Origin of the sequence: Alkalimarinus alittae (assembly GCF_026016465.1) — a bacterium.
Taxonomy (GTDB): domain Bacteria; phylum Pseudomonadota; class Gammaproteobacteria; order Pseudomonadales; family Oleiphilaceae; genus Alkalimarinus; species Alkalimarinus alittae.
In genome coordinates this window covers 3,176,201-3,233,871 of sequence record NZ_CP100390.1, presented here as the reverse complement: position 1 = coordinate 3,233,871, position 57,671 = coordinate 3,176,201, and the positions used below count along the sequence as shown (strand labels likewise).

52 protein-coding genes (2 of these 52 running past the window's edge) are annotated in these 57,671 nt (G+C 42.3%); 30 read left to right on the top strand and 22 right to left on the bottom strand.

Annotation, left to right across the window (positions count from 1 at the left end; all coding sequences use genetic code 11):
* A protein-coding gene (locus tag NKI27_RS14670) for a hypothetical protein (protein ID WP_265046781.1) crosses the window boundary here: on the bottom strand, positions 1-3 show its start. The gene continues 975 nt to the left of window position 1, outside the view; only the first 3 of its 978 coding nucleotides appear in the window; its start codon is at positions 1-3; the stop codon falls past the left edge of the window.
* Positions 4-186: 183 nt separating this feature from the next.
* Entirely contained in the window at positions 187-1,158 is a 972-nt protein-coding gene (locus NKI27_RS14665; protein ID WP_265046780.1) for a CobW family GTP-binding protein, read from the bottom strand.
* A gap of 94 nt (positions 1,159-1,252) precedes the next feature.
* Between NKI27_RS14665 and NKI27_RS14660 the strand changes: the two genes are divergently transcribed.
* The 5 genes from NKI27_RS14660 to NKI27_RS14640 all read left to right on the top strand — a co-directional run bounded on the left by NKI27_RS14660 (position 1,253) and on the right by NKI27_RS14640 (position 4,897).
* Complete coding sequence (locus tag NKI27_RS14660; RefSeq protein WP_265046779.1) at positions 1,253-2,023, top strand: bacteriohemerythrin; 771 nt, start codon at positions 1,253-1,255, stop codon at positions 2,021-2,023.
* Positions 2,024-2,083: 60 nt separating this feature from the next.
* Positions 2,084-2,344: a Kazal-type serine protease inhibitor family protein gene (locus NKI27_RS14655; protein WP_265046778.1), complete on the top strand. Its 261-nt coding sequence runs from the start codon at positions 2,084-2,086 to the stop codon at positions 2,342-2,344.
* 16 nt (positions 2,345-2,360) lie between these two features.
* The gene (locus NKI27_RS14650) at positions 2,361-2,858 is read left to right on the top strand and encodes a GreA/GreB family elongation factor (RefSeq protein ID WP_265046777.1); all 498 of its coding nucleotides are present in this window, start codon (positions 2,361-2,363) and stop codon (positions 2,856-2,858) included.
* Positions 2,859-3,066: 208 nt separating this feature from the next.
* The gene (locus tag NKI27_RS14645) at positions 3,067-4,659 is read left to right on the top strand and encodes an ABC-F family ATPase (protein WP_265046776.1); all 1,593 of its coding nucleotides are present in this window, start codon (positions 3,067-3,069) and stop codon (positions 4,657-4,659) included.
* Positions 4,660-4,705: 46 nt separating this feature from the next.
* Positions 4,706-4,897 carry a CPXCG motif-containing cysteine-rich protein gene (locus tag NKI27_RS14640; protein ID WP_265046775.1) on the top strand — a complete coding sequence of 64 codons (192 nt, stop codon included), beginning with the start codon at positions 4,706-4,708 and terminating at the stop codon, positions 4,895-4,897.
* Between the two features lie 49 nt (positions 4,898-4,946).
* Here the strand turns inward: NKI27_RS14640 and NKI27_RS14635 are convergent, their stop codons facing one another.
* Positions 4,947-5,363 (bottom strand): hypothetical protein, encoded by a 417-nt coding sequence (locus NKI27_RS14635; protein ID WP_265046774.1) that lies wholly within the window; start codon positions 5,361-5,363, stop codon positions 4,947-4,949.
* Positions 5,364-5,607: 244 nt separating this feature from the next.
* Here NKI27_RS14635 and NKI27_RS14630 point away from each other — a divergent pair, with 244 nt between their 5' ends.
* A complete protein-coding gene (locus NKI27_RS14630; RefSeq protein ID WP_265046773.1) occupies positions 5,608-5,856 on the top strand; it encodes a VF530 family protein in 249 nt (82 codons plus the stop codon).
* A gap of 44 nt (positions 5,857-5,900) precedes the next feature.
* On the opposite strand, the gene NKI27_RS14625 is transcribed toward NKI27_RS14630, so the two are convergent.
* The 4 genes from NKI27_RS14625 to NKI27_RS14610 form a co-directional block, all read right to left on the bottom strand.
* Positions 5,901-8,483: an EAL domain-containing protein gene (locus NKI27_RS14625; RefSeq protein ID WP_265046772.1), complete on the bottom strand. Its 2,583-nt coding sequence runs from the start codon at positions 8,481-8,483 to the stop codon at positions 5,901-5,903.
* A gap of 291 nt (positions 8,484-8,774) precedes the next feature.
* Positions 8,775-10,973, bottom strand: coding sequence for a LemA family protein (locus NKI27_RS14620; protein ID WP_265046771.1), 2,199 nt, complete (start codon positions 10,971-10,973; stop codon positions 8,775-8,777).
* Positions 10,970-13,405: a DNA polymerase II gene (locus NKI27_RS14615; protein ID WP_265049531.1), complete on the bottom strand. Its 2,436-nt coding sequence runs from the start codon at positions 13,403-13,405 to the stop codon at positions 10,970-10,972. The genes NKI27_RS14620 and NKI27_RS14615 overlap by 4 nt, the downstream gene beginning before the upstream one ends.
* A gap of 51 nt (positions 13,406-13,456) precedes the next feature.
* Positions 13,457-13,987, bottom strand: a complete 531-nt coding sequence (locus NKI27_RS14610; RefSeq protein WP_265046770.1) for a sn-glycerol-3-phosphate transporter — start codon at positions 13,985-13,987, stop codon at positions 13,457-13,459.
* Positions 13,988-14,134: 147 nt separating this feature from the next.
* Here NKI27_RS14610 and NKI27_RS14605 point away from each other — a divergent pair, with 147 nt between their 5' ends.
* From NKI27_RS14605 to NKI27_RS14595, 3 genes are all read left to right on the top strand, one after another.
* The gene (locus NKI27_RS14605; RefSeq protein WP_265046769.1) at positions 14,135-14,950 is read left to right on the top strand and encodes a M90 family metallopeptidase; all 816 of its coding nucleotides are present in this window, start codon (positions 14,135-14,137) and stop codon (positions 14,948-14,950) included.
* A gap of 116 nt (positions 14,951-15,066) precedes the next feature.
* Positions 15,067-15,969: an alpha/beta hydrolase gene (locus tag NKI27_RS14600; RefSeq protein WP_265046768.1), complete on the top strand. Its 903-nt coding sequence runs from the start codon at positions 15,067-15,069 to the stop codon at positions 15,967-15,969.
* Positions 15,970-16,044: 75 nt separating this feature from the next.
* Positions 16,045-16,503, top strand: coding sequence for an SRPBCC family protein (locus NKI27_RS14595; RefSeq protein ID WP_265046767.1), 459 nt, complete (start codon positions 16,045-16,047; stop codon positions 16,501-16,503).
* Positions 16,504-16,507: 4 nt separating this feature from the next.
* On the opposite strand, the gene NKI27_RS14590 is transcribed toward NKI27_RS14595, so the two are convergent.
* The 3 genes from NKI27_RS14590 to NKI27_RS14580 all read right to left on the bottom strand — a co-directional run bounded on the left by NKI27_RS14590 (position 16,508) and on the right by NKI27_RS14580 (position 20,270).
* A complete protein-coding gene (locus NKI27_RS14590) occupies positions 16,508-19,279 on the bottom strand; it encodes a CHASE domain-containing protein (protein ID WP_265046766.1) in 2,772 nt (923 codons plus the stop codon).
* Between the two features lie 190 nt (positions 19,280-19,469).
* Positions 19,470-19,679, bottom strand: coding sequence for a hypothetical protein (locus NKI27_RS14585; RefSeq protein ID WP_265046765.1), 210 nt, complete (start codon positions 19,677-19,679; stop codon positions 19,470-19,472).
* A 90-nt stretch (positions 19,680-19,769) separates the two neighbouring features.
* Complete coding sequence (locus NKI27_RS14580) at positions 19,770-20,270, bottom strand: NUDIX hydrolase (protein ID WP_265046764.1); 501 nt, start codon at positions 20,268-20,270, stop codon at positions 19,770-19,772.
* Positions 20,271-20,571: 301 nt separating this feature from the next.
* Between NKI27_RS14580 and NKI27_RS14575 the strand changes: the two genes are divergently transcribed.
* The 3 genes from NKI27_RS14575 to NKI27_RS14565 all read left to right on the top strand — a co-directional run bounded on the left by NKI27_RS14575 (position 20,572) and on the right by NKI27_RS14565 (position 24,272).
* Complete coding sequence (locus NKI27_RS14575; RefSeq protein ID WP_265046763.1) at positions 20,572-21,756, top strand: aminotransferase-like domain-containing protein; 1,185 nt, start codon at positions 20,572-20,574, stop codon at positions 21,754-21,756.
* Between the two features lie 29 nt (positions 21,757-21,785).
* Positions 21,786-22,322, top strand: a complete 537-nt coding sequence (locus NKI27_RS14570) for a SprT-like domain-containing protein (protein ID WP_265046762.1) — start codon at positions 21,786-21,788, stop codon at positions 22,320-22,322.
* A 201-nt stretch (positions 22,323-22,523) separates the two neighbouring features.
* Complete coding sequence (locus NKI27_RS14565) at positions 22,524-24,272, top strand: Ig and FN3 domain-containing protein (protein ID WP_265046761.1); 1,749 nt, start codon at positions 22,524-22,526, stop codon at positions 24,270-24,272.
* A 65-nt stretch (positions 24,273-24,337) separates the two neighbouring features.
* Here NKI27_RS14565 and NKI27_RS14560 read toward each other — a convergent pair whose 3' ends face one another.
* A complete protein-coding gene (locus tag NKI27_RS14560; RefSeq protein ID WP_265046760.1) occupies positions 24,338-25,606 on the bottom strand; it encodes an EAL domain-containing protein in 1,269 nt (422 codons plus the stop codon).
* Positions 25,607-26,072: 466 nt separating this feature from the next.
* On the opposite strand from NKI27_RS14560, the gene NKI27_RS14555 reads away from it, so the two are divergent.
* Both NKI27_RS14555 and NKI27_RS14550 read left to right on the top strand, forming a co-directional pair.
* Positions 26,073-26,630, top strand: a complete 558-nt coding sequence (locus tag NKI27_RS14555; RefSeq protein ID WP_265046759.1) for a cytochrome b — start codon at positions 26,073-26,075, stop codon at positions 26,628-26,630.
* Between the two features lie 57 nt (positions 26,631-26,687).
* Positions 26,688-27,266: a YceI family protein gene (locus tag NKI27_RS14550; protein ID WP_265046758.1), complete on the top strand. Its 579-nt coding sequence runs from the start codon at positions 26,688-26,690 to the stop codon at positions 27,264-27,266.
* A 123-nt stretch (positions 27,267-27,389) separates the two neighbouring features.
* On the opposite strand, the gene NKI27_RS14545 is transcribed toward NKI27_RS14550, so the two are convergent.
* The gene (locus tag NKI27_RS14545; protein WP_265046757.1) at positions 27,390-28,589 is read right to left on the bottom strand and encodes a GGDEF domain-containing protein; all 1,200 of its coding nucleotides are present in this window, start codon (positions 28,587-28,589) and stop codon (positions 27,390-27,392) included.
* A gap of 130 nt (positions 28,590-28,719) precedes the next feature.
* Positions 28,720-28,929 carry a hypothetical protein gene (locus NKI27_RS14540; RefSeq protein WP_265046756.1) on the bottom strand — a complete coding sequence of 70 codons (210 nt, stop codon included), beginning with the start codon at positions 28,927-28,929 and terminating at the stop codon, positions 28,720-28,722.
* Positions 28,930-29,160: 231 nt separating this feature from the next.
* Between NKI27_RS14540 and NKI27_RS14535 the strand changes: the two genes are divergently transcribed.
* From NKI27_RS14535 to NKI27_RS14510, 6 genes are all read left to right on the top strand, one after another.
* Entirely contained in the window at positions 29,161-30,339 is a 1,179-nt protein-coding gene (locus NKI27_RS14535) for an alpha/beta fold hydrolase (protein ID WP_265046755.1), read from the top strand.
* Between the two features lie 268 nt (positions 30,340-30,607).
* Entirely contained in the window at positions 30,608-30,967 is a 360-nt protein-coding gene (locus tag NKI27_RS14530; protein ID WP_265046754.1) for a hypothetical protein, read from the top strand.
* Between the two features lie 294 nt (positions 30,968-31,261).
* Entirely contained in the window at positions 31,262-33,439 is a 2,178-nt protein-coding gene (locus NKI27_RS14525; RefSeq protein ID WP_265046753.1) for an acetyl-CoA hydrolase/transferase C-terminal domain-containing protein, read from the top strand.
* A gap of 166 nt (positions 33,440-33,605) precedes the next feature.
* Positions 33,606-34,073 carry an FKBP-type peptidyl-prolyl cis-trans isomerase gene (locus tag NKI27_RS14520; RefSeq protein ID WP_265046752.1) on the top strand — a complete coding sequence of 156 codons (468 nt, stop codon included), beginning with the start codon at positions 33,606-33,608 and terminating at the stop codon, positions 34,071-34,073.
* A 260-nt stretch (positions 34,074-34,333) separates the two neighbouring features.
* Positions 34,334-35,080, top strand: a complete 747-nt coding sequence (locus tag NKI27_RS14515) for a response regulator (RefSeq protein ID WP_265046751.1) — start codon at positions 34,334-34,336, stop codon at positions 35,078-35,080.
* A 168-nt stretch (positions 35,081-35,248) separates the two neighbouring features.
* Positions 35,249-36,847, top strand: a complete 1,599-nt coding sequence (locus tag NKI27_RS14510; protein WP_265046750.1) for an ATP-binding protein — start codon at positions 35,249-35,251, stop codon at positions 36,845-36,847.
* A 47-nt stretch (positions 36,848-36,894) separates the two neighbouring features.
* Here the strand turns inward: NKI27_RS14510 and glpD are convergent, their stop codons facing one another.
* Together glpD and NKI27_RS14500 are read right to left on the bottom strand one after the other, a co-directional pair.
* Complete coding sequence (gene glpD, locus NKI27_RS14505) at positions 36,895-38,421, bottom strand: glycerol-3-phosphate dehydrogenase (RefSeq protein ID WP_265049530.1); 1,527 nt, start codon at positions 38,419-38,421, stop codon at positions 36,895-36,897.
* A 234-nt stretch (positions 38,422-38,655) separates the two neighbouring features.
* The gene (locus tag NKI27_RS14500) at positions 38,656-39,417 is read right to left on the bottom strand and encodes a DeoR/GlpR family transcriptional regulator (RefSeq protein ID WP_265046749.1); all 762 of its coding nucleotides are present in this window, start codon (positions 39,415-39,417) and stop codon (positions 38,656-38,658) included.
* Between the two features lie 168 nt (positions 39,418-39,585).
* Between NKI27_RS14500 and glpK the strand changes: the two genes are divergently transcribed.
* Entirely contained in the window at positions 39,586-41,061 is a 1,476-nt protein-coding gene (glpK, locus tag NKI27_RS14495) for a glycerol kinase GlpK (protein WP_265046748.1), read from the top strand.
* A 5-nt stretch (positions 41,062-41,066) separates the two neighbouring features.
* Here the strand turns inward: glpK and NKI27_RS14490 are convergent, their stop codons facing one another.
* The 3 genes from NKI27_RS14490 to NKI27_RS14480 are packed head-to-tail and all read right to left on the bottom strand — an operon-like array spanning position 41,067 to position 44,328.
* Positions 41,067-42,137: an ABC transporter ATP-binding protein gene (locus tag NKI27_RS14490; RefSeq protein WP_265046747.1), complete on the bottom strand. Its 1,071-nt coding sequence runs from the start codon at positions 42,135-42,137 to the stop codon at positions 41,067-41,069.
* Positions 42,138-42,195: 58 nt separating this feature from the next.
* A complete protein-coding gene (argF, locus tag NKI27_RS14485; RefSeq protein WP_265046746.1) occupies positions 42,196-43,104 on the bottom strand; it encodes an ornithine carbamoyltransferase in 909 nt (302 codons plus the stop codon).
* A 27-nt stretch (positions 43,105-43,131) separates the two neighbouring features.
* On the bottom strand, positions 43,132-44,328 hold the full coding sequence (locus tag NKI27_RS14480) for an aspartate aminotransferase family protein (protein ID WP_265046745.1): 1,197 nt from the start codon (positions 44,326-44,328) through the stop codon (positions 43,132-43,134).
* Between the two features lie 329 nt (positions 44,329-44,657).
* Here NKI27_RS14480 and grxD point away from each other — a divergent pair, with 329 nt between their 5' ends.
* On the top strand, positions 44,658-44,987 hold the full coding sequence (grxD, locus tag NKI27_RS14475) for a Grx4 family monothiol glutaredoxin (RefSeq protein ID WP_265046744.1): 330 nt from the start codon (positions 44,658-44,660) through the stop codon (positions 44,985-44,987).
* Between the two features lie 89 nt (positions 44,988-45,076).
* Here grxD and NKI27_RS14470 read toward each other — a convergent pair whose 3' ends face one another.
* From NKI27_RS14470 to NKI27_RS14455, 4 genes are all read right to left on the bottom strand, one after another.
* On the bottom strand, positions 45,077-45,931 hold the full coding sequence (locus tag NKI27_RS14470; RefSeq protein WP_265046743.1) for an energy transducer TonB: 855 nt from the start codon (positions 45,929-45,931) through the stop codon (positions 45,077-45,079).
* A 76-nt stretch (positions 45,932-46,007) separates the two neighbouring features.
* Positions 46,008-48,239, bottom strand: a complete 2,232-nt coding sequence (locus NKI27_RS14465) for a DUF1631 domain-containing protein (RefSeq protein WP_265046742.1) — start codon at positions 48,237-48,239, stop codon at positions 46,008-46,010.
* 332 nt (positions 48,240-48,571) lie between these two features.
* Entirely contained in the window at positions 48,572-49,831 is a 1,260-nt protein-coding gene (locus tag NKI27_RS14460) for an HlyC/CorC family transporter (RefSeq protein WP_265046741.1), read from the bottom strand.
* A 92-nt stretch (positions 49,832-49,923) separates the two neighbouring features.
* Positions 49,924-50,718, bottom strand: a complete 795-nt coding sequence (locus tag NKI27_RS14455) for a cytochrome C assembly family protein (RefSeq protein WP_265046740.1) — start codon at positions 50,716-50,718, stop codon at positions 49,924-49,926.
* Positions 50,719-50,910: 192 nt separating this feature from the next.
* On the opposite strand from NKI27_RS14455, the gene ffh reads away from it, so the two are divergent.
* The 8 genes from ffh to thrC form a co-directional block, all read left to right on the top strand.
* On the top strand, positions 50,911-52,290 hold the full coding sequence (gene ffh / locus NKI27_RS14450) for a signal recognition particle protein (RefSeq protein ID WP_265046739.1): 1,380 nt from the start codon (positions 50,911-50,913) through the stop codon (positions 52,288-52,290).
* A gap of 223 nt (positions 52,291-52,513) precedes the next feature.
* Positions 52,514-52,762 (top strand): 30S ribosomal protein S16, encoded by a 249-nt coding sequence (rpsP, locus tag NKI27_RS14445; protein WP_265046738.1) that lies wholly within the window; start codon positions 52,514-52,516, stop codon positions 52,760-52,762.
* A gap of 75 nt (positions 52,763-52,837) precedes the next feature.
* The gene (gene rimM, locus NKI27_RS14440; RefSeq protein ID WP_265046737.1) at positions 52,838-53,365 is read left to right on the top strand and encodes a ribosome maturation factor RimM; all 528 of its coding nucleotides are present in this window, start codon (positions 52,838-52,840) and stop codon (positions 53,363-53,365) included.
* A 3-nt stretch (positions 53,366-53,368) separates the two neighbouring features.
* On the top strand, positions 53,369-54,115 hold the full coding sequence (gene trmD, locus NKI27_RS14435; protein WP_265046736.1) for a tRNA (guanosine(37)-N1)-methyltransferase TrmD: 747 nt from the start codon (positions 53,369-53,371) through the stop codon (positions 54,113-54,115).
* Between the two features lie 38 nt (positions 54,116-54,153).
* Positions 54,154-54,510, top strand: a complete 357-nt coding sequence (gene rplS / locus NKI27_RS14430; protein ID WP_265046735.1) for a 50S ribosomal protein L19 — start codon at positions 54,154-54,156, stop codon at positions 54,508-54,510.
* A 305-nt stretch (positions 54,511-54,815) separates the two neighbouring features.
* Positions 54,816-55,568, top strand: a complete 753-nt coding sequence (locus NKI27_RS14425) for a DsbC family protein (protein WP_265046734.1) — start codon at positions 54,816-54,818, stop codon at positions 55,566-55,568.
* Positions 55,569-55,902: 334 nt separating this feature from the next.
* A complete protein-coding gene (locus NKI27_RS14420) occupies positions 55,903-57,201 on the top strand; it encodes a homoserine dehydrogenase (RefSeq protein ID WP_265046733.1) in 1,299 nt (432 codons plus the stop codon).
* 55 nt (positions 57,202-57,256) lie between these two features.
* On the top strand, positions 57,257-57,671 hold the beginning of the coding sequence (gene thrC, locus NKI27_RS14415; protein WP_265046732.1) for a threonine synthase. The gene runs 1,001 nt beyond the window's last position; the window shows 415 of its 1,416 coding nt (coding positions 1-415); its start codon is at positions 57,257-57,259; its stop codon lies beyond the right edge, outside the window.

Below are 57,671 nucleotides of genomic sequence, written 5' to 3'. Positions count from 1 at the left end.
CATATTTCTCTCAGGGGTAAAGTTTAGCTATTTATTATTGGGTTATGGGTGGCTACTTATTTACTTCTTTTACAGTAAATTTTTTAATACTAACGGTTTGGTATCAATGATGTTGGGCACAAACGCACATTTAACCACATTGCTGGATGTAGTTAGGTTCTTGGGGGAGGTGGACGAGGGTTAGTCTTAATTAATGCTTGCTTGAATAAAGTGCTTTTCTATATTGTCCCATGCTAGCTTTTTGTTATTGATAATTTCTATTCTGCTATCAGCAGAGTCGATCAGTCGGTGGGTCGAGAGGACACCGGCGACAGAATTGAACGCATAAACACCGTTAGTCGTCTTAACGATGGCTTTTAACCTATCAGCGGCTAAGCCGGTAAAATACTGATTTAATGTAGGGTGGTCAAAAACGGTTTTGCTATTGAACAGCCAGCCGCAGCTATAAAAGCCTTGCCCTTGGTTTTCTTTGCGAGTAAAGGCTTCACCCTCTTCTAGCGTCATTAATGAGCTAGGTAGATCACTTTTACTGTGTTGGTGTGAGTGGCTAATGGATGCTTTGTTGTGTTTGTAATCTAACCATTGAGGCTCGAGCTTACCTTGAGACACCCAGCCAGTGGCTTGTTTAGTCGGCAGTTGGCCTGATAGGTAAGCTTCAAATAATGGCTTTTCTGCTTCAGTGCACCGGTCTGTTTTGTTGGCCACAACGACGTCTGCAACGCTGATTTGATCGTTAAAGTTTTCATTGTCTAAGTATCTAGCGTTATTTAAGTTTCTTGGGTCAACCAAGGTAATCACTGATCTAAGATCAAGAAGGTCGTGATAATGCTCGTTGGTGAGGGTTTCGATAATCTGTTTGGGGTGGCCAAGGCCTGTTGGTTCGATCAGTAAACGATCGGGTTTTGCCTTTGAAATGAGTAAGTTTAGGCCTATCTGCATGGGTAGACCGGCAACACAACACATGCATCCGCCAGGCACTTCTTTAATAAACGCCCCGTTATTACTCAGGAGTGCACCATCAATACCCACCTCACCAAACTCGTTGACCAATACTGCCCAAACTTCGTCTTTAGGTTTTGTTTTTAGCAATTCTAGAATGGCGGTGGTTTTACCAACCCCTAAAAAACCAGTAATAATGTTGGTTGATATCTTCTTCAAGCCGATGACTCCGACAGATTTATTATTCAGGTGCTATGCTTATTTAAAAAATAACTAGCGTAAACAACTATTGAACATTGATGTAGGGGCTATTGTGACAATATTCGAGTGGAAGAGCGAATATGATACCGGTGTTGAAGAGATCGACAATCAACACAAAGTATTAGTGAGCTTAATTAATGAGCTAAATAGTTTGGTCAGTGGCCAGTTTGACCGAGAAGCCGCTGGGGAAGTGTTTAAAAAGTTAAAAGGGTATACCGTTTTTCACTTCTCTACAGAAGAAAGCTTAATGGCGCAGTACGGTTATGTAGAACCTGATCTTCATGCTCACTTGATGCAGCACCGACAGTTTGAGAAAGAGGTAGAGTCTGTTCAACATGACTTTAGCCAAATTTCTTACGAAGACTGTAATGTTATTCTGACTTATTTAACCAATTGGTTAATTAAACATATTTGTAAAGTAGATCAGCGGTTTGCTTCATTTATTCTCGCAAGAAGGAAGGCTGAAAACCGTGGTTCGACTTCAGGTGGATTTGAAACGGGTGCTGCAGCTGAGCAAGACACCGATCACTTGAACTCAATTGAAGAAACCATTGATACTGATAATATGGGGCGGTATTTAGCCATAGCCAAAGACCAAATTGAAGGCGCAGGCGAGATGCTGAACGATCTTGAAATATGCTTAGGGGAGCTTAGGTGCTATTGTGATGATCTTGTTAAATTATCACCTAAACAGAGCGGCACACAGGCTTCAGATGAAGCTTACACATATTGTGTTCAAGGTAATTACTTAGTTAAATCACTACAAACAAAGCAAGCTAAGCTAAAACAGATATTGGATATTCTTGCTCAAAGTAACGCCTGATGCGTGTTATTGGTTATCATGTTTGTCTAATACGTTTTTTGAATATAAAAGAGGTAAGGTATGAAAGTATTGGCGCATGCATTGGGTCTGATAGGTATGAGTTGTGCTATTATGGCGTGCACAGCAACCCCCGAAAAAATACAGGTCGAAAATCAATGCAAAGACCCTCGGCCGCAAATTTGTACCATGATATATATGCCGGTTTGTGGGCTTGATGAAAAGGGTGACATTAATACCTACGCCAGTGGGTGTAATGCTTGTTCGCGGGCTGACGTTGTTGGGTACAGCGATGGCGCTTGTGAAGACACTGCGGTGCAATAAAAGAGTAATAATTCTGTTGATTATTAAAGAAACTATTCGTCAGGGTATATTGCGCCAGTTACGTACTGATTACGAGAATGCTATTCGGTCCGCCAGTGCCGCACATGAGGCAGCTACTAATGAAGAAAGTAAAGCTGAAAATAAATATGACACCCGAGGGTTAGAAGCGTCATATCTCGCAGAAGGCCAGTCTAGACGAGTGACTGAACTTGAAGAAGAAATTGCAGTATATGAAAAACTGGAGTTGGCAGACTTTACTGAGGCATCTCCGATTCGTTTAACTGCGTTGGTCGTTCTCGAAGATAACAAAGAAAGTAGGCAGCTGTTTTTTGTAGGGCCACTTTCAGGAGGCTTGAAGGTCGTTATATTAGAAAGCGGGCTGAAAGGTGAGTGCTTGGTCGTTACCGCTAAAGCACCACTAGGCAGCGCCCTAATCGGCAAGAGGGTAGGTGATGAGGTCGTTATAAATATAGCCGGAAACACGGCTTGCTACGATATTATCGACGTTTACTGAATACCTCTAGCAAAGGCTCGTTTAAAAAGTCGATTTATGCGATAATATGCGCCGAAATTTTGTGGCTTTACTCTTTATCTAGCGTTTTGAATAGATTGCATTAACTAGGTTGTATTAACTTATTAATAGGTAAGGTCTCTATCCCGGTTTATTACCATCATCTTGGCTTTGCCCTAAAATGGCAGCCGGCTAATTCTGGACTAAAAACTTGATATCTACAGCTAACATCACCATGCAATTTGGGGTTAAACCTCTTTTTGAAAACGTATCTGTTAAATTCGGCGAAGGTAATCGATATGGTTTGATTGGCGCCAACGGGTGCGGAAAATCAACCTTCATGAAGATTCTGGGAGGCGATTTAGAGCCGACTTCTGGAACCGTCATGACTGATCCAAATGAGCGTATTGGTAAGCTACGTCAAGATCAGTTCGCGTTTGAAAATTTTTCTGTTATTGATACCGTCATTATGGGCCACAATGAACTGTGGGACGTTAAGCAAGAGCGCGATCGTATTTACTCGTTGCCAGAAATGACCGAAGAAGATGGAATTAAAGTGGCAGAACTCGAAGTTGAGTTTGCCGAGATGGATGGCTACACCGCTGAATCAAGGGCGGGTGAGTTATTGTTAGGTGTGGGTATTCCACTGGAACAGCACAATGGGCCAATGAGCGAAGTTGCGCCAGGTTGGAAGCTGCGAGTGTTGTTGGCACAGGCATTGTTTTCTGCGCCTGATATCATGTTGCTAGATGAGCCTACCAACAACCTGGATATCAACACCATTCGTTGGTTAGAAGGTGTGTTGAATGAACGCAACTGCACCATGATCATCATCTCGCACGATAGACACTTTTTGAACAGTGTTTGTACTCACATGGCTGACTTAGATTACGGTGAGTTGCGTTTATATCCGGGTAACTATGACGAGTATATGACGGCATCGACTCAGGCGCGTGAGCGACTATTGTCAGATAATGCTAAGAAAAAAGCGCAGATTGCTGAGCTTAAAGGGTTTGTTAGCCGCTTCTCTGCTAACGCATCTAAAGCAAAACAGGCGACGTCTAGAGCTAAGCAGATTGATAAAATTAAGCTAGATGAAGTTAAACCTTCTAGCCGTGTGAATCCGTTTATTCGTTTTGAACAAGAGAAAAAGCTTCACCGATTAGCGCTTGAAGCGAATGGTTTGAAGAAGAGCTATGATGGTGAAACCTTATTTCAAAACCTGAAGTTAATGGTCGAAGTAGGCGAGAAAATCGCTATTATCGGGCCAAACGGTATTGGTAAAACTACGCTTTTAAAATCGTTACTCGGTGATATAGAGCTGGATGAAGGTGTTGTTAAATGGTCAGAAAATGCGGTAATTGGTAGCTATGCACAAGACCACGCTGCTGATTTTGAAGAAGATAAGCAGTTGTTTGACTGGATGGCTCAATGGGGACAAGAAGGTGATGACGAGCAGGTTATTCGTGGTACGTTAGGCCGATTGCTGTTCTCGCAGGATGATATTAAAAAATCAGTTAAGATCATCTCAGGTGGTGAGCAAGGCCGTATGTTATTCGGCAAGATGATGTTGCAAAGACCTAACATACTACTGATGGATGAACCCACTAACCACTTGGACATGGAGTCTATTGAATCGTTAAACGGCGCATTAGAAGAGTATCCAGGTACATTGCTGTTCGTCAGTCATGACCGAGAGTTCGTTTCTTCATTGGCGACGCGCATTATCGAATTGACACCAGAAGGAATCGTAGACTTTAATGGTAGTTATGAAGACTATCTAAAAAGTCAGGGTGTCGTGTAGTATAATAGGTATTAAAACGAGTATTAATTTACTGGAGGGGTAAGCGATGAATATGCTGGAAACGGTTTCGGAGCGATGCCCCTTATGTGGTGAGCCGATAGAGTTGGTGATTGACTGTAGTGTTGTTGAGCAGCAATATACCGAAGACTGTCAGGTTTGCTGCGGACCTATGCTCATCTCCGTGCTGGTTGATGAGCAAGGGTTGCCCTCGGTAACCCTTGCACCTGAGAATACTTGAGTGAGCTGCCGAGGCGTATTGCTGGAGAGCGATAAAAGCCCAGCGCATTTTAGTGAATTGAACTGAGTGCTGACCAATAATCCATAGCGCCAACCAATACCACTAGGTGTTCACCTAAATCATCCTGACTTCTTAATACATATGCTGCTACTGCTTGAGCGGTATCGTACATTAAGTCTTGCTCTTCTGGGGTAAGGTTCTGGTTTCCACCTGTTAGTGTTAAACGACTATCTTTTAAATCAAAATTAGCTTGTCTTATTTCCCCGTCAATATTGACTGTAAACTTAACCAAGGTGTTGTTGGCTAACGTGCTATCAAAAGCGATGGTATGGGCATCTGCTTGAAAAGTGCCTGAGAAGCCGTTAATAGAGCTGCTTTCAATTTCCAAAGAGTCATCTGCAAGTGCGCTAAAAGATACCAATGCTGAAACTATTCCCGTAGCAATGTATTTAAATGCATTTCTCATAATCCTGCTCCCATTATTGTGACGTGGTTAGTATTAAATTATTTAAAATCGATAAAGCTATATTAAAACATTTGTTTCAAACAGTCGTTTGAAATATTGTAAACAATCGTTAACTTATTATTTTTCAATAGGTTAATTTGATTTTTGCTTAATCGTGGATAGGGGAATGATGGTTAGTAGATGAATTCTTTAGCAATAGTGATTAGTATCCTGTCCATTATGAGTAAATATAGAGAGCGGCCTAATGCATGAACAATCTAATGACCCCCTACATGGCGTCACGCTAGAACAGATCGTAAATCGATTAGTCGATTATTTTGGTTGGGAGGAGTTAGGCCAGCTGATTAATATTCGCTGCTTTAACAGTAATCCTTCTGTTAAATCCAGTTTAAAATTTTTGCGAAAGACGCCTTGGGCGCGTAAAAAAGTAGAGGAACTTTATATTTTAAAATATAAAAATATGTCTATATGGGGTGAGAGTAAGTCTCAATAAATGGTCGGGGATGCTCAACTATTTTTTAGCAAACTAAGCTTATTTTAGTCTTCAAATAGTTTAGGCTGCCCGTTTAACCAAGGCTTTAATTTTTCTATAGGCAGTGGGTAACAGAGCCAGTATCCTTGCAGCCAATCGCAATTCAGCGCTTGTAGTAAGCGTGCAGTCTCTTTATCTTCTACACCCTCTGCTACCACTTTGTAACCCAAGCCGTGAGCCATATTTATGCTCGTCTCAACTATGATTTTCGAGCTTTCACAGCTGCATATATCCATAACTAAAGAGCGGTCTAATTTAATTTCAGTTGCGGGCAGTTGCTTGAGGTAAGAAAGCGAGGAATAACCGCTACCAAAGTCATCAATAGATACTCGAAGCCCAACATCAGCCAATCGTTCAAGCACGGTTAATCCTATCTCTGGGTTTTCCATTATGGCGGTTTCTGTTAACTCTATAGTGAGCCTATCTGCTTTAACATGATAGTGATTTAATGTTGTTTCAATGAGGTCACTAAGACCGTTTGTTTCAAGGTCACGAGCAGATATGTTAATGGAGACACTTAAATTTGGGTGGTCATGAAGCAGTATGGCTAAATCCGCAATACCCTGTTCTAGTGCCCAGCGCGTTATATGTGTAATCACGCCGGTTTCTTCTGCTAAAGGGATAAAGTCGTTTGGGTAGACCCAGCCACGCTCGGGGTGGTGCCATCGAATTAATGCCTCTAAGCTCACAATCTCTCCACTTGTCATGCAGGCTTTAGGCTGATAATACAGTTGTGTTTGATTTTTATTTAGAGCCTCCCTCAGGTCTGACATTAAAGTAAGCCGGCTCTCACTATAAATATCATAATCAGGTGAGTAATAACCCGATAGAAATTGCCCCTGGGGTGTCATTTCCATGCCTACATGCGCGTTACGGATCAGCAACGCTGCATTGTCACCGTGAGCAGGATAGCTGGCAGCACCAAACTGGGGGTGCAGTTCAATTGCTAGTCCGTCCATTAGCATTGGTTTAGCGAGCAATAGAAATGCTTTATCTATGCTTTCGAATCGGTCATTGACTTCGTCCGCGCGAATGAGCATACCAAAGCAATCCCCAGATAACTGATAAACGCGTTCTTCATGTCCGTTCTTGTCACGCTGACTTTGTATTCCAGGTAGTCGTTCTGCGAGTTCAACCATTTGTTTGGCTATGCGGTTGAGTAGGCGTTCGCTACGGGTTAGACCTAAAGTCCGGTTTATTTCGACAAGCCGAGTGACGCGAGCGACACCCACTATATAGTGGCTCTTAGGGTCTCGTTGAAGTTGTTGGTTAACCATCCTTTCAAAGCGGTTTAGATTGGGTAGGTGTGTGATTGGGTCATGCGACATTGCTTCAACTAACTGACTTTGAGCGTCGTGCCGTGCTTTTTCTTTTTGAAAACTGTCCGTTTGAGCCTGAATTTTTTCTTCACGTTCATGATATAAACGGTCCGCGAGCGCTAAGGTTAAAATAAATGCTTCTAGACCTGACCCAATTTGCATACCGTATTGAGTTAAAAAATTCTCAGGGAATATCCCTAGTGAGCGGCCTGCGGTTGCTAATACACCGATGGTAAGGGGTGACCACGCAACAGTGAAAAAGGCCCCAGCGCGTAAGCCTGCCATCCAAGTAATAGGGCCAGCCGCTAGTAGTATGAAGAAAAAGAAAAAGGCTGAAATGGCTGAAATTAAAATGGCCAAGTTATAGCTAAATAGTAAAGCTGAAAAAAAGTTAAAAATCTCAAAGTACATCATCGCTCTAAGACCTAAATCTAACGTGGGGCTATGTGACTTTGTTTTTAAAAACTCTCGGCAAAATAACACTGAGAAAAAAGCTAAAATCGGCATTGATAATAATAATGCTCGACTATGGATATTGGGGTTAAGAGGATAAAAATGTTGGAAGCTATAGCCGAGTATCGACATGAAAAAGAGTAAGTAGCCTGCGATAGCGAGTGAGTAATAGAGATAAAGCTTTTCTCGCAGAAACAAAAATACGGCTAGATTAATCAGCATTATGATGGTCAAGCATCCGTAGTAAAAGAAGTGGAGCTTTTGTTCTTTTGAGGCGGCTGAAAAATAAAGGTTCTCGTGCCAAATTTGCAGCGGTAAAATCATCGAACCTTCGGTCTGAATGCGAATGTAAATGGTCTTTATTTCTTCTGGTATCAGGTTAACACGCAACAGCATGTTGGGGTGGTCGACTTCTCTAGGGTAAAAAGGGCGAGCGTCTCCGGTTGCGAACTCATGTACTTTTTTGTTGCCTGAATAGACATAAAAAACAACGTCATCTAACTGAGGGTAGTCAAGCGTAGTAATTAAGTTGATGTGCTTAGATGTTATGTTTTTAAGTGAAAACCTAAGCCAGTAAGGGGAAGTTGTGACACCAAAATTTGAGCTGCCACTTTCGATAAGTTGCCATTCCCCATCAGGACGGTTAATAATATCGCCAACATTAGAGTGTCCTGATGTGTCTTTTATATATTGAAACTGAGATTGAATAAGAGGGCTTTCCGTGACTATATTAGTCACCGTATTGGCTGCGAGTGAATGACCGCTGAAAAGCAATACAAAAGCTAAAATGCAGAGTCGCTGAATAAGGGGTATCACTAAAGGGTTACCAATTTAGTCATTAACGTTAATCTCTAACCGTTTGAAGTGTGCCAAGCTGTTGAATTAAAAATATGTATCACACCAAATTACGCTATCTACTAAAATAAGCTTTATCTGACATTGTAGACTAGACGCTTAACAATTATAAGTAACCCTTGTTGGTAGGGTGTATGTTGTAGAGGGTAAAGGCATGCAGGTGCCAAAATTTAATGCCGTTATTAGTTATATTAGCTACATAGTGGCAGTTTATAAGGGGTGGTTTCTAGGGCTAGTTTCTAAGAGCACGTTTTACCATGACCTAACGGTGTGCTCTTTGAATCCAAAAACATGTGCCAGCATTACATCAGGAAATGAGCATATTCTGCTATTGTAGATTTCAACGGCATCAAGATATCCGCTCCTCATTACGGACAGCTCATCTTCTAGTGTTATGGTGGCATCCATCAGTGGCTTGATCATCTGATGACTTTTTAATTCAGGATACTTTTCTATCAACAGGCGTATCTGTGTTGAGAGGGATTGATCATGACTCCCTGTTTGTTCGTTGTTGGGGTTATAGAGGCTTCTCAGTTGTGAGACTTGGCTTAATGATGAGCCTTCATGTGCTAGGTACTGTTTAACTGTTTTTTCTAAGATGGGTATCAGGTCGAACCGTTTCTGCAATATTACATTGATGTTCGCTATGTTTCGCTCAACACGCTGGCGTAAAAAAAGAATATCGTTGTAGTGAAGAATAGCCATCAAAATCATCATCAATATGGGCGCAGATAAAGCGGCCATTAAAAAGCTATCGGGGCTAATATTGCCACTACTAGCAAATAATAACAGGACCCCTAAAAGCAGTGCACTAAAGGCGATGTTTAACAGTATCATGCCGCTTCGAGCTTTATGTAGCATCACATGCTGTTCTGAGTAATTACTTAAAATAAAGGGCTCTGACTTATCACCATTGCCGATGAGTAGACGGCTGTGATCGTTAGGGTCTATTTTTGCTGAGCCTATCGCATAAAGTGTCTCGTTGGGTTTCAGGTATTGTTCGGTATAGCGGTAACGACCTTCCCGTGTGACCTTTTTATGCTTAGATATAACGTCAGCGTTGTCTGCAATGATTTTTATCTTGCCTGTGTGATCAAAGGCGCTAAAGGGAACTGATTTAGTTTCTTCTTTTAGTATTACCCATTTATCGTCTTTACCGCTTTTTCGTTTTTCTTCTTTTTTGTAGTAATACCAGACAGACTGCTTAGCTGAAACGGGGGTTGTTAAAATGTTCGTTTCGGTGAGGTTTTCAATTTCACCCTTGATTTCTGCCAAGCCATAAACGACGCCTGATATTTTAGATGTGGGGATGCTTTCAATAAACCGTTTAAAGCGTATTTTTCGGAATCCGAAATAGCTCCCTGCAAACATAATAATAAAGGCCATTAATGGCACCCACTTTACCCAAGGCTCTGATAGCGTGGTCTTTTTGATATTGCTGAGTCGATGAGTGAGTTGTGCTTTTTCGGTGTTGTTAAGCGCTAATTGTTTAAGGTTTGTGTCTGCGTCAATTAGCCACCCCACGACGTTATCGGGAAAGCGGTCAAGCTGATGTCCTAGTTGTGCCTGATAAAGTGCTAAGTTAACTTTCAGACCTGATAAGCGCTTTGGTGCCGGTTCATTGACGTCATTTAATGCTTGCTGAACGGCGTCATATTGAGCATAAAGCCGCGTAACACTCGCTTTTATGTCGTTGCTTAACATGGATATTCCTAATTGAACGAGTACCAAGGTTAGCGCAATGGTAAGCATTGATAAGTATGCAATGACGCTATGAATCTTGAGTACCCAGACAATGCTGAATATAGAAAAGGCTAATGCGACAAGCCCTACCCAAATAAAAATGATTCCATTTTTTCCCATCTGCTCTCGTTCATACATAGGGCTGTATTGGGTGACTATCGGGCTGTATAAGCCTTCTGGTGTAAAAGAGAGTTTAGTGGTATCGCCCTCGTTAATTGCGTATGCAATCACATGAACGGTTTGATCTGGCTCTATTCTCCACTCTGTATAGCGGTTTTTCCCCAAGGTTTTGCGCATCGCTGAAGGCATTGTCCAAAGAATAGGGGTAAGGCTATTTTCGCTGGTTGATACGTCTATGGAACCAGTTGTATCACTCACACTAAAGTCAGAGGTTTGCGCTTCATCTACCAGTGTAGCCCAGTAGCTATCACCATCCGAGTCGACGCGTTCTTCTTCGTGAAGAAACCGATAATAGACAGAAGGGGTGGCGGTATAAGGGCTGTCGATGAGAGGGGCGAGTGGTTTTACTTCACCCTTAATGCTTACTTCGCCTGTTAAAACAGTATTGATCGAAATTTCAGGAATGCGTTCTAACTGTCTAATGTGCTCAATTTCATTGAAGCCTTTGGTCAGTAGCATGAAGCTTACAAAACAGAGTGCGGCGGTAATGAGAATGAAAATAGGCGTTGTGGTCAATAGCTTTTTCATAATAAGGAAATTTGATCACTGGTTATCTCAGAGAACGACTGACCTAAGAACATCACAATCCCATCGACAATAGGCTCAATCTGGCGCGCCAAGTAGACTTCATAATCGAGCGGTGAAAATAAACATTCAACAGGTTCTGGGCCTCTAATCGTATAAGCATACTCTATCCAGCCTCGGTTTTGGTATCTTGGACGCTTACCTTGTTGCTGCAGCCATACATCGGCTTTTCTTGCTGCTTGAACGTGAGGAGGAATGTTTTTTTGATAGTCTGCGAGTTTACGTCGAAGTCGTTTTCGGAATAGTAGTTTTGAGTCGTGCTTACCTGCACGTATTTCTTGAACCGTCTGCAATATAAAGTCTTGGTAAGGCTGACCTAAAAAGATTCGTTCATAGAGTGTTTTTTGAAACTCTCTAGCCAGTGGCGTCCAGTCGGTACGAACATTTTCAAGGCCTTTGAAAATAAGGGTATAAGGCTTGCTATCAGTTGGTGTATTGGCTGCTGACGCTTGCTCAATGTCTAACTGTTTTTCTATCAAACCGGCATAACGCTTTTTAGTGCCTTGATTAGAGCCTCGCATGGTGGGCATTAAGAACTTTGAATAATGGTTTTCATATTCTAGTTCTAGTGCGCTATCGAGCTGGTACTGCTCCTCTAAGTGGGCCTTCCACCACTGGGTGACATGGCCAACTAGGTGATTGCCTATTGAATCTGCTTCGGTGTTTGATACTGAACGGTTAAGCCAGACAAATATCGAATCGGTGTCACCATAGATAACGTCAAATCCTTGTTCTTCTATTAACGTTCGGGTCTGGTTCATGATGGAGTGGCCACGGAGCGTAATTGAACTCGGAAGGCGAGGGTCAAAAAAACGACAGCCTGGCGTACCCATTACACCGTAGAAACTATTCATAATGATCTTAATTGCTTGTGAAAGCGCTTTGTTTTGGTGTTGTTTAGCGTTATCTCGAGCAAGCCAGAGGTTTTCAATTAAGGTCGGTAGAATGCTTTTTTCTTTTTTAAAGAAGGCACCTCGATATCCCGGTGAGTATTGATTGATATCTTTAAGGGGTTCGGGAGTGTATTCATCGTCAGCATGCCATAGCGCGTCTGCTTCGGTTAGTCCAAACGGATCAATCTTGAATGAGCGAATAATACTGGGATACAGACTTTTAAAGTCGAGAACGATGACGTGCTCATATAACCCGGGTGTTGAGTCCATGACATATCCACCAGGGCTACCCACACCTTTTGGGTCAATAGGTAGGTTGGGGGCTATATAACCTTGGCGATGAAGACGAGGTAAGTAAAGGTTTTCGAAGGCGGCAACAGAGCCGCCGACTCGGTCTAAGGCGAGGCCGGTTAATCGTGCTCGTTCAATAGCGAAGTTAATGAGGTCCGTGTTTTTAAATATATCCCAAACGAGCTTACAATCTTCGAGATTATAGGCCGCGAGTGCAGGCTTATCCTCATTGAATAGACGAATAATTTCATCGCCTCGGTCATCGGGGTCATGAATTAACTTGCCTCGCCCCAGCAGTTCTCGGCCTACATTTTCTAATGAATAACTTTCGAAGTGGTAGGTGGCAGAGCGCAGTGTGTCTATGCCATCTAAAACTGCTCGGCCAGGCACTAATACAAAATAGTGCTTGTCTTCATCGGCCTCTTTTTCGCCATTGTTATTGCCAGATGTTCTCCATTCTACCTTTTCCCTGTTTCTTCCGAGACTAAAGGAAAGATTGAGCGCTTCGCACTTTCGAGCCAAAAAACGTAGGTCAAAATTAATGCAATTCCAACCAATTAATATATCTGGGTCGTAATGCTCAATCCAGTCTAAGAAACCGTAGATCAAGTCTGTCTCAGATGAAAAATAGGTACAGTTATTTGTGACAGGTCCATGACCTAGCATGAGTACCGCTTGCGTATCTGAAGTATAAAGCGCAATAGAAAACAGCTGATCGTGAGTAAACGAGGTTTCAATATCAAAAGAAACTACTTTGAAGCAAGGCGTAAAATTGGATGGCTTTAGCGGTATATTTAATGCAGTTAGAGGGTGGCTCGCGTCAAAGGTGACTGGGCCGGTAATAAACCGCTCCATAAGATACCGGTCTGGTGGTTTAATATCCGCTTCTAGTGGAATAATGCCCGACTGGGTGAGTCGCCTTTGGGCCTCTCTCATGTGTTTTGACGACGGGAAATAAAATGCGGTGACGGGTTGCTGATTGAATGATTTTAAAGTGAGTGAGCGCGTGCGGTGGCTGATTGACGTTAACAGTCTGCTCGCACGCTGGTCATCGACTGACTCGACAAAAAAGATCGTTTCTTGCTGGTTATTGATGATCAACCGAGGGCCAGACGGCGTGTGAACCCAAAACCTCAGTTCTAGCGATGGTTGACCTTGATGGTCGTTATCTTTCCATTGGCGAGTGAGTATAAAGCCATTAATGATGGTTGCTACCTCGCCTAAGTGATGAGGGCGTTATTCTTATTCGCCTGTTATCGGGAAGTTAAACCCTATTGTCCACATGGCGCCTGCCGCACCGAATAGTGCGATCTCAGACTGCACTCGTTTGTATCTAACCCCAATGGAGGGAATGACGGCAGGTGCTACTCCGGCCTGATTTAAAGGGATTTTATCTTTATATTCGCCATCATAGCCGTGCATTAGGCCTCCCACAAATTTAAAGTACATAAATTCTTGAGTGTAGGGGATAGTCCAATTGTAGCCGACATAGGCAAACTGTGAGCTCTGACCGAATGAATTTTTAAATAATGCAAGCCCTCCCAACCACTGCGAGGCTTTTTGTAGCTCTATATTAATTAGATTCTGCTTGTTGTTATGCTCATCTTTAGGGCTATAGTGAACGGTGTATAGGCTCGTTTGGAAATAGAACTGATCTCCTTCTTCTAGCCAATCAGCTGTCGCGTTTGACGCGGTAAGGCTTAATGTGAAGGGAAGTGTTAAGAGAAATAAAAAGTAATATACAGTCGTATTTCGAGTCATAGTTCCGGCCATCAATGGCATGCTTAAAAAAGGGGGGGATTATAGACGATTTTTATGAAGAGCTGAATGAGTTTTCGATTAAATAATCATCAATAGCTATCGCGCAAGAATTTAACTATATTTATCAGTCAGTTCCTGTTTTTGATAGAGGTTTTTCTTTTGACGGCTGCTCAGTTTCTTCTTCTTGTTTGTATGATCGCTGTATTTTCAGTGGTGTTCGTTAAATTGAAACGCAGGTGGTTTGAACGCAAACCTTTCCCATCGGAATGGCAACGTATTCTGGCGTCTAATATTCCTATTTATAAACGACTCCCGCAAGCACTTCAGGCACAGTTAAATAACCATGTTAAATACTTTATGCGCGATAAGACTTTTTATGGTTGTGATGGCTTAGTCTTAACGGACGAAATAAAGGTTACTATTGCAGGTCAGGCCTGCCTATTGATACTTAATAGACCTACCAACCAGTATTTTAAGCTTCACCATGTTCTGGTTTACCCTTCTTCTTTCGTTGCCTCGAGAAGTGAGCAGAGCGCATCGGGTGTGGTGTCACATAAAAAAACGGGGCTTCTAGGGGAGTCTTGGAGTCAGGGTAAAGTCATTTTGTCTTGGGATGACGTGTTTAAAGGTGTTAAAAATTTTAGTGACGGTCAAAACGTCGTACTTCATGAGTTTGCTCACCAGTTAGATCAGGAATCTGGCTCTACTAATGGTGCGCCATTATTAGGCAGTCAGTCAAGCTATCAGAGCTGGACACGTGTTTTATCGAGTGAGTTTGAGCGACTGCAAAAGCAAGCGAACTCCGGCTTTAGTAGTTTGATTGATCAGTATGGCGCCACTAACCCTGCAGAGTTCTTTGCGGTGGTCACCGAAACTTTTTTTGAAAGGCCCGTTCAGTTACGTCGTCGACACCCAGAGCTGTTTGAAGAGATGAAAACGTTTTATGCAGTAGACCCTTCAGAGTGGATTGATTAAAACGTTATGGTTGTTTTTTCTTTCCCTTCGCTGCGGTAAAAGGTAGAGTGTTTACTCTAAATGGAGGGTTGGAACCCTGAATTAAAACGAACAAACAGTCGAGATAAGCATACGAGATGTCTAGTTCACAGAGCAAAGTTACCCGTTGGGTCGTCAAGAAATTAATCGCTCCGATCCTCAATGCCGATACGCCTATTGTTACCCAAAGAAAAAGGCTCGATAGATTAGCTGGAGCGGTGCCTTTACCTCGAAGGGTAAAGTCAAGAGCATTAAAAATCCGAGATATCCCCGCTTTGTGGATAGATGTTAATGCGAAAAATCAACGAGTCATTCTGTTCTTACATGGTGGTGCTTACAATATAGGTTCCATTGAATCACATAAAGAGTATGCTGCTCGTTTAGGCTTGGCCTCTGATGCTAATGTTTTGTTAATTGATTATCGGCTAGCGCCAGAGCATCCTTTTCCTGCAGGGTTAGAAGATGCCTTGGCTGCTTATCAATGGTTATTGGTTCAAGGTTATAGTGGTCGCAACATTGCCATAGCGGGAGACTCAGCAGGGGGAGGTTTAGCGCTATCAACGGCGATGAGTGTGCGAGATAAAGCAGTCGAACTACCTGCTTGCTTGTGTTTAATGTCTCCGTGGACTGACTTGACGATGAGCGGTGAGAGTATTAAGCGGAACGCTCACTCAGAAATTATGTTGAATGCGCTTTGGATGCGGCAGTTGGCGCATAATTACGCCGGCCCTGATGGTTTGGCAAACCCTTTGGCTTCTCCTCATTTTGGTGAATATAAAGGCCTTCCGCCAATAATGACACATGTGGCTGAGTCAGAACTTTTGTTAAGCGATGCCAGACGGATGACCCAAAAAGCAAAACAAGCGGGCGTTAGTGCTGATTTAGAAGCGTTTCGAAATGTTTGGCATATTTGGCATACTCATGCTGGGTTTATGCCTGAATCGAAACACGCATTGAAAAAAATGGGTGCCTTTATTAAGTCTAATACTGATATCGGTTAGTCTGTTAATGACGCAAGGCTTTTCTGAGTTTAGTTAGTATAAATCAATAATTAATTGAGATTAGGGTAAATAGCAATGGCGGCAGAATATATAGCGTTAGTGCAAGACTTTCAGGCGCCTGTCGCAGAGGTTTTTTCTGAGCTGACAGATCATTATAAATTTGGAAAACTACTAAAAACAAAGATTACGCGGGTTGAAGATGGGGTAGGAGGTTATCTTAACGGGTTAGGTTCAGTTAGGAGGATATCCCCAGCCCCTTTGCTCGACTTCGAAGAACGCGTGGTGACATTTGAGCCTAACGCGTTAATGGAATACGTAGTGAGCCGAGGTAGTCCAATAAAAAATCATATTGGGCGAATGGAATTTTCTTCTATTACTGCTAATGATGGGCGTGAGAATACTCGCGTTCGATATACCATTGAATTTGAATCAAAGCTCCCGCTTCCATTTATAGGGGGGCTACTTAAAAAGCTTATTGAGGCACCGATTAAGCAAGGTTTTACGAAGTTAGCGGCGCGTTACGTTAGGTCATAAGATGTCAGGAGCTAGTAGCGTGGCGATTCTTAGTCCAATTGAGAATCGCGTTTGCAACATCTTCAGGCTCAAAGGGCTTGGGGATATGATCGTTCATTCCTGCCTTTAAACATTCCTCCCGATCACTGCTTAATGCGTTGGCTGTCATGGCAATAATGGGGATGTCTTTAAAGCTCGGGTTTGCTCGGATATGCTTTGTTGCCTCATAACCGTCCATTTCTGGCATCTGAATATCCATTAATATAGCTGAGAACGGGCCATCAGTGTTGAGCTTGTCTAATGCTAATTTCCCGTTATCTGCGAGCACTACGCTAGCGCCAAAACCTGTGAGCACTTCTTCGGCGATCAGTTGGTTTACTAAGTTATCTTCTGCTACCAGTATATTTAGCCCTGAAAGCAGGTGCGTAGATGAGGGGGGCTTCTGGTGGCTGTCTGGCTTAGTTTCTACTGTGGGTGCTGCTGACTGCTCGCAGATCACCGTAAATGAAAATGTGCTGCCTTGGTCTTCTTTACTTTTCAAGGTGATTGTTCCGCCCATTAGTTCGACGAGTCGTTTGCAAATAGTAAGCCCTAAGCCGGTGCCACCGTACTTTCTTGTGGTTGATGCGTCTGCTTGTTTAAAGGATGTGAATAATTGCTGTTGTTGTGCAGGGCTAATACCTATACCTGTATCTGATACACTAAATAGTAGCGAAACAGACTCATTATCTACTGGTGTTTCAGATACGGTTACTTTAACGCTGCCTTGCTCTGTGAATTTAATTGCGTTACTGCAGAGGTTGATTAAAACTTGCTCTATTCGTAACGGGTCTCCTGTTATGCAGGACGAAATGTTAATGTTTTTTTGCATCTGAAACTGAATGTTTTTTTCGTTGGCGGCATACTGAAATAGCGTATCTATTTTTGAGAGTAGCTCGTTAAGGTCAAACGTTATGTTCTCTAATTCCATTTTACCGGCTTCTATTTTAGAAAAGTCGAGAGTGTCATTGATTAAGCTTAGAAGAGTCCTAGATGCGCTTTTTACTTTAACTAAGTAGTCGAGCTGTTTTGGGCTTAGTTCTGTTTTTAGCGTTAAGTCCGTTAGCCCAATAATGGCGTTGAGAGGTGTTCTAAACTCATGGCTCATATTGGCTATAAAATTACTTTTTGCCTGGTTAGCATTGTCCGCCTCCTTACTGGCTTTTCTCAACGCGTTTGTTTTTTGCTCTATTTCTTCTTGCTTAGCTTCGTTGAACCCGGTGACTAATAAAATAAATGCCTGAAGCAATATGGCTAATATGACTCCGCCGGTTAATACGATCCAGCTATTCCAGTCTCGCCCTAATACGTAATATGACTCATTAGGGTAGATCGAAAATTGCCACACTCTATTGGCTATATTTAGTTGGAATGAGTGACTAGGCTTTAGATTGCTTGTATCCATTGAAATAATGACGATGGGGTTTTCGACATCAGTAACATCTCTAACGGCGAGTTCGATCTGTTTGGACTTTGCAAATTTAAGTGCAGACATCATGACTTGTTCGGTATTAAAAACGCCGAGCACATAACCTGAAATACGGCCTCTGCGATCGCTTATGTTATCCGGCACACCAAATCCTGAATGTTCGTATAGGGGCGATACAATAAAAAATCCCGGTTGAGCTTTACCTCCCTGAATGAGTTCTAGTGGTGGAGAGGCTGTCTGGTTCCCACTATCTCTTGCTTGCTCTAAAACGTGTCTACGCTCTGGGTTTGAGCCCAAATCAAAACCAAGTGCTGCTTCATTTTTTGGAAAAGGTTCTAAATAATAAATAGGGAGGTAGTAGGCTCTTTTGTTGGCCGATATTAGTTCATTGTTGTCGGAGACTTCCTTGAATTCAAAACGACTAAAGCCTTCACTTTGAGCGAGGTATTCATAGGTCTTTCTTTCTTCGTGGCTGACGATGGGAACCCATTCTAGCGCTTGTATGGATTCGTCATCTTTAAGTAGTATGTTTGCAAATGTTGAAAATCCTTGGCGGTCTATAAACTCACTCCCTCGATAAATAGCCGTTAGCGCCAGTAGCTTATTTTTGACGACGATGGTCTGCTTTTCGATAAGTTCACTAAAGCCTGTAGCGGTTTCTAATAGTTCTCTATTTTGTATTTCTAGTTGGTGTTCGCGGGAGCCTGCAAAAAACCATGATACGGTGAAAAATAAGATGATGGATGGAAGGATTACCTGAAGGCGTCGACTGTGGTTAATAACCTTTTTAGATGAAAGTGCAATAATGATTAAAGGCGTAAAAAACAGCACGCCGATAGTATCCCCCGTCCACCATGTAAACCAAGTAAATGTCAGGTTTGAGATAGGGACGGCGCCGACTAGAAAAAGGCCTGTGACCGCTATTGTTGCTGAGACCAAACAGGCCATAGGGCCTGCGATAAGGAGAAAGTTTAAAATTTCTTTCTGTGCGATGAAGCGTATAGGGGATGGGATTACTTTCTTTATTAATAAGTAGCCTGTTAGCGCCTGTATGGCGCTGCCTGAGGCTATCACGCTTGGAATTATTAAGTCATGTGCTAAAAAGGTGTTATTGATTTCTAGAAAGTTTACGCAAGATACAGAAAACGAACCGATAAAGACCCCAGCCATTGCAGGGGTTGGGCCGTAAATAAGCGCGGTTGCTAGACCTATACCTGCTGCAGGCCAAATTGACGATGCAAAACCTGGGGGGATAGAGAAAAATGAACCCGCTTGACCTGCAATAAAGTAAGCAAGCGCTATAAGGGTCGTTCTTAGAATTATGTTCACCGAGCCTCTTTAGCTATTTATTATGTCGATATTTTATTTAAAGAGTAGCAGAGGTGGGCGGGTAATAAAGTTTCGTCGTTAAATTTAAGGGGGGTTAAGAATGTGTCGACCGATATTATTCTCAATGTAGACGGATAAATGCTAAATTAAGCATGAGTGAGATTTGATTTGAGGATGATAAAGGTGGGAGCTAAAAGCTAAAACCGAATTGCTTAGTCGCGTAAACAAACCCTTTGGTTCCTTGTACGGAGTAACGGTCAATGACGCCGCCTCGATAAGCCGATAGAAGTATTTTGCTGACGGCTTCTCGTGACAACTTTAAGGCGTTGGAAAGTGTTTGAGATGTATACGTATTGCCTGGCATCATATGGCTAATAACCGCTTGCTCGTTGCCGGTCATTTGTACACTCCCTCTATGTGGATGATAGTTGTGCGATGTTTTTGAAAAAAGGGCGCGGATATTACCTTAGTTAAAGCGCAATGTCTTTGTTTAATAATGTTCTTTTAATAGTTTTTCTATAGCTTGTTTTACCGACTTAAATGCAAATGCGTCTAAGTCGATTTCTTTTAGTGGGACCCAACGAAACTCACAAATATCATCGTTAGCTTGCATGTTTTTATAATGGTCTACGGTACAAATAAAAAATGCGTCGCAAGTTGTATACTCTATCTGGTTGTAGAGGTAACGATTTGAGCCTGATGTGAAATACTGTAGAGAAGAAGGGGTGATGCATAACTCTTCTTGTAACTCACGACTAAGCGCATGCTCTAGAGATTCGTCAGGGTCAACAAACCCTCCTGGTAGGTCTAGCATACCTTTGCTCGGGTTCTTAGCTCGAACGGCTGTAAGAAGGCGCCCATCTCTTATAATCAGTGCACCGACTGAAGCTGCTGAGTTAAAGAAGAATTCATATTGACATTTATTGCATAGGTAGACTTTTTGTCCGTCAAATTCGTAGCTGAGTAACCCGCATTGAGGGCAGTGGAGCATGGGATTTCCTTCGCATGATTGAATGTTTTATATCGATTATTAATCATAGGTCATTGTGATGGGGTTTGGCGAGTTAAGCATCCAATATGCTAGTGTAAAGTTTAGTGCTTATTATGGTTTTAGGTTTTGTTTGATTTTAAAAGTGGTGAGAATCATTTAAAGTAGCTGTATAAGGCAATGTGCCGTAATGATTCTGCCTCTTTTTAGCTAAAAACAGTCGTTGATTTTGTTAGCAGCTGCTAGCTACCTAAAGCGGATAAATATAGAATACAAGAAAAATTTAATAGAGAAGTTAGCCACAATGGATACCCCTTTTTCAGATCGTATAGCCGATGTACCCCAATCGTTCATTCGTGAAATACTTAAAGTTGCTATGGACCCTACCGTTATTTCGTTTGCGGGTGGATTACCCAATAGAGACTTGTTTCCTATTGAGGGGATTAAGCAGGCAACGAATAAGGTACTAGATGAGCACGGCGCTGATGCTCTTCAATATAGCAATACCGAAGGCTATCCAGAGCTAAGGCAGTATATATCTGATCGATACCGTGATAAGCAAGGAATCGACGTCCCAATAAAGAACATATTAATTACCAATGGTTCTCAGCAAGGTCTTGATTTGTTAGGTAAGACCTTACTTAACGAAGGGGATGACGTTGTTATTGAAGAGCCGGGTTACTTGGGGGCTATTCAAGCATTCTCTGTGTACCGTGCTAGGTTTAATCCGGTACCGGTTTCTGAAGAAGGTCTGAATATTGAACGTTTAAAGGGAGTAATGCTTTGTCGTAAGCCTAAGTTACTGTATACCGTGCCGAACTTTCAGAATCCATCGGGTATTTCGTACAGTGAAGAGAACCGGCTTGAAGTGGCTGAAGTGTTAAAAGGTACCTCAACTTTTCTGGTGCAGGATGACCCATACGGCGATTTACGTTTTGCGGGTGTCGAAAAGACATCATTCAAAAAACTGATTCCAGATAATACGGTGGTATTGGGGTCATTTTCAAAGACTGTCGTGCCGTCATTTCGTCTAGGTTGGATTGTTGCACCTGATGAACTGATGGAAAAATTAGTCATTGCTAAGCAGGCAGCAGACTTACATACCAATTATTTCTCACAGCGTATTATTCATCAGTTTTTGCTTGATAACGATATTGACGCTCATATCGCAGAAATCACTAAAGTATATGGCCGTCAGCGTGCCGCGATGATTAAGGCTATCGATGAGCACTTTCCGAAAGAAGTGGTTATTACTCACCCTGAAGGGGGGATGTTTCTGTGGGGGGCGTTACCAGAAGGTTATTCTTCTATGGATTTGTTCGATATGGCCATTAAAGACAAGGTTGCATTTGTGCCAGGTCAACCCTTCTATGTTAGTAGGGATGAAGTAAATACGTTTCGTTTAAACTTTTCTAGTGTAGATGAAGACGTCATTGAAACAGGTATGGCTAGGCTGGGTAAAGTAATCAAAACCATGCTATTGGCGTGATGTGGCAGATTAATTAAGTATAGACACTGATGGATGCGTTAACAGATCTGCAATATAAGGTTGTAGAAGCAGTTAAGATTAATATTCAGGCCGCTAACGATTACTTTAATGAGTCGTTAGCGGTACCCGATATTCGGTTTGATCTTCGCGGTAAAAGTGCAGGGCAAGCTAGGTTTGAATACTTACGAGCCTATGGTATAGCTAAAAAAACAAACGCTATTATTCGTTTTAATCGGGTATTGATGGAAGAAAACCCTGAGGCGTTTATAGGTGAGGTAGCACCTCATGAGACGGCCCATGTCATTGCTCATCAACTCTATGGCCGTAGCATTAAACCTCATGGCCAAGAATGGCAGATGATTATGCGGTCTGTATTAAAGCAAGAGCCCTCGGTTACCCATCGGTTTGATATATCGCGGTCATCCCCGAAGCCCCATATTTACAGCTGTGGTTGTCAAGGGGTAACGCACCCACTATCGGCTATTAGGCATAACCGAGTGAGAAGGAAGCAGTCTTCGTATTTATGTCGAAAATGTAACAGCGCCTTATACCAAAAAAAACAGTAATATTTTAAAAATATAGGATGCGGTCTTATTTTTGTAGTAGACATTCTGTTATTATATGTCAACAAATTCGTGAAACATTTAACAATATTTTCAATTGTCAAAAACATGACGCAAATATATATGGAATTGTGGCATTGATACGTCATTTTGGTAATTTAACGTTTATGATTACCTCATCGAAATTGATTAAAGGGTGAAGTCATGTTTTTAAATGTAGTCGTTAAACATTGGGGGGCTTTATTGCGCCAACCTAGTGTGCGCAGCATTGGCATTTTCGCATTAAGTGGTTTGTTGGCGGCGTGCAACTCTGATGATAAGAATGATTCAGTTGCGAGTACTGCGACGTCAGGCTCTTCTACCGCCCAGTCTCAAACGATCAATGGTAATGAGACACCTGTCGCTGATCCTCAAAATGAGACACCTGTCGCTGATCCTCAAGAGGTTAAGCAAATATCTATAACCGGTGGTGCGATTAAAGGTGTTATCGAAAACGGTGTTGTTCGTATATTTAGCATTGAAAGTGAAGCGGGTCTGTATCGCAAGTCACCCACTCCGTTAGGATATGCTGAGCGAACGGATGCCAACGGACAGTTTAATATTTCTATTTCTGCCGGTAATATTGATGGAGTTGTTGTTGAAATAACGGCCGATGCCGCTACAAGAATGACCTGTGATGTTGTAAATGGCTGTGGGGTTGACCAGCAAGGCAACCTTATTGGCTTCGGACAGACGTTTGCTTTAAATAATGATTTTATATTAGAGGCTGCGTATTCAGGGCTGCAAGAAGAAAATGCTTTAATCTTATATGTTACACCTCTTACTCACTTGGCGGTTTCGTATGCAAAGGGTCAAACTGACGGTTTAAGTGAGCGCAATATTGGTGCGGCGTATGCTTTGGTGGAGGATACGTTAAAGCTTTCAAAAGGGTCGTTGCAGTTACCGCCACCTGATTTAACTAAGCTTGATTCTTATAACGCATTATCGGGTGACGAGCTTCAGTATGCCATTATGTCCGCCTCTTTTTTAGCCATGGTGAATATGCCAGACTGGGGGTCAGTAGATGAGGTTATCAATAGTGCTGCAGTGCGTTTTACTCAGTCTGGCGGATTGCCAGACGAAAATGGCGGAGTGGTATCAGAGGTTACGCTTGATGACCTGTTCTATCAGGCTAGCGATATTGCAAGTGATTTGCAGGCTACTGTCAATAATGAGCAAATAATTGTTGAGTTGATCTCTGTAGAAAGCTCAACAGATATGTATTACCAAGAAGTATCAAGTGTTTATGTGGATAACTCTGCGCCAGCGCAAGGGGCCGGTAACACTCAAAAGAATGATTCTGCTGGGGCCGACATGGCGGGTGATGAAAAGCAGGATGTAATTGTTCCACCTGCCCCTTCTATTGCAGTCGAAGAGCCTGCAAAACTATTAACAATAGCGTCTCACCCAGGCTCTGTGGTTGTTGATGTTAATGAACGAGCGCAATTAAGCGTGGTGGTGCAGGGTGAGGGTGATATTCATTACCAGTGGAGAAAAGATGGCGTTGAGCTTGTTGGCGAAAATGCCTCAACCCTTTCATTTAATAGCGTAGCATTGAATGACTCGGGGGTTTATGATGTCATTGTATCGAATGAGGCAGGGCAAGTGCCTTCTTTGTCGGCGACGCTTGCGGTAGAAGAGTTAACGTACACTGCTCAATTGAGTTGGAGTATTCCGACTGCTCGCCAGGATGGCTCTATGTTGGCGCTTAATGATATTGCCGGTTACGTGGTTGTTTATGGAACAGAGCCTGAAAACCTATCATCTAAATTACTAGTGGATGGGGCTCAGACAACGAATTATCCGTTTGAAAATCTGGATCCAACTAAAACCTATTACTTTAAAATTGCCACGCTTGATGTGAATGATATCCAGGGTGAGTTTTCAGATGTTGTGAGTAAAAGTTTCTTATAACGGATAGACAGCAGTCAACACAATAAACCCTTAAGGCGTTAATAGCCTTAGGGGTTTTTTATTGCCTACTGGTCTGCCAAAATGTCACAGCAGATGACGATGTCGTCATTACCTGACTTAAATAGTAGCGATAGCGTAACACACATATATGCGCCTGTTACCGACAAATATGGGCGTGTAATTTGTAGCTCATTGGGGTCGCTGAGTGCTCGGCGCAAATAATGTTGGCGAAACCAGTCAGCGCTTTTAGTGTTTGCAAGTGGTTTAAATTTTGGGTTTTGTGATGCTTCGTGTTGGTTTGAAGTGACGGTTTCGTCAATTTGAATGCCGTCTTTGTTCATCATGTAGCATCGAGTGACGGTATGGTGTTCTATAAGAGACTTTGCCGCTAAACCGAGTGGTGTGCCTTCCCTTATCTTATCGACAGCATTGTTGAATAAAGGAAAGTAATGGTCGCGAATGGCGATCGTGGGGTCGGCTTTATCTTTAACTTCTTGTTTGTAAATGCTTAAGAGCTTCCCAAGATCTGATGTAGGTAAGGGTTTTGAGTTTCTACCCATTTGTGGCCGGGCAAAATAAAAACCCTGTACAAAATCTACACCGCAATCAATGGCAATCATTGCTTGCTCCTCTGTTTCAACGCCCTCCAGTAAAACCAAGCATCCAGCTTGATGAAGTAGCGATACAATGCCGTTAAGCATTTGTCGTATCCTGAATTCATCGGAGGCTCTGACAATCATTGATCTATCTAATTTAACAATATCAGGTTTAAGGGCCCAGACTCGTTCGAAGTTGGAGTGCCCTGCGCCAAAGTCATCTATGGCTGTTAGGCAGCCTAATTGCTTGTAATACTCAACTGATTGGGCAAGGCTTTCGCTATTGCTGGTAGGCTGTTCTACAATTTCTATGACTACGCGGTGGGGGGGGAAATTAAAATGCTCTAGAAGCTGACCAAAAAATGAATCGTGGTGCTGGTTTAATGCAATCGTTTCGGGAGATACATTAATAAAGAGCCAGTTAAGATCGTCAGGTAGGCCTTTGAAGTTTTTCATGTGTAAAAAACGACAAGCTCTATCGAGCTGAATATTATCTTGCTCATTTCTGGGTTGCTGAAACAGAAGGCCTGGGCTCATCGGTTCGCCGTTAGAGTCAAAAGGGCGAACAAGGGCCTCATAGCCTACTATGCGCTTGTGCGATAGGCTGAAAATAGGCTGAAATGCAGTGCGTAGGTTTAGCCCCATAAAACTAGCCGACCACTCACCCGGAAGGACAGTTTCGGTCGTCATATCTATGCTGCTAATATCAAGCGCAAGGTTTTTTGAGGTCGTATTCATTGCCGAAAGCAAGCTGATAAAGCCCCTTTAAAAGATGCTGCTATAGTATCTAACTATATAAAAAATATGAATATATAGAGAGTGCCAAAATATTATCCTAACATCTACTTACTTTTGTTAAATCTATGTAAAAACTTTTGACCAATAGTGCAGGAAACGTTTTGAGACACTTTAAAAAAAGCGGCAATAAATGCCGCTAAAGTGCGAGTCGATATAGTAGAAGTACTGATAAATAGGCGTGGATGGTGCTAAATTGTATAGAGCAATAAACAGCTTGCTCTATGTGTTTAGATGCTTAGTTGGCAATATTACAAAAGGGTGGTGTTGATTTCTGTAAGTGCTTGTACTTACTGGATGTCCATTTATTTATTTATCATAATAATCGATCAATTAAAGTCATTATTTGATATGTTATATCTATAATATTGCAGTATTCTATTTGTAAATATTTAAACGAGATAGCTTGATGAATATACGAAGCAGTCACACTGAGTGGGGGATTCTTTCAATTGCCATACATTGGGTTGTAGCGGTTGTTGTGTTTGGCCTTTTTGGTGTTGGGCTCTATATGGTAGAGCTGGATTATTATGACTCAATGTACAGAACGGCGCCTTTTGTCCATAAAAGTGTTGGTGTTTTGCTGTTCATGCTAATGGTTTTTAGAGTCTTTTGGCGTTTTGTAAATACGACACCGGATGTATTGGCTACCCATAAAAAGTGGGAGCAGAAATCAGCACATTGGGCGCACATTGCGCTCTACTGCTTACTGATGGTTCTAATGATTAGTGGCTATCTGATATCCACTGCTGACGGGCGGGCGATATCGGTTTTTGGTTGGTTTGAAATCCCTTCGATTATTAATGGTATTGATAATCAGGAGGATATTGCAGGCGAGGTTCATGAAATACTTGCCTATATTCTTATGTTTGTGGTCGCAATTCATGCAATGGGCGCGTTAAAGCACCATTTTATCGATAAAGACAGAACGCTTTTGAGAATGCTAGGTAAGACGAAAAGTGAATAGTGAAAATTATGCACTAGGTTATAAAATAATATATCAAAAACATTTAAAGGAGACGGTATGAAACTTAATAAATGGGTAGCAGGTGTTGTATCGGGTGCGCTATTGTCAGCAGGCGCTGCAAACGCAGCTGATTATGTAATTGATACAGAAGGGGCGCACGCCTTCGTACAATTTAAGATTAGCCACCTTGGTTATAGCTGGTTATATGGCCGCTTTAATAAATTTGAAGGTGCTTTTAGTTATGATGAGGCAAACCCGACAGCCGCTAAAATATCGGTATCTATAGATACGGCCAGTGTTGACTCTAATCATGCAGAGCGTGACAAGCATTTAAGAAGTAAGGACTTCTTAGAAGTTGGAAAATACCCAGAGGCGACATTTGTAAGTACTAAAATAGAAGACAAAGGTGACGGCAAGGCTGCCGTTCATGGTGACTTTACACTAAGAGGCATCACTAAATCGATTGTTATTGATGCGACTCATACTGGAGGCGGTAAAGATCCATGGGGTGGGTACCGTAACGGATTTTCAGGCACAACATCGTTTAAACTGAAAGACTTTGGTGTACCTAAGAGCTTAGGCCCTGCATCAGAAGAGATAGAAATATTCCTTTCTGTTGAAGGTATTAAAAAATAGGAAAGCATTAGACAATAGTGCGCTGGACACCCTGAGGCCAAATCTCAGGGTGTTTATTTTTATCTGATTTATAGATCTGAGTTGCCTGAGTTCCAGTTGGGGTATTTTATTGTTGAAGCTGATTTAAGTTGCAATAACGACTGTGTTTCTTCCTGTGCCCTTTGCTATATAAAGTGCCTTATCTGCATCCTGTATGACATCATCTGCTGAATGATGCGTTTCTTGTTTTTGAGCGACTCCAATACTGACTGTAATATTGACGTTTCTCTCCCGTGCCGTCACGACACCGCGAAGCTTTTCACCTATTTTTTTGTTGCGGGTTCTTTCTTGGTTTCTCAGTGTCATTTGATAACGGGATATGCTTTCTCTTAGTTTATTTAGGTAAGGCTCTACCAGATCTAAATTTTTATTAGGAAAAAGTATTGCAAACTCTTCACCCCCATATCGGTAAGCTAAGCCACCAACACCTACTTTTCGTATTTTGCTGGCTACGAGTCTGAGTACCTGATCGCCAGTATCATGACCGTAGGTATCATTAAATTTTTTGAAGTGGTCTATATCGATCATCGCAATGGCGTAATGTTTGGTTAATGTCCCCATTTTCTCATCAAGCGCTCTGCGGCCAGGCAGAAGCGTTAACGCGTCTACAAATGCAAGGTCATAGGCGCTTTGTATTAACGAGACGAATAGCGCTAGAAGAAGTGCTGAAAACAATACTGTAGAGATATCAGCCACCGCAAAGTCATAGAAGATAGCATTGCCTGTTAGCCATGCCGCTAATAATGCAGTTTCAGTCGACGTTCTTTTCCAGAGGGTTAAGGCCAGTAAGACAATACCACTTCCAAGCTGAGATAGCAGCAATCCTAGACTTAGCCAAGTTCGTTGCTGGTCTTGAGTGGTGATATAAGATTCAATAGCGAGGTGTAATGCGTCTAGGTTGCTATCTCGCACTAAGACCCAAAGTATGAGGTAGCTAAGAATGATGACTAAAAGACGGCTAACGCCCCATCTCGATATGCTGCCTCGCTCTCGGTAAAGGCCAGTTAAACAGAGGTGCCATGAAAACAGAATCGCATTGCCGATAAAGAGTAGTTGGGTTGAACTTTCACTAAAGGGTTTCTGCATACCATTTTGAATAAAGGCATAAGCAAGGCAGGCATTGATCGCCCCAAGTGCAAGGCGACTTCGGTTGAAAATTAGCGATACTAATACCAATAAGGCGCTCATTAAGTAGGGCAGGGATGCGTGTATAGACTTGCTCCATTGGTCGGCCCAATCGAACTGCAGCATCAAATATGCGCAGGCAACGATAGAAAAAGGCACTAGTCTCCAAAGGTATTTAATAATAGCAGTCACGGTAATGGTCTGGCGTGGCAAAAAGTCTGCTAATAATAGCGTTTATTACCCGTGAAGGTAAGTTGCCGAAAAGTAATATTGAGTCGGCAAAGAAGGTTTAGTGCTTTTGACGTTTTTGTGACAGCTGTCTGATGGTTGTTGAGGTTAGGTAGATACAAGCAATAAATACGGATATACCGGCATATATAAGAATATGCTCTAAATTTCCAACGATGAGAAACTCAATACTTAGCATCGCAATAAGAAGGCTTGAGGCGATCCCTAGTGATGTGAATATAGTATTCAGTAATCCAGTGTTGCGCGGCATATTTTCCTCTGCTTATTTCATAAAGGCGCTTTGAGTGAAAGACCTGCTTTAGGGTCAACACCTCTATTCAATTGAGATACCATAGTAGCCTTACAAGGTATTTGGGTGAATGCGTAATATTACTTATGGGTAAAAATGAGTGTATAGGGTGAGCAACATGGCTGTTTTTGCTAATGCTTATCGGTGCTTACTGCTATAAAGTGGCCGTGGGAAAATTTATAATGTGCTATTGTGCTTGATTTGATCGATTTGCGAGGCTATGTGAAAAGTATTGGTTCTGTAAAAAATATTGCTATCGATATTGCTGAGAAGGCTTTATGGAGTGTTGTCAACACAGCAGAAAGAAAGTTGTTTGGTGATAACTTCATTATATCGAACCTGACGCCTTACGATGTTATTTATCGCGACAGAATTATGTCCGTAAGACACTACCTCCCATTAGAAGATGCCAGCATTACCATTGGTGATGATGAGTTAGATGTAGCGTCTGTGCGTCACCGAGTGCCTCTAGTGCTAGTACCTCCTTTAGCCGCTACTTCGATGATATTTGACCTTATGCCTCATAGGAGTGTCGTACGCTATTTTTTGGCTAAAGGGTTTGATGTCTATTTGATTGATTGGGGCCATGTGACAGAAGCGGATAGTGATCTGTCATTGGAAACATATGTTCTTGAGTGGATGCCTGCAATAATGCAGCAGGTTCGAAAAGTAAGTGGGGAGCAGGATGTTTCAATTTTCGCCTATTGTATGGGGGGGCTTTTGTCGCTGATGTACGCAGCAGTTTCTGGTGATAAAAATATTAAAAATATGATAACAGTAGCAAGCCCGATTGATATGCATTCAAGCGGTGTTGCTGGTCGAGTGCTTTCCACTATATACCGTCCTGCGCAAATGGTTTCACAGTTAATGAATATTTCATTGCTAGATTTGCCCGCTAAATATTTGCATGTACCGGGCTGGGTGAACTCTCTTGCTTTTAAGTTAACGAGCCCGGTGGGTAATGTGGTTAATTATGTCGAGATGCTAATGAATATGTGGGATAGAGAGTATCTCAAAGAGCACTTAACCATGAGTCAGTGGTTTGATGATATGGTTGACTACCCAGGCGAAACAATTAAAGACATGGCCGTCCATATGATGATTAACAATCGGATGGCAAAAGGGACGATGACGATTGGGAAACAGAAGGCAGAATTTAAAAAAATAAACTGCTCAATTTTAGCCTTTGCGGGAGATAACGATACCTTGGTGAGTATCAGAGCGGCGCGAATGGCGTTGGATATTGTATCGTCAGAGGATAAAGAATTCTGCGTAGTGCCAGGTGGGCATGCGGGTGTTTTTGCTGGCGGAAAAGCCCCCGCAAATGCTTGGGCTATTAGTGCTGACTGGTTGGCAGAGCGTTCTAACTGATGTCCATTCTTAAAGAGTGTTTAGTGCTGTTAAAAACGATGAGACTATGCCTCCCCTAGGAGGGTAAAGTAAATGGTAACGAAATGAGTTGCTAACTTTACACGGTGTAACAATATATTGACGCATAACCGTAAAAATGTGATCGAAATCCCGTCCTCTAATGGTCTCGATCACAGTAATTAATCCCTTCCCATATTATAGTTACAACCATTGAAAGGCAGAAATTTAATAATTAAACGTTAGTTGAATAGAGTCTTAGGTGGTGGTCATGATAGTTAAAATATTTGCTCTTCTTTTAGCTGTAAATTTGTTTTCGGTAATGGCGAATGCAGAGGCGTCAGAGCCTAGGCACCTTGGTCAAATCGAATACTATAGCAACTTAACAGGTGACGATGAGATTTTGATCGAAAAAGGGCTAAGTAAAAGTGATTGTTTATTAAGAATCGCAAGTATGCTCGGAAGCCAATGGTTTAATGATAGTATCGAACTTAAGCGTTTAAAAAACGCAAGCGATGAGTCGATCACTTCAAGTTATCCTTACAGCTTTAAAGAAGCGATTGCTCAGGCAAACTACGGTTTAGATATGGGAAGTGACGAACTGTCGATTTCTATGAAAATAAAATTTTAGATCATCTCGTTTGTACCTTTCGGCAATAACGGCTCATTTTTTCAACATTTAGCTAACTACATCTAACACGTTTTAACCCTTCGCATACTTCAAACCCAGAACGCTCTTTTACTTTTTCTCGCCTTAACGGCCGGTTACCAAATTAATAGTGACCTGACACCTTTAGAGTGATTTGATTATCGTCAATCATTAACGGTGGGCGATGGGTCATACTCTGACTAATATGATATGATTTTTACCGCTTTTAATGATTATGTTGATAGCATAAAAATAAGATAAGCAAAGGGGAAAAAGATGACAACGGCACCAGTAATTCACAATGATGTGGAAAAATGCGTTGACGCAATTATTGAAAAGATAGGCAAGGACATTAAGTTTGGTATGCCGTTGGGGCTCGGTAAGCCCGTTCATCTCGTTAATGCGCTTTATAAGCGTGCGAAAGCTGACCCTAGTATAAAACTTGTGATTGCTACTGCGCTTTCATTAGAAAAACCCGCTGCAGCACCAGGGCTTGAGAGTAAGTTTATGGGGCCTTTTGTTGAGAGGCTTTTTGGTGATATACCTGATCTTGAATATATGGTCGACTTAAGAAAAAAGGCCTTACCCCCTAATGTTGAGGTGACTGAGTTTTTCTTTAAAGCAGGTGCTTTTTTGAAGGATGATAAGCAGCAGCAAAATTATATTTGTACTAATTACACGCATGCCGTACGAGAGTTAGTGGCGCTAGGTGTTAATGCGGTCTCTCAGATTGTAGCAAAAAAAGAAATCAATGGTGTGCCTAGATATAGTTTAAGTAGCAACCCAGATACATCATTGGATCTAGTTCCGATTTTGAGGGAGCAAGAGAAAAAAGGGCGAAAAATAGCGGTTATTGCCGAAGTAAATAACAACCTTCCTTTTATGGTTAATCATGCAGAAGTAGGTGAGGATGAGTTTGACCTTATCCTTGAAAACCCTGTGTACGAATATCCATTATTTGGCGCGCCAAATATGGCTATTATGCCTGCTGACCATATGATTGGATTTAACGCCAGTACACTACTAAGAGACAATGGAACTCTGCAAGTAGGCATTGGCTCTTTAGGGAGCGCCCTCGTATATAGTGCTATTCTTAGGCACAAAAACAATGCGTTATATAACGAGATTATGGATGACTTAAAGTTGGAGGAACGGTTTCCAGTGATATCTGAGTTAGGCGGTCGAGGTACTTTTGAAAAAGGGTTGTATGGCTGTAGTGAAATGATGGTCGATGGTTTTATGCATTTGTATAAAGCGGGAATCCTAAAGCGAGAGGTGTTTGATAATGTTGATATTCAGACGCTTCTTAATGAAGAGAAGATTACTCAAAATGTTTCACTGAGCACACTCGATGCATTAGTTGAGCAAGGCGTATTGCCTACAACACTAAGAGCAAAAGATATTGAGTTTTTAAAGCAATATGGAATATTTAAACGCTCGGTGGATATGAAGGGCGGTTGCTTGCTAGCAGGCGATCAAACAATAGACCCTACGCTTGAGGATGACAACAATCGCGCGCTGATTGCAGAGCATTGTCTTGGTGATAAGTTAAAAGGCGGCATTGTAATGCATGGTGGCTTTTTTATCGGGCCAAAAGATTTTTATCAAGACCTTCGGGATCTAACGCCAGAAGAAAACGAAAAATTCTGCATGACCAGTGTGAAGTATATTAACCATTTATTTGATCATGAGTTTGGAGATCAGAAACTAAAGGTCGCCCAGCGGCAAGATGCCCGTTTTATTAACTCAACTATGATGTATACCTTAGGCGGAGCCGCTGTTTCTGATGGTCTCGAGAACGGGAAGGTGGTCAGTGGTGTAGGTGGTCAGTATAACTTTGTCGCGATGGCGCATGAGATTGATGATGCTCGCTCAATTCTTAATTTGAAAAGTTATCGGACAACCCCGAGCGGGCCGAAGTCAAATATAATGATGAGTTATGGTCACTGTACGATCCCAAGACATTTGCGAGATATTGTTGTGACTGAATATGGCGTTGCCGACTTGTTGAGTAAAAATGATCAGGAGGTTTATATAGAGCTTATTAAGATCTCTGACTCCCGATTTCAGGATGAGCTTTTAAGCGAGGCTAAAGCGGCGGGGAAAGTTGCAAAAGATTATCAGCTACCTGACATCTATCGGCATAACACGCCAGAAAAATTGTTGGCCACATATAATAAATACAAAGCAAAAGGGTTGTTTGATCCCTTCCCATTTGGGTGTGACTTTACGCAAGAAGAATTGCAGATTGGTAAGGCTCTTAAGGGATTAAAGGCTAAAACAGCTACTCGCAGCGGGCTATTGAAATGCATGTGGGAGGCAATAAAAATTAATATGGTGCCTGAGGAATTCTCTCACTTAATGGATAGAATGGATATGAGTGACCCGAGCAACTTTAAGGCAAAACTGGAGCAAAAGTTACTTGTTTCAGAATTGATTGCGCAAAAAACCTAGTAGGGTTACTAAGCTTTAATCGTCGGGCCTAATTTATATTGCACGTTGAGGCTGTCACTTTTTGAGTGGTGGCTTTTTATTTGGGCTAATAATAAATTGGGGGTAAAGGGGGATGATAGGATAAACTACCGTTTTTGTTAATATTAAGTCCTGTTATGGAGGCCAAATGTCAGATTTACCTAAAGTGTATTCAATTAACTACAATCTTAGAAATGCTCAAGGTGCGATAGTTGATACTTCGACAGGAGGTGAACCACTGACGTTTTTAGAGGGGACTGGACAGGTAGTAAAAGGCGTTGAGAAAGCGCTTGAGGGGCGGACTCCTGGCGATGTTCTTGATGTCACTGTACCGCCAACGCTAGCGTATGGCGAGCACAATCCTGCTCATTTGCAAGAAGTCTCTAAGTCACTTTTTGATGGTGTCGAAGATGTGGTCCCGGGTATGAAGTTTCAAACCAATACAGGCGAACAAACGCAGGTGATCAAAGTTGTTAAGGTTGAAGGGGATTCAGTCACCGTTGATGCCAACCATCCTTTGGCGGGTTTTACTTTGTACTTTGATATTGAGTTATTGGCTGTGCGTGATGCCACTGAAGAAGAAGTACGCTTAGGCTACCCTGTTTTAAATACGTAAAAATCGATAAAGCCTGTAGTTGAAAAAAGTAGAAAATTGTTTCTTTTGATATTTTCATGTAAATTTTCAAACAGCATGTATAATTGATATAAGAATAGGGAAAAATGGTTCCTTTTTCGTAACCTGTATTACAGTTCGACCTTCAAGGTTGATTGATTTGGTTAGGTGATGAATCGGATTTTAGGGATGATTAGAGCGCTACTCAGATAGTTAGTTACTTTAGCTATTGTTATTGACCTGATGATATAAGAAAAAAGAGAATGGATGTCATAGAGCAGAATGAGTCATGGCGCATCCTCATCGTAGAAGATGATGAGCGTCTAGCAGACCTTACAAAAGAATATCTTGAAAGCAACGGGTTAGTGGTCTCTGTAGAGGGCAACGGCGCCCTTGCGGTTGACCGGATCAAAAACGAGAAGCCTGACTTAGTGGTGCTCGATTTGATGCTGCCAGGAGAAGATGGCCTTTCTATTTGTCGCAAGGTTAGACCGTATTATAACGGCCCAATCCTTATGTTAACTGCGCGTACTGATGACCTTGATCAGGTTCTTGGTTTAGAAATGGGCGCTGACGACTATATGTCTAAGCCGGTTAGACCTAGAGTGCTGCTTGCGCGGATTAGAGCGCTGTTAAGGCGTATAACAGATCAAGCCTCCGGTGATGGTGCAGGCGGTTCAGATTCGTCGGGTGGAGAAGAGCCAGTGCGTCTAGTGTTTAATAACTTGGTCGTTGACAGATCAATGCGTGAAGCATGGTTAAATGACGAAAGTATTGAGCTTACCAGTGCTGAGTTTGATTTACTTTGGCTACTCTCGAGTAGCGCAGGCACAGTCCTTAGTCGCGAAGAGATATTTACTGCGTTAAGAGGGATTGAGTATGACGGTCAAGATCGGTCAATCGATGTTCGGGTGTCTCGAATTCGTCCTAAAATAGGCGATGACCCTGTTCATCCTAAGCGCATTAAAACAGTTCGTAGCAAAGGTTATCTCTTTGTAAAAGAAGCATAATCATAGGTAGATGTTACCGAAGCTAGGCCGTGTGCTAGTTTTTGTGATTTCAATGATTGTGTTGTGATGAGTTCATTGACGATAAGCCCTGTTTAATAGTGTAACGACAGTGATTGCTTAGACTCTTGGATTATCAAAGGGATAGCTGACAAGCGGGATTTAACAACTGTGAACAGGCTTTTTTTAAGAGTATATGGAGGCTTGCTACTTGCTTTAATGGTAGTAGGCCTTTTTTCTGTGTTTATCTATACCTCAATTAACCTCGTTCGAAATGAACATCATCGGGTTATTATCGCTTCCCCTGTATTTGATTGGCTTGCAAAGCAAGACATTGAAGTATTGGATGACCTGTTCTCTCGTCCCGCTGTGTCGGCAATAGGCCACATTAGTGTTGACCAATCAGATAACCATGCATTCTCTTCGGTTGAATTAGAGCGTTTAAACTATAAACAAGTCCTTGTTGTGAGGGACGCGTATGGTTATAAGGTTGCGCGTTATCTTGATGTCGTAAATGGAGATCTAAATATTCTAGTAGGGCACTTCCCAGACTTATATTTAGGCGTTAATCAGCTGACTAGTTACCTTATTGTAGAAGCGCTTAACGAACGCTCTCTAGATAGCTTATCAGCGGAGGCGTTAGAAGAATCATTATCTGAATTAGCGCAAAAATTTGGTGTTCGTATTGAACTGGCGCAAGGAGAAGAGGGTGTTTTACGCACCGGACTATTAGGGGCTGCGAATGAAAATGGGTATTATTTTTACCCAGGCAGTCAAGATGCTTCAGCTGTTGGGTACTATAAGTTAAAAAATGGGGATATATATCGCTTTGACTTCCCTGAAAATTACAGTGCTATATCTTGGCCGCTTATATTAACACTGTTACTCATTGCGATGGCGGGTGTAGGGTTAGCGGTATATCTGCTTATTGTCTCGATTGACCGTCGTTTGAAAAGCCTTGAAACTGTGGCGACTCGTATTGCTCGTGGTGAATTGGATGCCAGAATGGGGGCCGGCCACCGAGACGCTATAGGTCGATTAGGTGATTCGTTTAATAGTATGGCTGAACATATCCAACGATTGGTTGCGGTTCAAAGAGAGATGATTCATGCGGTATCACATGAGTTGAGAACACCAGTGGCAAGGATTCGTTTTGGTGTACAGATGATAGAAGACTGTACTAGCGAGGCGGCGCGGCATAAACAGCTAACAGGTATTGATTCTGACATCCAAGAGCTAGATGAACTGATTGATGAAATTTTAACATACGCAAGGTTGGAGCAAGGCGGCCCAATTTTAACTTTTCAGGATGTGGATGTAAGAGAAATTGTTGAGCAGGTGGTGTCTGAGCAGAGCGGTGTTAAGCCAGATATGATCATCGAAGCAGCGTTTGAGGAAGGCTCTGAAAATTGGGGGCAGTCTGATGTTGAGTATCGTTATATACATCGTGCAATCCAGAATTTAGTAGGAAACGCAACGCGATATGCTAGCTCAACAGTTAAGGTGCATTGTTCATTTGATGAAGACACTTGCCGTGTAGATGTCGAGGATGACGGAGCCGGAATACCTGATAGTGATTGGGAGAAGGTATTTACACCGTTTGCGCGACTGGATGACAGCCGAACTCGTTCGTCAGGGGGGTATGGTCTTGGTTTGTCTATTGTTAGACGTATCTTATATTGGCACGGTGGTCAGGCATTTTTAGGGCGCAGTGAAATGGGGGGGGCTAAATTTAGCTTGGTATGGCCAAGGCGCCAATTGAAAGACTAGCACTTCAATTGGCAACTAATAACTAGTAACTGAGTAGTGTTTATTGGTTAAGCTATTTTCTGGCCGGTTAGGTTTGTGGAGTCAGCGAAATAGCTCTCTAAGTTACTTACTTCCTTCTGACTCATTATTAAACCCAGCTTGGTTCTTCTCCATATAATGTCTTCTACTGATTTTGCCCATTCATGATTCACAAGATAATCAACCTCATTTTGGTAAAGGTTAGACCCAAAATTTATACCCATATCCGCGAGTGATGTGCAGCCTCCAATAAATTTAAGACAAAGAAGCCCATAGCTTTGGCTATAACGGCTAAGTAGTTCTTTTGGTAGCCATGGATGAGCCTCTTGAATAACGCCTTGTATCGCTGAAAGGCTTTGAGTTGCTAGTGTGGCACCAGGTAGAGGCGTCTCTTTGGTCCACTTTCCGCTGATCGTTGTAAAGTATGGCGAGAGCTTGTTCATTGCCGCCTCTGCCAGCTTTCGGTATGTAGTTATCTTGCCGCCATAAATGGAGAGCAAGGGAGCTTTGCTGTTATCGTCTTCTAGCGTTAGCGTATAGTCTCTGGTCATTGCTGAAGGGTCTGAAGACTCGTCATCACAAAGAGGTCTAACACCCGAAAAGCTGTGAACAATATCCTGTTTGCTAATTTGAGCAATAAAGTGTTCATTTACGATATTGATCAAATATTGAATTTCATGGTCGTCTATAGAGACCTCTGAAGGGTCACCGTTGTACTCCTTATCCGTTGTTCCTATCAGTGAAAATTTATCATGGTAGGGGATGACAAACACAATGCGTTTATCAGTATTTTGAAGAATAAACGCCCCCTCAAAATTGTGAAGCGTTGGAACGACAATATGGCTTCCTTTAATAAGGCGGATATTGCGGCTAGGTGTTTGGTTAATTTGATCGGTAACTAGTTGACTCACCCACGGCCCGGCTGCATTGATGAGCGCCTTTGCAAAAAGACTATATTCTTCATTTTTGCCTACATCCAAAAGAGTTATCTCCCAAACCCCTTTATCCTCAGCTCTAGTTGCTTTTACTAGCTTGGTACGTGTAAGAATTTTGGCGCCATTACGGGCAGCAGAAATCGCATTGGTGATTACTAAGCGAGAATCATCGACTGAGCAATCATAATATTGGTAGCCTTTCTTAATGCTCGCTTTCAGAGGGCTTTGATGTTTGAACTTAAAAGATTTAGTCGATGGGAGAGTGTTTCTCTTAGTCAAGTGATCATACATGAACAGGCCAGAGCGAATCATCCAACCTGGACGAAGGTGTGGCCTGTGGGGTAGTGTGAATTTAAGTGGTTGAACTAAATGAGGCGCATTACGAAGGAGTGTTTCTCGTTCAGCTAGCGCTTCTTTCACAAGCCTGAATTCATAGTGCTCAAGGTATCTTAGGCCGCCATGAATCAACTTGCTGCTTGCAGATGACGTGGCAGAGGCTAAGTCGGCTTGCTCACACAGCGTGACTGATAGGCCTCTGCCTGCAGCGTCAGCAGCAATACCCGTTCCATTGATACCGCCACCTACGACTAAAATATCTACTGTGCTTGAGCTAAGACTGATCACTTTAAAGATTCCTTTATGATATTTTATTTTCGAAAACGAATATTTGTTTTCGAAAGTATAAAGATAGAATATGTCGTTTACAAATATATTTGCTCATTAATTAACGTTTGATGTGACAGTTTGCACGCATTTAATCGGTCATGTGACGCATAGAAAGGGAGGGCAAGTGGAGGGGCCCTCCTCAGGTAAGAGGGCGCTTAGCGTGCAGGGGAGGGTGTGTTGAGGGTTGTTTTAGTGTGTTACAGTAAGCTCGACACCATGCTCCGCTAGTATGCCTGATATTTTTTTAGGCGGTGTTTGACCTGTGAATAGGTGAGATGCTTGGCTGATGTTCCCAAGGCGAATCATTGCATTTCTGCCAAACTTCGAGTGGTCTGCAGCAAGAAAAACTTGTCTTGCGTTTTCAATTATTGCTTGGGCAACCCTCACTTCTTGGTAGTCGAAGTCCAGTAGTTCTCCATCGTCATCAATACCGCTAATACCTATAATGGCGAAATCAACTTTGAACTGTTTAACAAAGTCTACCGTGGCTTCACCGATAATGCCGCCATCTCTATTCCGAACTGCTCCGCCAGCTATAATGACATTAAAATCTTCTTTCGAGCTTAATATACTGGCAACGTGTAGGTTATTGGTAATAATGGTAAGGCCGTGATGTTTCAATAAGGCTTTTGCGATAGTCTCTGTTGTGGTTCCAATGTTGATAAACATAGAAGAGTGATCAGGGATTTTACTGGCTATGGCTTCACCGATACGTGTTTTTTCTTCTAGGTTTTGTATCTTTCGATCACTGTAAGCTGTATTCAGTGTGCTGGAGGGGATGCCAGCGCCACCATGATATCGCTGAAGAAGCTTTTCTTGATCGAGTTGATTAATATCTCTTCGGATCGTTTGAGGCGTGACTTGAAAGTGCTGAGCCAAATCGTCGATAGTGACAAATCCACGTTCAGCAACAAGCGCTATAATTTGTTTGTGTCGAGTTTCTTGTGCCATTGATTCTGCTCTAATTGGTTGTTATAGCGGCTAGTATTATGACTCAATTCAAATCTTTTTTCAGTGGTGGTTTCATAAAAGGGTATATAGGGATAATATGTTCGCAATCGAATGTACAGATGGAACGTGTAGCTAAATGATGACTAACGAATATGGAATAAACAGACTATGACTCGGTATTTACTAGCAATAGATCAAGGGACTACAAGTTCTCGAGCAATCGTCTTTAGTCAGGCAGGGCATGCTGTTGCTTCGGCGCAGCAAGAGTTCACGCAGCACTTTCCTCATGATGGGTGGGTGGAACATGACCCGGAGGATATATGGACCTCTACCTTAGATGTTTGTAGAGACGCTATTGCGAACGCCAAAATTGATGCTTCAGATATAGCGGGGATAGGTATAACCAATCAACGTGAAACAACACTTGTTTGGGATCGCGAGACAGGCGAGGTTATTTACAATGCCATCGTCTGGCAAGATCGCAGAACGGCAGATACGTGTGAAAGGTTAAGGTTAGATGGCTTTGAAGAGCTTGTGGTGCAGAAAACGGGGTTATTAATTGATCCTTATTTCTCGGCGACTAAAATAAGCTGGATTCTTGACCATGTAGAAGGTGCGCGTAAAAGAGCTGAGCAAGGTATGTTAGCATTTGGCACTGTGGATTCTTATATATTGTGGAAGCTTACAGGTGGTAAGAGCCATAAAACTGATGCGACGAATGCATCTCGTACTTCGTTATTCAATATTCATACTCAGCAGTGGGATGATGAGCTATTAGCGGCCTTTAATGTACCGCTAACGATGCTGCCTGAGGTTTTGGATAGTAGTGATGACTTTGGTGTTTCAGATGCTGAGTTACTGGGAGCGCCTATTCATATTTACGGTATAGCGGGAGACCAACAGGCCGCCTTAGTAGGGCAAGCTTGTTTTCAACCTGGTATGGCCAAAAGCACTTATGGAACTGGCTGTTTTTTAATGCTGAATACAGGAGATAAGACGGTTAGGTCTGAGAATCGGTTGTTAACAACGGTGGCCTATCGGATTGACGGTAAACCGACTTACGCGATAGAAGGGAGTATTTTCATTGCAGGAGCCGCTATTCAGTGGCTTCGAGACGGCTTAAAGCTAATTGGTTGTGCGTCTGAAGCAGAAGCGCTGGCGCTTGAGTCTGGCTCAGATAACCCTGTTTATCTAGTGCCTGCTTTTACGGGCTTAGGAGCACCTTATTGGGATCCTCATGCTAGAGGGGCTATTCATGGGTTAACCCGTGACACAGGTATTGCCGACATTGTTACCGCAGGCTTGCAGTCTGTTTGTTATCAGACAAAAGACCTTGTTAGAGCGATGCAAAATGATGGTGCATGCTACAAAACACTTAGAGTTGACGGCGGAATGGTCGTTAATAATTGGCTTGTTCAGTTTTTGTCAGATATTTTGTGTGTGACGGTTGATCGGCCTAAAATTACTGAAACAACCGCTTTAGGTGTTGCCTATTTGGCAGGGTTAAAAGCAGGGCTGTACAAAGACCTTAATGAAATATCGGCTCTGTGGGAGTGTGATCAGCGCTTTGAGCCTAATATGCAGCCTGAAAAGCGCGAAAGGCTGTATTCAGGCTGGTTAGATGCTGTTGAAAGAGTTAGATAGTCAGGTTACTGTGATGTTTTAGAAGAAGGTTCTGACCACTGGAATGCAATAAGGTGGTCAGCTGCTAAGTTAATGTTGATCTGGTCGCCAATGTATAAGTCTTGGTGGCTTGGGAAAAGACCTTCGATAACAGCGCCAGACTTGAGCTCTAATCGGTATAAAGTAGATGTGCCTGCAAATGTTTTGCTGATAATCTTACAACTTAACGAAGCACTAGGGTCGAATACAATATCATCAGGCCTGATCAGAATATCAACGCCGCTACCGGCTTCCCAATTATAGGCTCTGTTTCCTTCTATCACCCCTAAATCTGTTTCAAAGGACTCATGGGATATTAGCTTACCCTTAATAAAACATCCCTGACCAACAAAGCTAGCAACAAATCGATTAACGGGCTCGTGGTAAAGGTTGTAGGGGGTATCCCACTGTTGAATGATACCGTCTTTAATCACGCCGATTTGGTCGCACATAGCAAACGCTTCGTGTTGGTCGTGTGTGACTAATATTGCCGTCATGTTGAGTGACTTTAAAATGTCGCGAATATCTAAGCTCAGGCGCTTTCTAAGTTCAACATCAAGGTTTGAGAAAGGCTCATCAAGCAGTATTAAAGAAGGTTCAGGAGCCATCGCTCTTGCTAGGGATACTCTCTGCTGTTGACCGCCTGAAAGCTCATGAGGGTATCTATTCGCTAAGTCCGAAAGGTTAACAAGAGTCAGCATTTCAGCAACTTTTTCTTTACGTTTCTGGCTTGATAGCTTATGAAGCCCGTAGCCCACATTCTGTGCAATGGTCATGTGAGGAAATAGCGCATAATCTTGAAACACCATACCGACAGGTCGTTTTTCTGGCACTACGTTGTGGGTTTCAGAAGATATGATGTTGTTTTGAAGTGATATAGAGCCGCCGCTAACGGGATGAAACCCTGCAATCGCTCTTAGAATAGTGCTTTTACCACAGCCACTGGGTCCTAATAGGCAGCCAATGTCGCCCTCATTAAGACTAAGTGAGAGACCGGCTATGACATCTTGTTCGTCATAGCGGCATGTTAAATTATCAATTTTTAGCAGTTGAGTCATGAGAAAACGGGGTCTTCATGAAATGGTGATGTCACCGGTATTTAAGGTCTACATGTCTCTAGCTATTGCAGAGAAGGAACTCTAGCAATGCTTTTTGAGCATGAAGTCTATTTTCTGCTTCGTCCCATACTACCGCGCTGTTATGGTCCATCATGCTCGCACTAACTTCCTCACCGCGGTGAGCGGGTAAGCAATGCATAAATAGTGCATCGCTATTGGCATGAGACATGAGCTCTGGGTTTACTTGATACTCTTTAAATATAGCGGCTCTTTCATTTTGCTCTTCTTCCTGACCCATTGAAGCCCACACATCGGTTACAATTAAATCGGAACCCTTAACTGCTTCTGCTGGGTTTCGAATCAAATTAACACGGCTAGCATTTTCGTCCATTAGTGCTTTGTCAGGGTCGTAACCAAGTGGTGAGGCAACTATTAGCTCAAAGTTATACTGTCGAGCGGCGTTAATGTATGAGTTACACATGTTATTGCCGTCACCTACCCATGTTACTCGCTTACCTTCAATTGAGCCTCTATGCTCGTGATAGGTTTGCATGTCGGCCAGTAATTGGCAGGGATGAAAATCGTCGGTTAATGCGTTAATGACAGGTACTTTTGAATACTCAGCAAAGCGCACAACTTTTTCATGTTCAAAGGTTCTGATCATGATGGCGTCTACCATCCGAGATAGTACGCGTGCACTATCTTCGATTGGCTCGCCTCGGCCAAGTTGAGTGTCGCGTGGCGATAGAAAAATAGAACTCCCACCAAACTGAGCCATACCAGACTCGAAAGAGACGCGAGTTCGGGTTGATGATTTTTCAAAGATCATCCCGAGTACTCGGTTTTTAAGGGGCTCGTATATTTTCCCCTGCTTATGCTCATTTTTTATTTCAATTGCACGCAGCGTGAGTTTTTTGAGTTCTTCTGGAGTGAAATCAAGTAGCGTTAAAAAATGTCTCAGTGCCATGGGTCTAGTTCTCAATTTGGTATACGTTTAACGTGGAGCTTGTCTCTCGTCTGCCGCGTATAGCTTGATTATTTTAACAACAGATTCCGCTAAAAATTCGGCTTCTTGGTCGGTCATTGTTAATGCGGGTAATAGTCTAATTACCTTTTCTGACGTTACATTGAGTAGCAACCCTGCAGCTTTGGCGAGAGGAACTAGCTCAGGGCAGGGAGCACTCATTTCGATACCTATCATGAGCCCTTTGCCGCGAATAGATGTTACATAATCAGCGTTATCGAAGTTTTCTTTTAATATGGTCGTAATTTTATTTCCTAGCGCTTGTGCTCGCTGGATTAAGTTATCTTGTTTAATCTGCTTGATCACGGCTAACGCTGCGGCACAGCCAAGCGGGTTACCCCCAAACGTGGAGCCATGTGTGCCTGGCGTAAATACCTCAGCAGCAGCACCTTTGGCAAGGCATGCGCCGATTGGAAACCCATTCCCTAGCCCTTTAGCGGTTGTAACTACATCAGGTTGAATGCCGTAGTCGCTGTAAGCAAAATAGGTGCCTGTTCTTCCATTACCTGTTTGTACTTCGTCGAGCATCAGTAACCAGTTTCGAGCGTTACAAATTTCACGAAGGGCGCTCATATATTGTGCATTCGCTACTGAAAGTCCGCCTTCACCTTGAATTGGCTCTAACATGACTGCCACAACGTTGGGGTTTGATTTAGCTACATTTTCAACAGCTTGAATATCATTAAATGGAACACGTATAAAACCACTTACCAGTGGTTCAAAACCTGCCTGTACCTTACGGTTGCCAGACGCGGTCAATGTTGCCATTGTTCGCCCGTGAAACGCATTTTCCATGACGATAATGGAAGGCGTGGCAATTCCATTCTTATGACCATAAAGTCGTGCTATTTTTATGGCTGCTTCATTAGACTCTGCGCCAGAATTGGTGAAAAATACATTATCCATTCCGGAAATATCGCAAAGCTCATTTGCGAGAGCTGATTGTATAGGAGAATGGTATAGGTTTGAGCAATGCACTAATCTGCCGGATTGATCTTTAATTGCCTGAGTGACAGCTGGGTGAGTATGGCCTAATCCGCAAACAGCTATGCCTGTAAATGTGTCAAAGTACTTGTTGCCGTTTGTATCATATAGCCAGCAGCCTTCTGCATGCTCAAAAGCAATCGACAGACGACCATAGGTATTCATTAAGGGTTGTTCGGCCATAACTATTTAATTCCAGGTTTCAGGCTATTCCATAAACGCAAAAAGGCAGCGATAGCTGCCTAAACGACAATTAATCATATCGATATTTCGTCTAGTTGGCAATAACTCGCCTGCTATGTGTTCAGGTGATAAGGGTTTTTACTGGGGGTTGTTAATATGCGGCTTATCAAAGACAGACGTTTCGATGGGGTGATCGAAACACCTCATAGATGTAAATCAAGATAATAGTAGAGCATTCTAGTCGGATATAGAAAAAAAGAGTAGAATGGTTCATAGAAATTTATAAGTGTTTCTTTATTGTTTTGTTTTCCTGATTTGGAGGTGTAGCTATGGATGTAATGGATACGATTAAAGAGCAAATTGAAAGTAATGATATTTTGCTATATATGAAAGGCACTCCGCAAGCACCTCAGTGTGGCTTTTCCGCTAAAACGGTTCAGTCTTTGATGGCCTGTGGTGAGCGATTTGCCTATGTGAATATTCTTGAAAATTCAGACGTTAGAGAGAATTTGAAAGTGTATTCAAACTGGCCTACATTTCCTCAGCTATATGTAAAAGGTGAGTTAGTAGGTGGTTGTGATATCGTTCTTGAAATGTACGAAAGTGGTGAGTTGAAAGCGTTAGTGAAAAAGGCTGCTGAGTCTGCTTCAGAAAGCTAATTGTACTGTTAAGTTAAAAACCACGCTAAATAGCGTGGTTTTTTTTGCTTAAAAATAAGTGCAGGGTAGATATATAGATAAATATGCGGCTAATGAGAGGAGATAGGTTTGTATCTAATTGAGACGGAATACCTAAAACCGATAGACTTATCTGATGCTGGTGGGACGGGGTATGGGCTGGCGTCTAAAGCGATTTTTCTGACAGCCTTATCAAGGGCTGGATGATCGCTAGTTTCTTTCACTAGTACGTTTCTAATGGTTCCATTTGGAAAAATGACCAGTTCTAGTGTCACTAATCGGCTTTGATTAAGTTTGCTTATAATAGGGTAGAGTTGGTCTTGATATTTTGAGTGGGTTAATTTTTTTCGTAACTGTTCTTCATAAGGCGAAATCTGTGTTCGCTTGGGGTCGCTAGAGATCTGAACGATGTCGGTTTCAACTTCTTGTTGCTGAAATAGGCTTGAAATTTCAGTGAACGATTTCGATGCCGCCTGACTTTTACTCGATATGGCTATATCTCTTCTAACGTCAGGCAAGTCTGTTTTAACTTTTGGGATAAATATGTTTTCTTGCTTGACTGATTTTGACGACTGATTAGGTGTCGTTTTGTCATCGATTCCTTGATTTTTGTGCTTGGAGGAAACATCTCTAGCTGTGCTTGTGCCGGTAGTAGTGATGATTTCTTTTGCTGCGTTTAGTGATTTTTCTTTATTTAATATTTCTTCTGCTGTTTCTTCAGGTGTGTTTGAAGCGGTGTTGGCGCGAGTTTGTATGGCTGAGCTTGTCGCTTTTGAAGAAAGCGTTAACTGTATCGGTATTGTTTTTTCAACGTCTAAGTTAGGCAGAAATTGAAATAATGCTATGCCCAGCATGGTGTGAAATACGATAGCGATAGAGATAGCAAGAGAAATTCTGTAGGGGGATGAGCTATTAAAATTTCGCATAAATAGCATGTAATAAAAGCCACATCGTTAAATTGATGTGGCTTTTATTACTTAAAACGACTCTCTAAAGGGGTTGTTAGGCTGTAGCGCCGGACATCTTTCTAAGATTGCCCATGACGGAGTTCATTGCTCGATCAACTAGAAGTCCTTGCTCTAAAACCTTGACGCGTCCTCGTCTCATTTCATGGGCTAACTCTCGTCTGGTCTTCTCGACCACTTTAAGCCCCATTCTATTTACAAAAATCAGGCAGTCTGCATCATCAATTTTTGTTGAGAGTTTACAGCGGAATTTGCTGCCATTAACCAGTGAAAACTCTATCCAGTTTCCTGCTTCTATGGCATCTACTTTAACCAAATGCTCAGAAATTGCCGCCTCTTCTATCTCTTTTTGCTTTTGGATAGCTGTTTTTTCAATAATTGAAGTGGCTTCAGGTTCGGCTTCAGCAGTGGGTGTGTGGATGTTCTCAGGCTCACTCTTGGCCGCAGCGGAAAGCGATTGCTGTTTAAATGCATCTGTTAGCGCTTTTTTCATCTCTGCCATGGTTTGGTCTAGGCGAGCTGAGTTGTAAGAAACTTCTTGTAGGCCAGACTTCATTTCTTTTAACAGGCTTGGCACTGTTCTTACCCAGCGCTGACGTGCTTTTTCTTCTGTGTGAGGTTTGAGGCACCAGATTAGTTGCTCTAGGGTATCTGTGGTTTGCTGCCAACGATGCTCTTTATCATCCTTCAAATAAGCAAGAAACATCACTCGGCTCCAGCCATTTTGAATAGTTTCTTTAGCAGTAGAAGGGATATCAATAGAGGCCAGCTTAGACTTGATGATCTCTTCTACTGTCTGCTGTGCTTTGTTGGACTTAATTCGACCTTCTTCAGATTCTTTTGTTCTTTGCTCTACAATCTTTGCCTTATGATCTTCCTTCTCGATAAAGCTAGAGAACTGCTGATAGAGTGTTTCGAATATATTTATATCGCCATTAAACTCATCTAAAACAGTATGCACAATGTTATGAATCTGTTCGTAGAGTTTGTCTTTTTGCTTCTCGGATGCGTCATTCCAACCGATTCCTGCTTTAGCGAGTGCGTTAAGCAGTTTGCGGGCGGGGTGGCTATTTTTAGCAAAAAACGACTTGTCTTTGATGACGACTTTTAAAATAGGAATTTGAAGTCGGCTTATTAGCACTTGTATAGGGGCTGATAAGTTGTAGTCTTCTAAGATAAACTCAAACAGCATCGAGACGAGATTGATCAAGTCTTCGTCAACTTGATTTAATGCTGAGCTTTCACCTGAAGCTTTATTTTTTTGCTCTAAAAGTGCGCTTAATGCATCGCGAATATTGATAATAGTTGGTGTTGTATCATCTAGCGTTTGTTGTGGTATTTGCTCTTGTAGTGTCGATAGCATTGATACTAGGTCGTTATCGGCAATGAATTGTACATTTCCGTTTGCTGGGGCAGAGAAACCTGAGCCTGTTTGCTGGCGAACGTTCGCAAGTAGCGATTGTATCTGTGAAAATATTTCTATTCCGTTTGCTGTGTTCTCTAGGTTTTCTGAGTGGGAGCCGCTATCAATAGGGGATGAGGATGAACTACTGCTTCTAGCGGTTGCTCGACTCTTTTTACTCTGGTGTTTTAGGTTTGGAAGAATGCCCGCATCTATTAACTGTTTATTTGTGCGCTCGTAAACATCCCCAAGGTTTGACATAACAAAGCGGTCAAACTGCTTGTATACAATGAGTTTTTCTCGAATATTAATCTCTAAGTTGATGCAGGCTTGAGTGAATGCGCCACATATATGCTCAGGATCTAAAGGGTTTAGGGGTTCGTTGCTGTCAGGTGCGTAGATTGAAGACATTCGTGTTTGAATCTGAAGCAGCTGACCTTGAAAGTTAGCGCGGGCTTTCGTAATCATTGTGTTAGTGGCTACATCTTCTTCGAGCGTGTCTTCTTGCACTAATGAAAGTGTGTCGGCATTAATCTCGTCAAGAGAGTCTTCGGTGTTGAATTGCTTTAGACGAGGAGGGCTCTTGAAAAAATTTGAAAGCGCTAAATGGAAGTGGTTTTCGATTCCTTTACGCTGAATTCGAATTTCTCGCATCGCTTCAAAAAAGCGGTTTTGCTCATTATTGTTTCTTGCTCCGTTTGCTAATTCGAAGAAAGAGTCGTCAATACCGTCGAACATGCTTTGAAGCAGTTCCATGAGGGAGGAAATAGCATCTGTTTGAATGGTCTTCATATCCTTATGAATCGTGTGCGCTAGCCCAGACATTTTATGATCTTTTATATAACTAATGCCAGATTGGTTGTTCATTAAATACTCCCATGGACGACTCTCAACCTGATGATCTTGCCGAGCTCACCAAATGTATTACAGCTTTATGATTATTATTAGTATGCACTTTTATAGTGACTGCTTGCTATAAGTACCTATTATCTATACGTACCTATTATCTATACGTACCTATTATCTATACGTACCTATTATGCTTCTTGATAGTATAGTTCTTAGCAGAGCGTTTTTAAAAAATCAAACTCATATATAGTATAGCAATAAAAAGTAACAAAAAAACACAGAGCTTTGTTAATTGTGCGTGCTTTTTGCGTTTTTTTACAATTTGTGAGCTAGGGCATGTATGGAAACGGTTATTTGGTCGGTGGAGATATCCGTACAGTTTTTACCATATTGTCCTTTATTTGCTTTATTTCCATTTGATGTTTGTGGAGTTTTAAGCAAACACTTGTATCGGGTATTGTCTCTAAGGCTTCAGTAATTAGACCGTTAAGGGTTTTTGGGCCTGATGTTGGTAAATCCCAAGATAGGGTTTTATTGATGGTTCTTATTGTAGCTGATCCGTCAATTATAAAGCTGCCGTCTTCTTGAGGTATGATGTCAGGGCTATTGGATGAGAAGTTGGTGGTGAACTCACCCACAATTTCTTCAAGAATGTCTTCCATTGTTGCAATGCCCATGATGTCACCATATTCATCAACAACGATGCCGATACGCCTTTTTTCTTTTTGAAAGTTCATTAGTTGGGTGTGAAGCGGTGTGCTTTCAGGTATAAAATAGGGGTCTCGGCACTCTTGAAGTAATGTTGCTTTGTTGGGGTTCTCTTGTGATAGTACTCGCGTTAAGTTACGAAGGTGGAGTACGCCTATAATGTTGTTGATGTCGCTTTTATAAACAGGCAGTCTAGTGTGTTGGCTGGATTCAAGTTGATTAATGATGACAGAAAAATCATCCTCGATATCAATGCCTGCTATTTCATTTCTTGGCACCATAATGTCGTTTACAGTTACTTTTTCGAGGTCAAGTATGCCGACAAGCATGTCCTGGTGCTTTTGTGGGATGAGTGCGCCCGCCTCGTTGACAAGCGTTCTTAATTCTTCTCTGCTTAGGTTGTCTGACCCTTGGTCGTTTTGCTTAACTCCCAGCATTTTTAGCAAGCTGTTGGTAATTAAGTTTACGCACCAAACTAGCGGGTATAGCAGTTTTAGTAATGGTGTTAAGATATAGGTGGCTGGAAAGGCGACTTTTTCAGGGTATAGGGCTGCCAGTGTTTTAGGGGTTACTTCGGCAAAAATTAAAATGACAAACGTCAGTGCGGCAGTGGCAATTGCAATGCCTGCGTCACCCCATAGACGAAGTGCGATAATGGTTGCAATTGAAGAAGCAAAAATATTGACGAAGTTGTTGCCAATTAAAATGACGCCAATGAGTTGGTCGGTGCGAGCCAAAAGCTTACTGGCTCTTTGCGCGCCTTTATGACCACTTCTTGTTAGGTGTTTTAGGCGATACCTATTTAATGACATCATGCCTGTTTCGGAGCTAGAAAAAAACCCAGAGAGGATGATGAGTAATAGTAGGAGTAAAAATAGCAACTCAGTTGAGCTTTCGTTCAATGTCGTAGGTGCTCTTGCGGGGTTTAAGTTGAAGACTAAATCTCATCGATAGTACTGTCAAGATTTCTGTCTAATGGTTAAGTTTGTGTTGTTTAGAGTATTAGTTCGATAACTAGTTTGCTTCCGAAATAGCCAAGCATGAGAAATAGGCATCCCCATAGCGTCCATTTGCTGGCTGTAATGCCTCTCCAACCTTTTAGTTGTCTGCCTATTAGAAGTGAGCTAAAGATCAGCCATGCTATGATGGATAGGATGGTTTTGTGAACAAGGTGTTGGGCAAACAGGTCATCTATAAAGATGGTGCCGCTAATGATACCAAGAGTCAGTAGAATGAGGCCGGCCCAGATCATTTCAAATAATAGAGCCTCCATTGTTTGGAGTGGTGGAAGATTTTTAATGAGAAGGCTAGTGTAATTTGTTTTTAGTTGTTTATTCTGTAAATACAGAAGAAGTGCCTGGCCTGCTGCTAGAGTGAAAACGCTATAGGCGAGCACTGAAAGGATGATATGCGACAGTATGCCTGAGTTTTCATAGGTTAAATTTTCTGGATTTGCATCAAAGAGCAATGCGCAAATGATGGTGGCTATCGCTATGGGATAGGCGACCAAAAAAAGATTGTGCGTAGGGCGTTGCACGCTAACGATTAGTAATACGGCGACTATAAGGCTTGCAAATAGCGAGGACGCGTTAAAGAAACTAAGGTCTAAGCCACCATTCAATGAAATAAGCCCATAAGTCATTGTGCTGTGAGCGGCTGCTGCTATTAAGCCTAAGAGTAATGCGCAAAAAGGTTTAGACGGTGTTTTTCGGAAATAGATTAACGCTTGATATGTTGTGCCAAGTGAGTAGAGTGCTATTGATGTCAGCCCGAAAAAAAGTATGTTCATGGTTGTCCGTAAAGGTATGATCAGATACAAAAACTGACTATAGATTACCAGTCATCTGCTTGCGTGTGTACTGTTTCATATCAAAGCTTTTAAAGTTCTTATTGATATCTCTTCAAAGTGTTGTCTCGTTTTGTTTGAAAGTCTCGGTTATAATGGTCGAATCGTAACATTTTGGAATCAACGAGACGCATCATGTTTGAAAATTTAACCGACAGACTTTCTGGCAGCCTGAAAAAAATCACAGGGCAGGCTAAGCTCACCGAAGATAATATTAAAGAAACCCTCAGAGAAGTAAGGATGGCTCTGCTTGAGGCGGATGTGGCGCTTCCGGTTGTTAAAGACTTCGTTGAGCAAGTTAAGTTGCGGTCTGTTGGCCAAGAAGTAATGAGAAGCCTGACGCCGGGGCAAGAGTTTGTACGTATTGTTGATGCGGAACTTGTTCGGGTGATGGGGCAGACATGTGAATCATTAGATTTATCTGCTCAGCCGCCAGCGGTTATTATGATGGCCGGTTTACAGGGGGCAGGTAAAACGACAACGGTTGCCAAACTTGCTCGCTTTTTAACTGAGCGTGAAAAGAAAAAAGTAATGGTGGTTAGTGCTGATGTATATCGACCAGCCGCCATCAAGCAGCTAGAAACACTTGCAGCAGAAGTTGGTGTAGAGTTTTTCCCTAGTACATCTGACCAGAATCCAATTGATATTGCTTCGTTAGCGATTGATGCCGCTAAGAAAAAGTTTATGGATGTGGTGATTGTCGATACGGCAGGCCGATTGCACATAGACGAAGAGATGATGGGGGAAATAAAAGGGCTTCATGCCGCGGTTAACCCTGTTGAAACTCTGTTTGTTGTTGATTCGATGACGGGTCAGGATGCCGCTAATACAGCTAAGGCATTTAATGATGCCTTGCCGTTAACGGGTGTTGTACTGACTAAAACAGATGGTGATGCCCGAGGGGGTGCTGCACTTTCTGTTCGATCTATCACGGGTAAACCAATCAAATTTATGGGTGTTGGTGAGAAAACTGACGCACTTGAACCTTTTTATCCTGATCGTGTTGCATCGCGAATTCTGGGGATGGGTGATGTTCTTACGCTGATTGAAGAGGCTGAGCGTAACCTAGACAAGAAAAAAGCAGATAAGCTAACTAAGAAGATAAAAAAAGGAAAAGGTTTTGATCTTGAGGATTTTCGTGATCAGCTTCTGCAAATGAAGAATATGGGCGGTATGGGGAATCTGCTAGACAAATTGCCTGGTATGGGTCAGATGGCTCAGGCTGCTCAGCAGCATGTAAATGACAAGTCGCTAGGGCAGATGGAAGCTATGATTTGCTCTATGACACCTCACGAGAGACGTTTTCCTGATGTGATTAATAATCCTCGTAAGCGACGCATTGCTGCAGGCTCTGGTACGCAAATACAAGATGTAAACAGACTGCTTAAGCAGCATAAGCAAATGCAAAAAATGATGAAGAAGTTTACTAAAAAGGGCGGAATGGCCAATATGATGAGAGGCATGAAAGGAATGATGCCTCCTGGTGGTGGTTTTCCTCCTATGGGTCGAATGTAGCTCTTTTAGGGTTTAAATTTGGCGCTTAATGATTATTGTTGCAGGGTTGAAATGGCTATTTTGGCTGATCTTTACTGCAATATATAAAAATAGGGTGCGTTTTTTAACAAAAAAACAAATTATAGGTTTTAAAATGATTTGTTTTTGAGTAGAATTTGCGCCCTTTCGAATGCCATGCATTTATTGTGTGGATGTTAACAGTATTAACAGGATACCTAGCGAAATGGTTACAATCCGTTTAGCTCGTGGCGGCTCTAAAAAACGCCCGTTTTACCATTTGTCAGTTACTGATAGTCGCAATGCTCGCGATGGTCGTTACTTAGAGCGTGTAGGGTTTTTTAATCCTATTGCTCGAGGCCAAGAAGAGCGTCTGCGTATAGATGTTGAACGCGTTCAGTTTTGGTTAGATAAAGGCGCAACAACTTCAGAACGCGTAGCTAAGCTACTAAAAGAAGTTCAAACTGCTGCTTAATTTATTTTAAGTATCGGTGAGTAGCATCAAGGTCAGTGATCTGTATCAATACAGAATTGTAAGCTAGAGGTAGTCATGAGTCGTAGTAAAAGTAGTGAAGCGGTTCTTGGCAAAATTACTTCAGTTTATGGTGTTAAAGGGTGGGTGAAGATTTATTCTTTTACCGATCCGATAGAAAATATACTCCAGTATCGTCGTTGGACTTTAAAGAAAGATGGCGTAGAAAGAGTGGTTGATCTATCGACAGGTAAGAAGCACGGTAAAGGCTTGGTTGCTTGTATTGAAGGCTGTAATGATAGAGAGCTAGCTCAGCAGTTTTGTGGATCGCTTATTGTGGTCTCATCAGAAGAATTGCCAGAGCTTGACGATGGTGAGTTCTACTGGCATCAGTTAGAAGGCCTTTCAGTAAAAACTATTGAAGGGGTTGATTTAGGAAAGGTAAGTCATCTTATCGAAACTGGATCAAATGATGTGATGGTTGTTAAGGGAAATCGAGGCGATGCTAAAAGAGAGCGCTTGATTCCTTATCTGCCAGGAGAAGTAGTGACTGATATCGACCTTGAAGAAAAAACCATCACGGTGGATTGGGATCCGGAGTTTTAAGCCGTGTGGATTGGAACAGTTACTCTGTTTCCAGAAATGTTTCAGGCTGTCACAGATTATGGTGTGACAGGCAGGGCATTTAAGAATCGGATCATGGCGTTCCAAGCTTGGAACCCAAGAGATTTTACCCATGATCGTCATCGTACTGTTGATGACAGGCCTTATGGCGGCGGTCCTGGAATGTTAATGAAGGTACAGCCTTTGCAGGACGCAATCGCGGCAGCAAAAAAAGCTGCAGGCGAAGGTGTTAAGGTGGTATATTTATCGCCTCAAGGCAAAAGGCTTGATCAGGCTGGGGTTCAGCACTTAGCTAGCGTTCAAAAGTTAATTTTGGTCGCTGGGCGTTATGAAGGTGTAGACGAACGACTGATAAAAGCAGAAATCGATGAAGAGTGGTCCTTGGGCGACTTTGTATTAAGTGGTGGTGAAATTGCTGCCATAACAGTGATCGATGCTATAGCCCGTTTAATCCCCGGAGTATTGGGGCATGACCAATCAGCAGTGCAGGACTCGTTTTACGATGGTCTGCTAGATTGTCCTCACTATACTAGGCCTGAAGTTTTTCAGGGTGAAAAAGTGCCGGATGTGCTGATGGGTGGGCACCATGAACAGATTAGGCGGTGGCGACTAAAAGAGTCACTGGGTAGAACATGGCAACGACGCCCGGATCTGCTGGAAGATAAAATTCTTTCAGAGGAGGAGAAGGGGTTGTTAGAAGAGTTTGTCCGCGAGCAGAGTGCTTCCGGCTAGCTCGATCGGATTTAACAGCTTTTTCTTAGGAGCAAACAATGAGCGGTAAGAACAATATCATTACTCAGATCGAATCTGAGCAGATGGGTCAAGAGATAGCAGAATTTGGACCAGGCGATACAGTTGTCGTTCAGGTTAAAGTAAAAGAAGGTGATCGTGAGCGTCTTCAGGCATATGAAGGTGTTGTTATTGCTAAGCGTAACCGCGGTTTAAACTCTTCTTTCACTGTGCGTAAAATTTCGTACAGCGTTGGCGTAGAAAGAACATTCCAAACGTTCAGTAAGTTGATCGACAGCATTACTGTTAAGCGTCGTGGTGATGTTAACCAAGCGAAGCTTTATTATCTTCGTGATCGTTCTGGTAAGGCTGCTCGTATTAAAGAGAAGCTAGGCTAAGCCGGTAGCAGGTCCAAAAAAGGTAGCGTTGAGCTACCTTTTTTTATGCCTAAAATTCACCTTGCCGGTAAAATCAGCATGTTAAGTTGCTGCAGCGTGTAGAGCACTGCAGTAGGCGCAACTATTACACAATAGTAATGGAAATAATGGGAACTTTCGTGGTTATAATGCAGTCATAGTTATTGAATATGGTTGTTTGTGGGTGTAGCTATTTTTAAACAGGATTCTTTATGACAGTGGCATTTTATAATGCTTCTTTTGTTGTGCGGATGATATAAGAATTAATATTTTGATTAGGTGATGCAATGTTTGTCAGATTTTTAAGTGCGGCGATGCTTTGTGGGGTGGCTGCCCTTGGTGCTGCTAGTGCGGTGAGCGCTGCTGATACGGTAAGCGAGCAGGTAGATAAAGATATTAGAGCGCAATTAGGTGCATCCTTACCTGCGCTAAACATTACATCAATTGAAAAAACGTCTTTTTCAGGGTTGTTTGAGGTGTCTTCAACCAGCGATCAGCCTTTGTTAGTGTCTGCTGATGGTAAATATATTATTGCAGGGGAGGTTTATCATTTAGATGGCCTTAAGATTACCAATATAACAGAGCAAAAAAGAGAAGTGGGGCGCGCAGGTACGATGGCGGCTATTCCTGAGTCTGAAAAGCTATCGTTTGTGCCTAAGGGAGAAACTAAGGCCACTATTACAGTGTTTACAGACATAGATTGTGGCTATTGTAGAAAGCTTCACAAGGAAGTACCTAAGTTAAACGCAATGGGGGTACGAGTTGATTACTTGGGCTACCCGCGTGCAGGAGTAGGCTCTCAATCATACAATAAGCTCGTATCGGCTTGGTGTGCTGATGACCCTATGAGTGCTATGACTAAAGCTAAAAGCGGAACAACTATTCCAAACAAAAGCTGTGACAACCCCATTGCTCGACATTTAGAGCTGGGGCAGCGAGTAGGTGTTACGGGTACGCCAGCAATCGTGTTGGAGTCAGGAAAGCTATTGCCGGGCTATGCGCCTGCGGAAACCTTAGCTAAACAGCTAGGCGTTTTATAGTACGCTCGCAGTGTTTACATGATATGTAGGCTAAATAAAGTGGTGTTTAGGTTTTCTACTTAAAGCCACTTTATACATTCTTTTTTATTCCTTTCTTATATTCCGCACTAAAGAGATCGTTGTCGAGTTTTTTTCTTTATCGAAAAGATATAATATGCCCGATGATAAATTAGATGTTGGAAATGGGTTAGTCAGTCTGCCATGTCTGCATTGATATAAGAGCGCACATCTTATTAAATAGAGTATTGTTTATTAATGGATGTCTTTGTTGAGCGGCATGATTAGAGTCGTTTGTAATAACGTTAATTCGTGTGAGGTAATAGGTTTGAAACCGGTGAAATTAGGTATATGTGGTCTGGGTACGGTAGCGAGTGGCGCGATTAATGTTTTAAAGCGCAATGCAGAATCAATTTCCGGACGAGCTGGTTGCCCTATTGAGGTTATTCAGGTTGGTTCTCGCCGCTTAAAAGATAATTGCGACCTAACTGGTATTGGCTTCACCACAGAGCTATTTGATGTGGTCACTAACCCAGACGTTGATATTGTTATTGAATTGATCGGGGGTTATGACCTAGCCAAAGAGTTGGTTCTTAAAGCGATAGAAAATGGTAAACATGTTGTTACTGCTAATAAAGCGCTGATTGCGGTTCATGGTAATGAGATTTTTGCTGCGGCAGCAGAAAAGAACGTAACGGTTGCGTACGAAGCGGCAGTAGCAGGCGGAATCCCAATTATTAAAGCCTTACGCGAAGGTATGGCAGCCAATAAGATTAATTGGCTAGCAGGCATCATAAACGGCACTGGTAACTTTATTCTGACAGAAATGAAAGATAAAGGACGTGAATTTTCTGATGTCTTAAAAGAAGCTCAGGCACTTGGTTATGCTGAAGCAGACCCTACATTTGATGTTGAAGGTATCGATGCGGCCCATAAGTTAACCATTATGGCTTCAGCAGCTTTTGGTGTTCCTTTACAGTTTGATGCAGCTTATACAGAGGGTATCAGTGAATTATCGACGGATGACGTCGTATACGCAGAAGAGCTAGGCTATAGAATTAAGCACTTAGGCATTACCCGTCAGCATTCAAATGGTATTGAATTACGTGTTCATCCTACATTGGTGCCTGAGCAGCAGTTACTTGCAAAAGTAGACGGTGTTATGAATTCGGTGTTAGTTGATGGTGATGCGGTAGGTCAAACCCTATATTACGGCGCAGGCGCGGGCTCTGAAGCGACAGCTTCTGCTGTTATTGCTGATGTGGTTGATATAGCTAGAGCGATTAATGCCGGTGCAGGCGTGCTTGTGCCATACCTTGGCTTTAGCTCAGAAAAGATGACAGATCTTCCTGTTTTGCCGATGGATGAAATTTACTCTGCGTATTATTTGCGTATATCGGCTAACGATCACCCTGGGGTTTTGGCAAAAGTGGCGTCTATACTCAGTGCTAAAGGCATCAATATTGAGTCTGTTATGCAGAAAGAGTCAGAGTTGCATGAAGGTATGATCCCGATGATTATGCTGACTCATAAAGTTAAAGAGGCTCGTATCAATGAGGCGATTGCTGAAATTGAAGAGTTAACAGAGATAGAAGGAAAAGTAGTTCGCATCCGTGCTGAACACTTTGCTAGCTAATTAGGCATTTTTGTAAATATAGCCAATTATTTTAAATGATTAATGGGAACAGACTGTGAAATATATTAGTACTCGAGGCAGTGCGCCTGCATTGAATTTTGAAGAGGTGCTTCTGACAGGGTTGGCGTCAGATGGTGGACTATACGTGCCTGAGGTGCTTCCTCGTTTTACTCATGAAGAAATTGCGTCATGGGCAGGTTTGTCGTATACCGATCTCGCATTCAATGTCATGTTCCCGTTTGTTGAAGGTTCAATTCCTGAGCCAGATTTTCGAGAGATGCTTCGAGATACTTACGAAGAAGCATTTGCTCACAAAGCTGTTGCACCGTTAACTCAACTAGATCGTAATGAGTGGGTCATGGAGTTGTTTCATGGACCAACATTAGCCTTTAAAGATTTTGCATTACAGTTACTAGGTCGTTTACTCGACTATGTTCTTGAAAAGCGTAAAGAGCATGTTGTTATTTTGG

What these genes read in the sequence shown, in the direction of transcription:
- NKI27_RS14515 (WP_265046751.1), top strand. Translation starts at nt 34,334, where the DNA reads ATGGATGTCATAGAGCAGAATGAGTCATGGCGCATCCTCATCGTAGAA.
- NKI27_RS14560 (WP_265046760.1), bottom strand. Translation starts at nt 25,606, where the DNA reads ATGAATACGACCTCAAAAAACCTTGCGCTTGATATTAGCAGCATAGAT.
- NKI27_RS14465 (WP_265046742.1), bottom strand. Translation starts at nt 48,239, where the DNA reads ATGAACAACCAATCTGGCATTAGTTATATAAAAGATCATAAAATGTCT.
- NKI27_RS14585 (WP_265046765.1), bottom strand. Translation starts at nt 19,679, where the DNA reads ATGACCGGCAACGAGCAAGCGGTTATTAGCCATATGATGCCAGGCAAT.
- NKI27_RS14530 (WP_265046754.1), top strand. Translation starts at nt 30,608, where the DNA reads ATGATAGTTAAAATATTTGCTCTTCTTTTAGCTGTAAATTTGTTTTCG.
- ffh (WP_265046739.1), top strand. Translation starts at nt 50,911, where the DNA reads ATGTTTGAAAATTTAACCGACAGACTTTCTGGCAGCCTGAAAAAAATC.
- rplS (WP_265046735.1), top strand. Translation starts at nt 54,154, where the DNA reads ATGAGCGGTAAGAACAATATCATTACTCAGATCGAATCTGAGCAGATG.
- rpsP (WP_265046738.1), top strand. Translation starts at nt 52,514, where the DNA reads ATGGTTACAATCCGTTTAGCTCGTGGCGGCTCTAAAAAACGCCCGTTT.
- NKI27_RS14455 (WP_265046740.1), bottom strand. Translation starts at nt 50,718, where the DNA reads ATGAACATACTTTTTTTCGGGCTGACATCAATAGCACTCTACTCACTT.
- grxD (WP_265046744.1), top strand. Translation starts at nt 44,658, where the DNA reads ATGGATGTAATGGATACGATTAAAGAGCAAATTGAAAGTAATGATATT.
- argF (WP_265046746.1), bottom strand. Translation starts at nt 43,104, where the DNA reads ATGGCACTGAGACATTTTTTAACGCTACTTGATTTCACTCCAGAAGAA.
- NKI27_RS14470 (WP_265046743.1), bottom strand. Translation starts at nt 45,931, where the DNA reads ATGCGAAATTTTAATAGCTCATCCCCCTACAGAATTTCTCTTGCTATC.
- NKI27_RS14630 (WP_265046773.1), top strand. Translation starts at nt 5,608, where the DNA reads ATGCATGAACAATCTAATGACCCCCTACATGGCGTCACGCTAGAACAG.
- NKI27_RS14500 (WP_265046749.1), bottom strand. Translation starts at nt 39,417, where the DNA reads ATGGCACAAGAAACTCGACACAAACAAATTATAGCGCTTGTTGCTGAA.
- NKI27_RS14550 (WP_265046758.1), top strand. Translation starts at nt 26,688, where the DNA reads ATGAAACTTAATAAATGGGTAGCAGGTGTTGTATCGGGTGCGCTATTG.
- NKI27_RS14595 (WP_265046767.1), top strand. Translation starts at nt 16,045, where the DNA reads ATGGCGGCAGAATATATAGCGTTAGTGCAAGACTTTCAGGCGCCTGTC.
- NKI27_RS14555 (WP_265046759.1), top strand. Translation starts at nt 26,073, where the DNA reads ATGAATATACGAAGCAGTCACACTGAGTGGGGGATTCTTTCAATTGCC.
- NKI27_RS14620 (WP_265046771.1), bottom strand. Translation starts at nt 10,973, where the DNA reads ATGAAAAAGCTATTGACCACAACGCCTATTTTCATTCTCATTACCGCC.
- NKI27_RS14610 (WP_265046770.1), bottom strand. Translation starts at nt 13,987, where the DNA reads ATGGCCGGAACTATGACTCGAAATACGACTGTATATTACTTTTTATTT.
- NKI27_RS14655 (WP_265046778.1), top strand. Translation starts at nt 2,084, where the DNA reads ATGAAAGTATTGGCGCATGCATTGGGTCTGATAGGTATGAGTTGTGCT.
- NKI27_RS14565 (WP_265046761.1), top strand. Translation starts at nt 22,524, where the DNA reads ATGTTTTTAAATGTAGTCGTTAAACATTGGGGGGCTTTATTGCGCCAA.
- NKI27_RS14640 (WP_265046775.1), top strand. Translation starts at nt 4,706, where the DNA reads ATGAATATGCTGGAAACGGTTTCGGAGCGATGCCCCTTATGTGGTGAG.
- NKI27_RS14480 (WP_265046745.1), bottom strand. Translation starts at nt 44,328, where the DNA reads ATGGCCGAACAACCCTTAATGAATACCTATGGTCGTCTGTCGATTGCT.
- NKI27_RS14600 (WP_265046768.1), top strand. Translation starts at nt 15,067, where the DNA reads ATGTCTAGTTCACAGAGCAAAGTTACCCGTTGGGTCGTCAAGAAATTA.
- glpK (WP_265046748.1), top strand. Translation starts at nt 39,586, where the DNA reads ATGACTCGGTATTTACTAGCAATAGATCAAGGGACTACAAGTTCTCGA.
- NKI27_RS14425 (WP_265046734.1), top strand. Translation starts at nt 54,816, where the DNA reads ATGTTTGTCAGATTTTTAAGTGCGGCGATGCTTTGTGGGGTGGCTGCC.
- NKI27_RS14570 (WP_265046762.1), top strand. Translation starts at nt 21,786, where the DNA reads ATGGATGCGTTAACAGATCTGCAATATAAGGTTGTAGAAGCAGTTAAG.
- rimM (WP_265046737.1), top strand. Translation starts at nt 52,838, where the DNA reads ATGAGTCGTAGTAAAAGTAGTGAAGCGGTTCTTGGCAAAATTACTTCA.
- NKI27_RS14520 (WP_265046752.1), top strand. Translation starts at nt 33,606, where the DNA reads ATGTCAGATTTACCTAAAGTGTATTCAATTAACTACAATCTTAGAAAT.
- NKI27_RS14490 (WP_265046747.1), bottom strand. Translation starts at nt 42,137, where the DNA reads ATGACTCAACTGCTAAAAATTGATAATTTAACATGCCGCTATGACGAA.
- NKI27_RS14580 (WP_265046764.1), bottom strand. Translation starts at nt 20,270, where the DNA reads ATGCTCCACTGCCCTCAATGCGGGTTACTCAGCTACGAATTTGACGGA.
- NKI27_RS14540 (WP_265046756.1), bottom strand. Translation starts at nt 28,929, where the DNA reads ATGCCGCGCAACACTGGATTACTGAATACTATATTCACATCACTAGGG.
- NKI27_RS14575 (WP_265046763.1), top strand. Translation starts at nt 20,572, where the DNA reads ATGGATACCCCTTTTTCAGATCGTATAGCCGATGTACCCCAATCGTTC.
- NKI27_RS14635 (WP_265046774.1), bottom strand. Translation starts at nt 5,363, where the DNA reads ATGAGAAATGCATTTAAATACATTGCTACGGGAATAGTTTCAGCATTG.
- NKI27_RS14525 (WP_265046753.1), top strand. Translation starts at nt 31,262, where the DNA reads ATGACAACGGCACCAGTAATTCACAATGATGTGGAAAAATGCGTTGAC.